50 protein-coding genes (2 of these 50 running past the window's edge) are annotated in these 57,671 nt (G+C 61.3%); 14 read left to right on the top strand and 36 right to left on the bottom strand.

All coding sequences use genetic code 11. The annotated features are described in order from the left end of the window. Both ACFOZ5_RS04850 and ACFOZ5_RS04845 read left to right on the top strand, forming a co-directional pair. Positions 1-884: the 3' portion of an HDOD domain-containing protein gene (locus ACFOZ5_RS04850; protein WP_379885851.1), read on the top strand. The gene continues 658 nt to the left of window position 1, outside the view; the window shows 884 of its 1,542 coding nt (coding positions 659-1,542); its start codon lies beyond the left edge, outside the window; the stop codon is at positions 882-884. A 92-nt stretch (positions 885-976) separates the two neighbouring features. Further along, a complete protein-coding gene (locus ACFOZ5_RS04845; protein ID WP_379885849.1) occupies positions 977-3,154 on the top strand; it encodes an EAL domain-containing response regulator in 2,178 nt (725 codons plus the stop codon). Positions 3,155-3,200: 46 nt separating this feature from the next. On the opposite strand, the gene murI is transcribed toward ACFOZ5_RS04845, so the two are convergent. Together murI and nudC are read right to left on the bottom strand one after the other, a co-directional pair. Next, positions 3,201-4,016, bottom strand: coding sequence for a glutamate racemase (gene murI, locus ACFOZ5_RS04840; RefSeq protein WP_379885847.1), 816 nt, complete (start codon positions 4,014-4,016; stop codon positions 3,201-3,203). Then, positions 4,013-4,819, bottom strand: coding sequence for an NAD(+) diphosphatase (gene nudC / locus ACFOZ5_RS04835; protein WP_379885845.1), 807 nt, complete (start codon positions 4,817-4,819; stop codon positions 4,013-4,015). The genes murI and nudC overlap by 4 nt, the downstream gene beginning before the upstream one ends. A 126-nt stretch (positions 4,820-4,945) precedes the next feature. On the opposite strand from nudC, the gene plsB reads away from it, so the two are divergent. Beyond that, positions 4,946-7,414, top strand: a complete 2,469-nt coding sequence (gene plsB, locus ACFOZ5_RS04830) for a glycerol-3-phosphate 1-O-acyltransferase PlsB (protein ID WP_379885843.1) — start codon at positions 4,946-4,948, stop codon at positions 7,412-7,414. Positions 7,415-7,427: 13 nt separating this feature from the next. Here plsB and ACFOZ5_RS04825 read toward each other — a convergent pair whose 3' ends face one another. The 6 genes from ACFOZ5_RS04825 to ppc form a co-directional block, all read right to left on the bottom strand. Further along, entirely contained in the window at positions 7,428-8,264 is an 837-nt protein-coding gene (locus ACFOZ5_RS04825) for a class I SAM-dependent methyltransferase (RefSeq protein WP_379885841.1), read from the bottom strand. Between the two features lie 12 nt (positions 8,265-8,276). Then, positions 8,277-8,645 (bottom strand): UDP pyrophosphate phosphatase, encoded by a 369-nt coding sequence (locus tag ACFOZ5_RS04820; RefSeq protein WP_379885839.1) that lies wholly within the window; start codon positions 8,643-8,645, stop codon positions 8,277-8,279. A 43-nt stretch (positions 8,646-8,688) separates the two neighbouring features. Beyond that, the gene (tsaB, locus tag ACFOZ5_RS04815) at positions 8,689-9,384 is read right to left on the bottom strand and encodes a tRNA (adenosine(37)-N6)-threonylcarbamoyltransferase complex dimerization subunit type 1 TsaB (RefSeq protein ID WP_379885837.1); all 696 of its coding nucleotides are present in this window, start codon (positions 9,382-9,384) and stop codon (positions 8,689-8,691) included. 9 nt (positions 9,385-9,393) lie between these two features. After that, on the bottom strand, positions 9,394-10,047 hold the full coding sequence (adk, locus tag ACFOZ5_RS04810; RefSeq protein ID WP_379885835.1) for an adenylate kinase: 654 nt from the start codon (positions 10,045-10,047) through the stop codon (positions 9,394-9,396). Between the two features lie 216 nt (positions 10,048-10,263). Further along, positions 10,264-11,637, bottom strand: coding sequence for an HDOD domain-containing protein (locus tag ACFOZ5_RS04805; RefSeq protein WP_379885833.1), 1,374 nt, complete (start codon positions 11,635-11,637; stop codon positions 10,264-10,266). Between the two features lie 75 nt (positions 11,638-11,712). Next, complete coding sequence (gene ppc / locus ACFOZ5_RS04800; RefSeq protein ID WP_379885831.1) at positions 11,713-14,385, bottom strand: phosphoenolpyruvate carboxylase; 2,673 nt, start codon at positions 14,383-14,385, stop codon at positions 11,713-11,715. A 156-nt stretch (positions 14,386-14,541) separates the two neighbouring features. Here ppc and ACFOZ5_RS04795 point away from each other — a divergent pair, with 156 nt between their 5' ends. Continuing rightward, positions 14,542-14,769 (top strand): hypothetical protein, encoded by a 228-nt coding sequence (locus ACFOZ5_RS04795; RefSeq protein ID WP_379885829.1) that lies wholly within the window; start codon positions 14,542-14,544, stop codon positions 14,767-14,769. Positions 14,770-15,041: 272 nt separating this feature from the next. Here ACFOZ5_RS04795 and ACFOZ5_RS04790 read toward each other — a convergent pair whose 3' ends face one another. The 5 genes from ACFOZ5_RS04790 to cysM form a co-directional block, all read right to left on the bottom strand. After that, positions 15,042-15,386 (bottom strand): pilin assembly protein, encoded by a 345-nt coding sequence (locus ACFOZ5_RS04790; protein ID WP_379885827.1) that lies wholly within the window; start codon positions 15,384-15,386, stop codon positions 15,042-15,044. Positions 15,387-15,567: 181 nt separating this feature from the next. Further along, the gene (gene mazG, locus ACFOZ5_RS04785; RefSeq protein WP_379885825.1) at positions 15,568-16,446 is read right to left on the bottom strand and encodes a nucleoside triphosphate pyrophosphohydrolase; all 879 of its coding nucleotides are present in this window, start codon (positions 16,444-16,446) and stop codon (positions 15,568-15,570) included. Next, positions 16,443-18,680, bottom strand: a complete 2,238-nt coding sequence (relA, locus tag ACFOZ5_RS04780) for a GTP diphosphokinase (RefSeq protein WP_379885823.1) — start codon at positions 18,678-18,680, stop codon at positions 16,443-16,445. Before relA ends, mazG begins: the two co-directional genes overlap by 4 nt. A gap of 43 nt (positions 18,681-18,723) precedes the next feature. Continuing rightward, a complete protein-coding gene (rlmD, locus tag ACFOZ5_RS04775; protein WP_379885821.1) occupies positions 18,724-20,055 on the bottom strand; it encodes a 23S rRNA (uracil(1939)-C(5))-methyltransferase RlmD in 1,332 nt (443 codons plus the stop codon). A 27-nt stretch (positions 20,056-20,082) separates the two neighbouring features. Further along, positions 20,083-20,976, bottom strand: coding sequence for a cysteine synthase CysM (gene cysM, locus ACFOZ5_RS04770; protein WP_379885819.1), 894 nt, complete (start codon positions 20,974-20,976; stop codon positions 20,083-20,085). Between cysM and ACFOZ5_RS04765 the strand changes: the two genes are divergently transcribed. Then, positions 20,975-21,226, top strand: a complete 252-nt coding sequence (locus ACFOZ5_RS04765; RefSeq protein ID WP_379885817.1) for a hypothetical protein — start codon at positions 20,975-20,977, stop codon at positions 21,224-21,226. The genes cysM and ACFOZ5_RS04765 overlap by 2 nt on opposite strands. 154 nt (positions 21,227-21,380) lie before the next feature. After that, a complete protein-coding gene (locus ACFOZ5_RS04760) occupies positions 21,381-24,269 on the top strand; it encodes an ATP-binding protein (protein ID WP_379885815.1) in 2,889 nt (962 codons plus the stop codon). Positions 24,270-24,445: 176 nt separating this feature from the next. On the opposite strand, the gene pdxJ is transcribed toward ACFOZ5_RS04760, so the two are convergent. The 13 genes from pdxJ to rpoE form a co-directional block, all read right to left on the bottom strand. Further along, positions 24,446-25,180 carry a pyridoxine 5'-phosphate synthase gene (pdxJ, locus tag ACFOZ5_RS04755; RefSeq protein ID WP_379885813.1) on the bottom strand — a complete coding sequence of 245 codons (735 nt, stop codon included), beginning with the start codon at positions 25,178-25,180 and terminating at the stop codon, positions 24,446-24,448. A gap of 12 nt (positions 25,181-25,192) precedes the next feature. Continuing rightward, positions 25,193-25,933, bottom strand: coding sequence for a DNA repair protein RecO (recO, locus tag ACFOZ5_RS04750; protein ID WP_379885811.1), 741 nt, complete (start codon positions 25,931-25,933; stop codon positions 25,193-25,195). A gap of 8 nt (positions 25,934-25,941) precedes the next feature. Continuing rightward, positions 25,942-26,862: a GTPase Era gene (gene era / locus ACFOZ5_RS04745; protein WP_379885809.1), complete on the bottom strand. Its 921-nt coding sequence runs from the start codon at positions 26,860-26,862 to the stop codon at positions 25,942-25,944. Next, positions 26,862-27,551 carry a ribonuclease III gene (rnc, locus tag ACFOZ5_RS04740; RefSeq protein ID WP_379885807.1) on the bottom strand — a complete coding sequence of 230 codons (690 nt, stop codon included), beginning with the start codon at positions 27,549-27,551 and terminating at the stop codon, positions 26,862-26,864. The genes era and rnc overlap by 1 nt, the downstream gene beginning before the upstream one ends. Next, entirely contained in the window at positions 27,548-27,922 is a 375-nt protein-coding gene (locus tag ACFOZ5_RS04735) for a DUF4845 domain-containing protein (RefSeq protein WP_379885805.1), read from the bottom strand. Before ACFOZ5_RS04735 ends, rnc begins: the two co-directional genes overlap by 4 nt. 49 nt (positions 27,923-27,971) lie before the next feature. Beyond that, positions 27,972-28,808: a signal peptidase I gene (lepB, locus tag ACFOZ5_RS04730; protein ID WP_379885803.1), complete on the bottom strand. Its 837-nt coding sequence runs from the start codon at positions 28,806-28,808 to the stop codon at positions 27,972-27,974. A 12-nt stretch (positions 28,809-28,820) separates the two neighbouring features. Further along, positions 28,821-30,623, bottom strand: a complete 1,803-nt coding sequence (gene lepA, locus ACFOZ5_RS04725; RefSeq protein WP_379885801.1) for a translation elongation factor 4 — start codon at positions 30,621-30,623, stop codon at positions 28,821-28,823. 204 nt (positions 30,624-30,827) lie between these two features. Further along, positions 30,828-33,554 (bottom strand): bifunctional diguanylate cyclase/phosphodiesterase, encoded by a 2,727-nt coding sequence (locus ACFOZ5_RS04720; protein ID WP_379885799.1) that lies wholly within the window; start codon positions 33,552-33,554, stop codon positions 30,828-30,830. 280 nt (positions 33,555-33,834) lie between these two features. Then, positions 33,835-35,202 (bottom strand): DegQ family serine endoprotease, encoded by a 1,368-nt coding sequence (locus tag ACFOZ5_RS04715; protein WP_379885895.1) that lies wholly within the window; start codon positions 35,200-35,202, stop codon positions 33,835-33,837. Between the two features lie 217 nt (positions 35,203-35,419). Next, complete coding sequence (locus ACFOZ5_RS04710) at positions 35,420-35,869, bottom strand: SoxR reducing system RseC family protein (protein ID WP_379885797.1); 450 nt, start codon at positions 35,867-35,869, stop codon at positions 35,420-35,422. Between the two features lie 12 nt (positions 35,870-35,881). Continuing rightward, positions 35,882-36,898 carry a MucB/RseB C-terminal domain-containing protein gene (locus tag ACFOZ5_RS04705; protein ID WP_379885795.1) on the bottom strand — a complete coding sequence of 339 codons (1,017 nt, stop codon included), beginning with the start codon at positions 36,896-36,898 and terminating at the stop codon, positions 35,882-35,884. A 46-nt stretch (positions 36,899-36,944) separates the two neighbouring features. Beyond that, the gene (locus ACFOZ5_RS04700; protein ID WP_379885793.1) at positions 36,945-37,532 is read right to left on the bottom strand and encodes a sigma-E factor negative regulatory protein; all 588 of its coding nucleotides are present in this window, start codon (positions 37,530-37,532) and stop codon (positions 36,945-36,947) included. Beyond that, positions 37,529-38,140, bottom strand: coding sequence for an RNA polymerase sigma factor RpoE (rpoE, locus tag ACFOZ5_RS04695; protein WP_379885893.1), 612 nt, complete (start codon positions 38,138-38,140; stop codon positions 37,529-37,531). Before rpoE ends, ACFOZ5_RS04700 begins: the two co-directional genes overlap by 4 nt. Before the next feature lie 213 nt (positions 38,141-38,353). Between rpoE and nadB the strand changes: the two genes are divergently transcribed. From nadB to ACFOZ5_RS04670, 5 genes are all read left to right on the top strand, one after another. Beyond that, positions 38,354-39,958: an L-aspartate oxidase gene (gene nadB / locus ACFOZ5_RS04690; RefSeq protein ID WP_379885791.1), complete on the top strand. Its 1,605-nt coding sequence runs from the start codon at positions 38,354-38,356 to the stop codon at positions 39,956-39,958. Between the two features lie 46 nt (positions 39,959-40,004). Continuing rightward, the gene (locus tag ACFOZ5_RS04685) at positions 40,005-40,265 is read left to right on the top strand and encodes an FAD assembly factor SdhE (protein WP_379885789.1); all 261 of its coding nucleotides are present in this window, start codon (positions 40,005-40,007) and stop codon (positions 40,263-40,265) included. After that, positions 40,249-40,767: a hypothetical protein gene (locus ACFOZ5_RS04680; protein ID WP_379885787.1), complete on the top strand. Its 519-nt coding sequence runs from the start codon at positions 40,249-40,251 to the stop codon at positions 40,765-40,767. Before ACFOZ5_RS04685 ends, ACFOZ5_RS04680 begins: the two co-directional genes overlap by 17 nt. Further along, positions 40,757-41,755, top strand: coding sequence for a CAF17-like 4Fe-4S cluster assembly/insertion protein YgfZ (gene ygfZ, locus ACFOZ5_RS04675; protein WP_379885785.1), 999 nt, complete (start codon positions 40,757-40,759; stop codon positions 41,753-41,755). Before ACFOZ5_RS04680 ends, ygfZ begins: the two co-directional genes overlap by 11 nt. Positions 41,756-41,837: 82 nt before the next feature. After that, entirely contained in the window at positions 41,838-42,671 is an 834-nt protein-coding gene (locus ACFOZ5_RS04670) for an HDOD domain-containing protein (RefSeq protein WP_379885783.1), read from the top strand. 132 nt (positions 42,672-42,803) lie between these two features. Here ACFOZ5_RS04670 and ung read toward each other — a convergent pair whose 3' ends face one another. The 6 genes from ung to ACFOZ5_RS04640 all read right to left on the bottom strand — a co-directional run bounded on the left by ung (position 42,804) and on the right by ACFOZ5_RS04640 (position 48,392). Next, the gene (gene ung / locus ACFOZ5_RS04665) at positions 42,804-43,538 is read right to left on the bottom strand and encodes a uracil-DNA glycosylase (protein ID WP_379885781.1); all 735 of its coding nucleotides are present in this window, start codon (positions 43,536-43,538) and stop codon (positions 42,804-42,806) included. 3 nt (positions 43,539-43,541) lie between these two features. Then, positions 43,542-45,074, bottom strand: a complete 1,533-nt coding sequence (gene lysS / locus ACFOZ5_RS04660; protein WP_379885779.1) for a lysine--tRNA ligase — start codon at positions 45,072-45,074, stop codon at positions 43,542-43,544. 54 nt (positions 45,075-45,128) lie between these two features. Further along, positions 45,129-46,224 (bottom strand): peptide chain release factor 2 gene (gene prfB, locus ACFOZ5_RS04655; protein WP_379885891.1). Its coding sequence is split into 2 segments (ribosomal slippage): positions 45,129-46,151 and positions 46,153-46,224, totalling 1,095 coding nucleotides; the frame shifts between segments, so codons are not numbered across the junction. A 116-nt stretch (positions 46,225-46,340) separates the two neighbouring features. After that, positions 46,341-46,847: a pilin gene (locus ACFOZ5_RS04650; RefSeq protein WP_379885777.1), complete on the bottom strand. Its 507-nt coding sequence runs from the start codon at positions 46,845-46,847 to the stop codon at positions 46,341-46,343. Further along, positions 46,844-47,668: a hypothetical protein gene (locus tag ACFOZ5_RS04645; protein WP_379885775.1), complete on the bottom strand. Its 825-nt coding sequence runs from the start codon at positions 47,666-47,668 to the stop codon at positions 46,844-46,846. Before ACFOZ5_RS04645 ends, ACFOZ5_RS04650 begins: the two co-directional genes overlap by 4 nt. Before the next feature lie 166 nt (positions 47,669-47,834). Beyond that, positions 47,835-48,392: a zinc ribbon-containing protein gene (locus ACFOZ5_RS04640; RefSeq protein ID WP_379885773.1), complete on the bottom strand. Its 558-nt coding sequence runs from the start codon at positions 48,390-48,392 to the stop codon at positions 47,835-47,837. 168 nt (positions 48,393-48,560) lie between these two features. Between ACFOZ5_RS04640 and leuS the strand changes: the two genes are divergently transcribed. The 3 genes from leuS to holA are packed head-to-tail and all read left to right on the top strand — an operon-like array spanning position 48,561 to position 52,731. Next, the gene (gene leuS, locus ACFOZ5_RS04635) at positions 48,561-51,146 is read left to right on the top strand and encodes a leucine--tRNA ligase (RefSeq protein WP_379885889.1); all 2,586 of its coding nucleotides are present in this window, start codon (positions 48,561-48,563) and stop codon (positions 51,144-51,146) included. A gap of 32 nt (positions 51,147-51,178) precedes the next feature. Next, a complete protein-coding gene (locus ACFOZ5_RS04630) occupies positions 51,179-51,733 on the top strand; it encodes an LPS-assembly lipoprotein LptE (protein WP_379885771.1) in 555 nt (184 codons plus the stop codon). Then, positions 51,730-52,731 (top strand): DNA polymerase III subunit delta, encoded by a 1,002-nt coding sequence (gene holA / locus ACFOZ5_RS04625; protein WP_379885769.1) that lies wholly within the window; start codon positions 51,730-51,732, stop codon positions 52,729-52,731. The genes ACFOZ5_RS04630 and holA overlap by 4 nt, the downstream gene beginning before the upstream one ends. A 2-nt stretch (positions 52,732-52,733) precedes the next feature. Here the strand turns inward: holA and ACFOZ5_RS04620 are convergent, their stop codons facing one another. The 4 genes from ACFOZ5_RS04620 to ACFOZ5_RS04605 form a co-directional block, all read right to left on the bottom strand. After that, on the bottom strand, positions 52,734-52,991 hold the full coding sequence (locus tag ACFOZ5_RS04620) for a hypothetical protein (RefSeq protein ID WP_379885887.1): 258 nt from the start codon (positions 52,989-52,991) through the stop codon (positions 52,734-52,736). 308 nt (positions 52,992-53,299) lie between these two features. After that, positions 53,300-55,090: an acyl-CoA dehydrogenase C-terminal domain-containing protein gene (locus tag ACFOZ5_RS04615; RefSeq protein WP_379885767.1), complete on the bottom strand. Its 1,791-nt coding sequence runs from the start codon at positions 55,088-55,090 to the stop codon at positions 53,300-53,302. A gap of 245 nt (positions 55,091-55,335) precedes the next feature. Then, positions 55,336-57,135: an acyl-CoA dehydrogenase C-terminal domain-containing protein gene (locus ACFOZ5_RS04610; protein WP_379885765.1), complete on the bottom strand. Its 1,800-nt coding sequence runs from the start codon at positions 57,133-57,135 to the stop codon at positions 55,336-55,338. A gap of 234 nt (positions 57,136-57,369) precedes the next feature. Continuing rightward, positions 57,370-57,671, bottom strand: partial view of a putative metalloprotease CJM1_0395 family protein gene (locus ACFOZ5_RS04605; RefSeq protein WP_379885885.1) — the end only. It continues 391 nt past the right edge of the window; 302 of the gene's 693 nt are visible here — the last part of the coding sequence; the start codon falls outside the window, past its right edge; its stop codon occupies positions 57,370-57,372.

The raw sequence follows: 57,671 nt of genomic DNA, 5'->3' as shown, positions 1-57,671 counted from the left end.
CCCTGTTTGGCCTGGAGGAAGAGCTGACGGCGGAAATCCTGCGCCGCATCTGGCTGGAGACAGAGGACCTGGCCCGGGAGATGGGCGTGGCCGCTCTGGCCCACTACGACGGCAACCGGTCAACACGGCGCCTGACCATCGAGGCCGTACGGGAGCTGTTGGCTCGCGACCTGCTGTCGCAAAAGGCCCCGCCGGTGTCGGAGGATCGAATACGCCAGCAGGTTCATGAGATCAACAACCCGTTAACGGTGGTTCGGCAATACCTGTACCAGTTGCGAAAACGCCTTTCAGAAACCGGTGATGCGCGGGATATTGATATTATCGAGGAAGAGCTGGGCCGGGCCAGCGAATTACTCAGCGAGCTTGTCGCTGGCAATCCTGAGGCAACTTCCGACCAGCGCAACGGGCATCACGCGATACTCAACCACGAGGTTGAGGCCCTGCGGAATTTGCTGGCCGACGGCCTGTTCCGGGAGCGACAGGTCACCTGCCTGCTGGAACTCTGCGACGAGCCCACGGCCATTTCAGCTCCCGCGGCGCAGGTCCGGCAGGTGATGCTCAACCTGCTTCGCAACGCCGCAGAGTGCCGGCCAGCAAGCCCGGTGCAGATCATGCTGCGGTCCACCGCCCCGGTCTGGCAACAGAACCGGCAATGGGTGGAAGTGACCATAGCCGACGACGGTCCCGGACTGCCGGTCACTGTCAGGCAGAACCTTTTCAAACCGGTTGCAACCGGTAAGGGCGAGGCACATAGTGGCCTGGGCCTGAGCATCGTAAAACAGTTAATGGACGACATGGACGCCATCATCAGTTGCCAGAGCGGGCCCTCGGGGACCCTTTTCCGGCTGCTTTTCCCTGCGGGGACCGAAACCGAAGACCGGTAACAGCGCCTTCGGCCCCGGTGGCTTTCTGCCCCGGGGCCGGCTGGTGGGATGGAGCCCGCTGACAACCGGCACAGGTCGACGAGTAGCGTGCAATGATCCAGAAAGCCGATCCAGAACCAGTGCCTTTCCGGGAGCGCCAGCGGATACTGGTGGCCGACGACAATCTGCGCCTGTTGAAGAGCCTGTCTGACCTGCTCGGCGAACAGGGCTACCATGCGGTTTCCGCCACCAATGGCGATGAAGCCTGCCGCCTGCTCAGAAGGCACCAGTTCGCGCTGGCATTTCTGGACCTCAACATGCCCGGACGCGATGGCTTCCAGGTCATGGAAGAGGCCAGCCAGCTCCAGCCCGACTGTGCCCTGGTCGTGGTCAGTGGTGAAACCTCATTCCTGTCTGTCAGCCGGGCCCTTCGGCGCGGGGCAAGCGACTATATCCGCAAACCCTTCGACCCCGAGGAAGTGCTGGCAACCCTGGAAAATGTGCTCGGCAGGCAGTCGCTGATCCGGGCCCATCAGGATGTCCAGCAAAGGCTGGAAAAATCAGAGACCCTGCATCGCTATATCGTTAACAACTCACCCGATATCGTCTTCATGCTTGATGAGCAGGGGCGCTTCTGCTTCCTCAACCGCAAGGTTTCCAATCTGCTTGGCTACCAGCCCGCCGACCTGATCGGCCAGCATTTCCGGTTGTTACTGGACGAGGAAGAGTCCTCCGGCGGCAAGCTCTCGCTGGATGATCCGGGGATCAGCACGGATCGACCGGCAACCTTCGAGGTGCGTCTTCGCGCCAGCGGGGCCGTGAAAACCAGCCGGCATTTCGAAATCACCGCCTTTCCTATCGACCCGGGCAGCTGGAACAGCGTGGGCGACCCGGAGGAACGCCATCTCAGCGAGCGGGCCCGCTATTATGGACTCGCCCGGGATATCACCGAGCGCAAGGAGGCCGAGGCTTTCATCAGCTTCCAGGCCTATCATGACCTGCTGACACGCCTGCCCAACCGGGCATTGTTCAGGGACCGGCTCAACATGGCCATCAACCAGGCCAACCGCTACCGGCATCCGCTGGCCGTCATGTTCCTCGACCTTGACCGCTTCAAGATCATCAATGACACCCTGGGCCACAGTGTGGGCGACCGTCTGTTGCAGGCGGTGACCCAGCGGCTGGAGAACTGTCTGCGCAAGGGCGACACCCTTTCCCGGTTCGGCGGCGACGAGTTCACGCTGCTGCTTCCCATGGTGCCTGACCGGGACCATGCCGCCATTATCGCGCACAAGCTGATCGACGCATTGAAAGAGCCCTTCAGGCTCAATAACCAGGACATCTTTGTGGGCGTCAGCATTGGGATCGCCATGTACCCGGAAGGGGGGCGGCATATCGAGCAACTCATACGCAATGCGGACCTGGCCATGTACCAGGTAAAGACCCGGGGCAAGGACAATTACTGCTTCTTTGACAGCAGCATGAACGTGGACACCAGCCAGCGGCTGACCCTGGAACGGGATCTTCGTCGGGCCATCAGCCATGGCGAAATGGAGGTGCACTACCAGCCCCAGATCTGCCTGCGAACGGGCGAAGTAGCAGGGCTGGAAGCACTGGTGCGATGGCGTCATCCGCAGCGAGGTCTGCTGCAACCCGCCGAATTCCTGCCCCTGGCTTCGGAGACCAACCTGATTGCCGAACTCAGTCACCAGGTACTGGCCAATGCCTGCGAGGAGGTCGGCCAGTGGATTGCCTCCGGGCACTCCGGCGTGCGCCTTGCAGTCAACCTGTCACCGGTTCAGGTAGAGCATCCGATGTTTACCCGGCGACTCATGGCGCAGCTGCGTCAGGCAGGCTTCCCACCTGGCAATCTGGAGATCGAGATTACCGAGAATGTGATCATGAACGACCTCGAGAAGGTAAGCCAGACGCTTCGTGAACTGGCGGAACAGGGAATCCGCATCGCCGTCGACGATTTCGGGACCGGGTATTCGTCGCTCAACTACCTTCATCAGCTACCCATTCACACCCTGAAGGTGGACCGCAGTTTTATCCAGGGCATTCAGGCCGGCAACGACGGTGCATGCATCGTGGATGCCGTCATCGCCATGGCCAAAGGGCTGAAACTGGAAATCGTCGCCGAGGGAGTGGAAAACCAGGACCAGCTGGATTACCTCAGGGCCAGAGACTGCGATCATGTGCAGGGCTTTCTGTTCGGCCGTGCCCAGCCCGGCGCCGTGGCCAGAAAGCTGCTGGATACCGGGGTGTATCCCGACGCCGTTCAGGCCTGAGTCGACAAACCTGTATCAAGGCACACCAGTGTCCCGTCCGGGCCATTCACCGGGGGGCGGCGTGACGGAAACCTCGTCCGGCCAGGAAGGGCTCTAAATCCGCCATCACCGGGCCGGAAAACAGACAGCGATGGCCCGACGACGTGTGCCGAACCAGATCCCCGGGCTGAAATCCGGATTGCTCCAGCAAGGCGCCGGTTCTGCGGGCGATGGCATCACCAGAGTCGACCCAGTGGGTAACCTCAGGCAACAGGCGCTGGAGCACCTCGCGGATCAGCGGGTAGTGGGTGCACCCCAGCACCATCGTGTCCACGCCGGCGTCACGGAACGGTTGCAACGCCACCGATAGCGCCGGTTCCGGCAGTGGGCGCCCCCGGGCCCAGTCTTCTATCCAGCTCACCAGTTGCGGATGCCCTACGCGCTCGATGGCGCAGTCCGCCGCAAAATCGCGGATAAGCTGTTCCAGGTAGGGGCGCCGGACCGTGGCCGGCGTGGCCAGCAGGCCGATACAGCGGTTGTCTGACATTGCCGCGGCCGGCTTGATGGCCGGAACCACCCCGACCACCGGCACATCCACCGCGGCCCTGAGAGCTGGCAAGGCCACCGTACTGGCGGTATTGCAAGCCACCACGACCACGTCGAAAGGATGCCGGGCGAGTTGCTCCGCCACCAGGCTGACCGTGCGATCCACCACCGTCGCTTCCGGCTGGTCGCCGTAGGGAAAACCGGCGTTGTCGGCCAGATGGGTCAGGCGTGCCGCCGGAATCTGCTGGTGGATACAGGCAGCAATACTCAGTCCGCCCAGGCCGGAATCAAACACCAGGATTTCCGGCACCCGCTCCGGAGAAGGTGCTGTAGTCAAGCGCCCATCTCCTCCTTCAACTGCCGTATCAGGCGGCCGGCGATGGTGGTTTCCGGCGGAATGGGCGGGTGGTCGTCCGGGGCAAACCAGTCCGCCTCAGCCAGCTCGTCTTCCTGCAGCACCAGATCGCCGGCTTCGTAGTCGGCAAAGAAGCCCAGCATCAGTTGGTGGGGAAATGGCCAGGGCTGGGAGGTCCAGTACCGCACGTTGGTGACGGTCAGACCGGTTTCTTCCAGGGTCTCCCGGGCAACCGCTTCCTCGGCGCTTTCCCCCGGCTCCACAAAACCGGCTATCAGGCTGAAGAAGTAACTGCGTGCGCGGCTGGACCGCGCCAGCAGGAACCGATCCCCCCGGCGAATGACCACAATTACACAGGGGGCCAGGCGGGGGTAGAAAGGGATGGCGCAATGGCCGCACCAGCGGGCGCGCTCATGGGAGTGGAACCCGGTCTCGTTGCCGCAGCGGCCGCAGAAGCGGTGATCCAGGAACCACTGCTGCACCTGGGATGCCGTACCCAGCACCGTTGCCGGTGCATCCGGCATGGTCAACAGGGCCTCGCGAAGATGAACCGGTCGGGTGGCATACAACAACATGCCGGGATCAACACTGGCCACGTAAACCGGACGGCCATCCAGCTCCCCCACATAAACCGGCTCGGTGCCATGATCCAGCGCGTCTTCGACACTGGACCAGTCATGGTACCAGCCATCTTCGGGGCACCAGATCTCCGGGCCATTCATGGCCACTACCAGGTCATTCCGGTCAGGTGCCTTGTCGGACCAGCCTGCGCTCCAGTTTTCCATCCACCACTCCATTCATTTCAAAGGCTGCAATGTATCATATCTGGTAAAGTCAACGGCATGCATCACTTTGTCGGCCACCACGGACACAGTACACTCGTGGCCCCTATCTGTGCGGAGTCTGACTGAATGCGAATACTGCCTGCCGTTGCCGGTGCCCTGATTACCCTGCTGCGCAAGATCCTGTTCCTGTGGGTGCGCACGGATGTGCTTGGCGCTGGCAAGCAGGAGCTGAACCTGGATCCGGATCGTCCGGTCTGTTACGTCATGCAGTACAGCTCCCTGTCTGCCCGGCTGGTGCTGGAGCAGGAGGTGGAACGGGCTGATCTGCCGCCTGCCCGGCCGCCCATGGACATCCATGGCGGGCCGCGCCACTCATTCTGCTTCCTGTATCGCCGGGCCCGCAGCCGGTTCAGCCCCCGTGCGACCCCGGTCATGACACAGCAACTGGAGCAGCTGGTGGCAATGTCGGTGGAAGACCCGACCCTGGATATCCAGCTGGTGCCTGTGTCCCTGTTCTGGGGCCGGTCACCGGACAAGGAAAAATCCTTCCTCAAATTGTTGCTGTCGGATACCTGGTCCGTGGCGGGGCGCTTCCAGAAGCTGCTGATCATCCTGCTGCATGGTCGCAACACGCTGGTTCGCTTCGGCGAGCCCCTGTCACTGGCCGATACGGTCCGTGAACACCATCGCAGCAAGGCAAGGGCCAACCGCAAAACCGCACGCCTGCTGAGAACCCATTTCCGCCGGGTGCGTCAGGCGGTGCTGGGGCCGGACCTGTCCCACCGCAGGACGCTGGTAGCGGACCTGATCCGGACACCCGCCGTGCGTGATGCCATCCGTGAAGCCGCCCGCAATGAGGAGGTCCACCCGGACAAGGTGCGGGCACGGGCCTGGGGCTATGCCAATGAGATCGCCTCGAGCATGTCCATTGCCACCATACGCATCCTCGAGATCCTGCTCAGCTGGTTGTGGAACCGTATCTACAATGGCGTCCGCATCAACAATATCCGTGAGGTACAGGAAGTCGCGGAAAAGAACGCCGTGGTTTACGTGCCCTGCCACCGCTCCCATATCGACTACCTGTTGCTATCTTACGTTCTGTACCGCAACGGCCTGATGCCGCCCCACATCGCCGCCGGCATCAACCTGAACATGCCTCTGGTGGGCCCCATACTCCGTCGCGGTGGTGCCTTTTTCCTGCGTCGCAGCTTCCGGGATAACCCCCTGTATGCCACCGTGTTCAACGAGTACATGCACGTCATGTTCACCCGGGGCTACTCGGTGGAATACTTCGTGGAAGGGGGGCGCAGCCGTACCGGCCGCACCCTGCAGCCACGGCCCGGCATGCTGGCCATGACTGTGCGCAGCTTCCTCCGCGACCACCAGAAACCCATCGTGCTGGTGCCCGTGTACATTGGTTATGAAAAGGTAATGGAAGGTCGTTCCTACCTGGGGGAACTCCGGGGCAAGAAAAAGAAGCAGGAAAGCGTCGTGGGCCTGGCGAAGAGCGCCCGGAAGCTGCGCAGCTCCTTTGGCAAGGTGTCGGTCAACTTCGGCCAGGGCATCGACCTGGATACCGCCCTGGAACAGGCCCGCCCGGGCTGGAAAAACGAGGCGGTCGGCCAGGAAGCCAGGCCACCATGGCTGAACACGGCGGTGAGCCACCTGGCCAACGAAGTGGCCACCGGCATCAATGCGGCCGCAGCGGTCAACCCGGTCACCATGGTGGCCACGGTGCTGCTGGCCACTGAGCGCATGGCCATGGACGAACGCCAGCTGGCGAGACTGATGGACCGCTACATGGGCCTGCTCAAGGCCCACCCCTACGCCGATACCGTCACTTTCCCCGAGGGCGACGGCCGGGAATGGATCCGCTATTGCGAAAGCATGGGGCTGGTGGGGCGTCACCCGCAGAAACTGGGCGACATCATTGGCCTGGATGGCGTCAACGCCACCCTGATGACCTACTACCGCAACAACATCCAGCACCTGTTTGCGCTGCCGGCACTGATTGCCTGCCTGTTCGAGAACTGCTCGTCCCTGGCCCGGGACCGGGTCATCTTCCTGGCCAGCGCCATCTACCCCTACCTGCAGTCTGAACTGTTCCTCCGCCATGATGCCGACAACGTCGGTGTGGAAGTGGACCGCTGGATCGATACCCTGGTGGAACATGGCTTCCTGCGTACCGACGGCGACCGCGTGATGGGCCCGGATGAAGGCACTGACCAGCGGCTGCAGCTGCATACCCTGTCCCGCTTCATCATCCAGACCCTGGAGCGCTACTACCTGGTGATTGCCACCCTGCGCAAGCATGGGCCCGGTGTGCTGACAGCAAAGGAACTGGAAGAGGAAAGTACGCTAATGGCCGAGCGCATGTCGATCCTGTTCGGGCTCAACGCCCCGGAGTTTTTCGACAAGACCCTGTTCCGCAACTTTATCGAGAACCTGCGGCAGAATGGAGTGATCACCGCCAGCGACGATGAACGGCTGAGTTACACCCGTGAGCTGGACGACGTCTCCGAGGATGCCCGGCTGGTACTGAACGTGGAAAAACGCCAGGCCATTGCACAGGTCACCCAGTTGGGCACGGCATGATTATGTTGCCGTCTCAGGAAGAAGGCAGGGCTCTCAGCGGGTAGACATCATATCGGCTGCTCTTGCCCTCCAGCGTCAACCCGGGGGCCACTCCTTCAATGGCGGGCGCCCGGCGTGAGCGCTTGACCACCACACGGTAGCGGGCACAGGCCAGGGCAGCCTCCAGCAGCGCGCTGGCATCCGGGTCGTCACCTACCACTGGGCGGAACAGCTGCATCTCCTTCTTTACCAGGGCGGACTTGTCCCGATGCGGGAACATGGGGTCCAGGTAGAGCACGTCCGCTACCGGGTCCTGCCCTGCCCTCTCACTCAGCCAACGGATGCTGTCGCCGTGGATCAGGGGCATGCGAGCGACGACCCCGGCCGTGACATCATCAGCCGCCGCCCGGGCCAGCCCGTCCTCAAGCAGCGCATGAATGACCGGCGAACGCTCCAGCAGTGTCACCTGATGACCGAGGCCGGCCAGCACGAAGGCGTCCTGACCCAGGCCGGCGGTGGCATCGAGGATGTGCAGCGTCTGATTGGTGCGTTTCAGGCCGATCGCCTTCGCAATAAGCTGACCGGTGCCGCCACCATGGGCAAGACGATAACCGGCCTTGCCGGACACGAACTCGGCCCTCACAGGTCCCGGGGCCTTGCGCCCGGTGGCCCGAAGCGACAGACCGTCATCATCCAGGAACAGCACCAGTGGACACTGGTCAATGTGTCTGAAGGGCACAACGCCCAGGAACGCGCCACCCAACCGTGCCGCCAGGGCCTCGGCAGCAGGCCGGTGGAACCCGGAGGAACAGGCTACCGGTGGAATGCCATCCCGGTCATGATCCTGGGGCGTAGAAGAGAGGTTTCGCATAGGGGGAGAGCGTCAGACGCGGATATCGATGCCTGCCAGTTCGGCATCATAGCCTTCCAGGCCTTCCTGCTGGCTGGCTACGGTCGCAAAGGTCTCCAGTGCCCGGATGGTGGCCATGGGGATGTCTTCGGCCCGGAAAGGCTGCAGGCGGGTATCTTCAGCGGCAGAACGGGCCTGGACACGACGAAGGTAACCCTGGGTGTCTTCGGAAAGCCCGCCCCCCGAATCCGGCCTGTCACCACCTGCCGGCGACGGTCGGGCATCACGGCGCTGATCCTCGATGACCTCGGGGCGGGCTGCGGGCGCACGGGCAGCGTCCGGTCGGTCCCGGGCAACGCCGGCGTTGCCGACATAGGGATTGTTGTTAACACCATTGATCATGGCTGCGTATCCGCACGTAAAGTCTCAGACAACCTGAGACGCTTTATCTGCCAGGAAGTTTCTTCCAGGTCACTTCATCCCGTAGGTAAACCGGTTGCGCCTTGGCCGCCGGCACCCCACCACCTGTCCGCAACGATCGCGCCGCGAGACGGGCAACGAAACGGGCATCAGGCCCGCATTCCGGATCGGGGGACTCCACGGCGCCGATAACGGTTTCAGGGATGCGTTCAGCATAGCGCCAACCGCTGCCCCCTGCCAACCAGCGCGCTGGCCCGCCAGGAAGGCTCACCTGTTCCGGCGGGCAGACCCGCTCTGGCGCCAGGAGTTCGGGCAGACCATCCACCAACCGGAAACAGCCCCAGTAGACTTCGTCCATACGGGCGTCAAACGCCACGGCGATGCCATCACCCTCTTCCGCGCCCCGGGCCTCAGCCAGCTCCAGCGCCACCGCAGCCAGAGACGACACCGGCATCACCGGCACATCCAGCCCCCAGGCCAGCCCCTGGATCACGCCGGTGGCAATCCGCAGGCCGGTAAACGAACCGGGGCCGGCGGCAAAAGCCAGGGCGTCCAGGTCGGAGATGGCCAGGTCATGGTCAGCCAGCACTTGCCGGACCATGGGCATGATAAGCCGGGTATGACCACGGGGCTCAACGCGATAATGCCCGCTCAGCTCCCCGCTGGAAAGCAGGGCCACGGAGCAGGCATCGGTCGAGGTATCAATGGCAAGAAGGTTCAAGACGTCTGATCAACCCAGCTTGGAGAGGATCTGTTCCCGGATATCATCAAGGGAGCCCACACCATCAACACGAACGTACTTCGGCGCCTGCTGCGGCTCGCGGGCCGCCCAGTCCTGATAATAGCCAACCAGCGGCTCGGTCTGGCTATGGTAGACATCAAGACGCTTACGGATGGTTTCTTCCTGGTCGTCCTCGCGCTGAACCAGCGGCTCTCCGGTTGCATCGTCCTTACCATCCACCTTGGGTGGATCATACTTGACGTGGTAGATGCGACCGCTGGCGGGATGCACGCGGCGACCGGCCAGACGCTGAACGATTTCCTCGTCATCGACGGCGATTTCGACCACATAGTCGATGCTGATACCCTGCTCCTTCAGCGCTTCCGCCTGGGGGATGGTGCGCGGGAAGCCGTCAAGCAGGAAGCCGTTACGGCAATCGTCCTGCTGGACCCGTTCTTCGATCAGGGCAATGATGATGTCGTCGGAGACCAGGGAGCCGGAATCCATGACCGCCTGAACCTTCTGGCCCAGCTCGGAACCGGACTTGACGGCCGCGCGGAGCATGTCGCCTGTGGAGATCTGGGGGATATCGAATCGTTCCGTGATGAACTGCGCCTGGGTCCCCTTGCCGGCTCCCGGCGCCCCCAACATGATAATACGCATACGTTGTGCTCCCATTTCCTGGCTAATTGTTTAAGTTTAAAGCAGTCAATACCTGAAAAGCGGTTGCCAAACCCAGGTTCACGACTCCCCCCAAGGCTTGGCAACAGCCTCTCTCCACAGGCGCGCCACTCTCGAAAAGCCGGCATTATACGAAGTCGGGGCAGTGAGAGAAAGTCGACGTCAGTCGCAGCCCACGCGTGGACAAAAAACAGTCGGTCAGGATGACAGAGAGTGGGCCAGACTGTCCAGATCGTCGGCGACCTCGTCCACATCGTCGCGAAGGCGCTCCAGACTGGCGTCATCGAGACCCAGCTGGGCAGCAAGGTTCTCGATATCATCGGGGTTGAATTCATCGCCCACCCCCTTCTCCTTGAGCAAGGCATTGGCCAGCTGGACCATGACCACATAAGTCTTGTGGTCGCCTTCGTAACCGGCCTGCTGGTGCACACCGGCCGCCTTGATCACCGGCTCCGGCAGCTGCCACAGCTTGTGCAGAATACCGCCGATCACACCATGGCCAACCGTCAGCATCTGCTGATCATCGTCCACCCCGAACACTTCCTGTTCCAGTGTCCTCAGGCTTACCTCCGGATTGGCGGCCCGCAGGCGGTTCAGCTCCTCGAACTCGGCGGGAAACAGGTGCCCCACCAGCAACAGGCCAAAGTTGTGAAGCAGTCCACAGAGGTAAGCCAGCGACCGGTCTGCATCGCACTGGGGCGCAAGACGCTGGCAGACGAAGGCACAGTAGAGGGAGTGACGCCAGAACTGGTCCATACCCAGCGGCCCCTGGCGGGGAATATCGAAGGCCCGGACGGAGGCAATGCCCAGGGCAATATGCGCCACCCGCTCAAATCCCAGTACCCGGGTGACCGCTTCCTGCACCGAGTCAATCTGCCCGGGGTAGTTGAACAGCGCAGAACGGGCGTAACGGATAATCTGGGCAGTGACACTGGGATCGTATTCGATCAGCTCCGCTAGTTCGCGGGCGGAGGCTTCCGGGTTACTGGTGAGGTTGAGAATCCTGAGCGCCAATGCCGGCATGGGTGGCAGTCGGTACAACGCCTGCAGCTTTTCGGCCACTTCCTCCAGGGTAATGGTATTGGCTGACTGCCCGCTGTGGCGGATGGTGACATGGCCCTTGTCGGCTCCCGCCATGGCCAGACGGAAATCCCTGCCCGCCATGGCCAGCAACCGGGATGAAGACCCGCAAGCCATGATGGCGCGCTCCGACTGGTACAGCGACTCTTCCACCAGCACCGGAATGCCGTAGGCAGCGCCGAACGGCGGCACAAAACCCGGTGCACAGTCACTGAACAGGCGCCCGGCCTGGGACACGGTTAACGGCTGCAGGCGTCGCCCGGTGCGGGCTGCAATGGCATCCAGATCAGGGGAACTGTCCAGGGGGTGCACCACCAGGAGCACGCCCTTGACGTCGATCAGAGCAGTGCTGCGGATTACCAGGCGGCGGTCGATGCCATCACCGAGCACAGCTGCCTCAAGTCCGCCGCGGGGGTCCTCCGAAACCGGCAACAGTTCAAAGGAAAGGCCTTTGCGATTGAGGAACTGCTCGACTCTGGCGGCCGCTGCCACAGGTGTCTCCTTCGTTTGTTATTCAAGCCCATAAACGGCGACAGAGCTTATCATACCCCGCGCCCATGCCCAGCGTCAGCCGGTATTACGCATGCCGGCGGCTATGCCGGCCATGGTCACCTTGAGTGCCTGCTCCACCAGTTCCGGCATGGGTACCACTTCCGCATCGGAGCCCTCGGCGGCGACATTCTGCTCGGCTTCCCGGTTACGCTTCAGCAGCTCCGCCTGCAGATAGTGGAGCGGGTCGGTATAGGGACTGCGTACTTTCATGGAGTGGGCAAATACCGGCTCCTCCTCCAGCAGCACCCGCTGGTTTTTCAGTGATTTGACCTGCTCGATGCAACCGGCCAGACGCTGACGCAGCTCCTGGCCCAGGGGCCGCAGGGCCGGGTCCACCAGGGTGTCATCATAGTAGCTGGCAATGCGCAGATCCGACTTGGCCAGCACCATTTCCAGCATATCCACATAGGTGCGGAAGAAAGGCCAGTCCCGGCGCATGGCCTGCAGCAGGGGCATCTTGTCTGCCTTCTCCGCCTCGGCCAGGGCCACATCGCTGCCCAGCCAGCTGGGTAGCATCAGGCGCATCTGGGTCCAGGCGAAAATCCAGGGGATAGCCCGCAGGCTTTCCACGCCACCACTGGCCTTGCGCTTGGCGGGTCGGCTGCCAAGGGCCAGCTTGCCCAGGGCCTGCTCCGGGGTGGCCTGGCGGAAATAGGGCACGAAATCGGGGTTCTCACGGACCACGTCCCGGTAGGCTTTCAGGGATCGTTCGGTAAGCCAGTCCATGGCGTCGCGCCATTCTGGCTCCGGCGCCCGGGGCGGCGCCAGGGTGGCTTCCACTACTGCGGTGGTGTACAGGGTCAGACTCTGTTCGGCCAGTCGCGGCAGGCCGAACTTGAAGCGGATCATTTCCCCCTGTTCGGTAATGCGGAAACTGCCGTTCACCGACCCGGGAGGCTGGGACAGGATGGCCCGGTTGGCTGGCCCACCTCCCCGGCCAACGGTACCACCACGGCCATGGAACAGGGTCAGATGCATGTCGAAGCGGCTGGCCACTTCGGTCAGCTTCTCCTGAGCCTGGTACTGGGCCCAGGCGGCCATCATCTGGCCAGCGTCCTTGGAGGAGTCTGAGTAGCCGATCATCACCTCCTGGGCACCGTTGCAGTAGTCCCGGTACCAGTCCACGGAGTACAGGGCCTCCATGGCGGCGGGGGCGCCCTGCAGATCGTCCAGGGTCTCGAACAGGGGCACGATACGCATGGGGAACTTCATCCCCGCCTCCCGCAGCAGCAGGATCACGCTGAGCACATCGGAGGGTTTGCTGGCCATGGATATCACGTAGGAGCCCAGGGCTTCCGGGGTCTGGGCCGCCACTACCTCGCAGGTGGCCAACACCTCCCGCACCGGCTCCGATGGTTCCCAGTTGCGAGGCACCAGTGGACGGCGACCCTGCAGCTCCCGTACCAGGAACGCCTGGCGTTGCTCCTCGCTCCACTCCAGGTAGTTACCCAGCCCAAGGTAATCCACCATTTCCGCTACGGCCTCGGCATGGCGGGTGGCTTCCTGGCGGATGTCCAGACGGATCAGGGGCAAGCCAAAGGTATGGGCACGGCGCAGGGTGTCCAGCAGCGGGCCGTTGGCGATGGTGTCCAGCCCGCATTCCTTCAGTGAGCGGTAACAAAGCTCCAGGGGGGCGATCAGGTCCTCGTTCTCGAACAATATGCCCTGTTCGTCCGCCGGCTCACCGTTAACCCTGGCCTCCGCCCAGTCCCGGGTTCTGATCAGACGTTCCCGCAAGCGACCAAGTATTTCACGGTAGGGTTCCCGGCCGTCGCCAGCCTGCTCCCGAAGTTCATCACTGGCCTGCCACATGGACAGTTCGGCCCGCAGGGACTGGATATCCCGCAGGTACAGGTCGGCCGCCATCCAGCGGCCCAACAGGAATACGGTGCGGGTCACCTCGTGAGTAACATTGGGGTTACCGTCCCGGTCTCCCCCCATCCAGGAAGCGATGCGGATCGGGGTGGCATCCAGGGGCAGCCCTTTGCCCGTGGAATCCAGCAATGCCTGATCCAGGCTGCGGTGGAACCTCGGCAGCGCCTCCCACAGGCTGTTCTCGATCACCGCAAAGCCCCATTTGGCTTCGTCCACCGCCGTGGGCCGCTCGTGGCGAATCTCGTCGGTATGCCAGGCTTCCGCCACCAGCAGGCGCAGGCGATCCAGAACCTCGTCCCGTTCCGCCGGCAGCAGGTCGTCGTGGTCCAGGGCTGCCAGGCAGGCGGACATCTCGTCGTATTTCATGATCAGGGTACGGCGGGCCACCTCCGTGGGGTGGGCGGTGAGTACGAATTCCAGGCGCAGATCGGACACCTTGCGGTGCAGCTCATCGGCATCGACCCCACCCTGCTTGAGGCGGCTGAACACATCCTCCAGCGACTCCACCATCAGGTCGGACTGGTGGCCACGCTTGCGACGGATCCCGTGGTACTGCTCGGCCAGGTTGGCCAGGTTGAGAAACTGGTTGAAAGCCCGGGTGACCGGCAGCAACTGATCGTCCCTCAGGTTGCTCAGCAGGCTGACCAGGCGCTGGCCGGACCCGCTTTCCTGGCGCCGGTCGGCCTTGGCGGCTGCCCGGATCTCCTCGATCAGATCGTAGATGTCTTCACCGGGGTAGTTGCGGATATTCTCACCCAGCAATTCGCCCAGCAGGCGGACGTTCTCTCTCAGCTCGGGATGCAGTTCAGCCACAGCAGCTTCCTTTTTGTCATAATCGGAAAGGTCAATTGACGAAACATCGTCACTATACTGATACTAATAATGATGACACAGACGAACCGCAAGGGCCTGTTGCTCTGAGAAAGTCATTCGCTGACCTTCCGCACGGCCCCGTTGAAAGGAGATTTCATGAAAGTTACCGACCTTCCCAAACACTGGCAGGACAAGAAGAAACCCACGGACCGCACCCACGACTACAACCTGCGCCTGCCACTGGAAGACGCCGCAAGGATCGCCGCACTGGCGGAAATGTACCCGGACCGCAGCGAGACGGATATTCTCAATGACATGATTGCTGCGGCGCTGGATGATCTGGCGGAGAGTACGCCGCTGAAGGAGAAGCTGAAGCGGTCGTGAGGGTGAGCCTCTAGTGTGCCTTAACACAAGTATCAATGGGCATGACATGTTTTAGCCCCTCGCCCTTGGCGGGAGAGGGGTTGGGGAGAAGGGGAGAAGGCTAACTCCACAATCTGGAATCTAGATTCTGGCGCCCTGTGGGCGCTCACCCTCTCCCTGGCCCTCTCCCCTCGAGGGAGAGGGAATGTTCGACGGTAACTTTGGTATAGCCCCTCAAGGAAAAGGAAGCGTTTGGTCTCAACTTAGTAGCCGCACTCTGGCCCTGTCAGGGTTCAGGCCACCGATACCAGCTGTCGACGCTTGAGATCTTCCATGTGCTTCTGGCTAAGAGCGACAAACCTGGGGGTCAGCCCCACATCCTCGTAGATCTCGAAACCGTCTTCGTCGTAGGCGACGATTTTATCACCTTCCACATAGGGGAACGAGGTTTCCAGCTCGTCCAGGGCGGCGGACAACAGGTCCCGCATCAGGTCCTGGGATGACTTCATGGGGTAAAGGGCGGCAAGCCTCGACAGCTCTTCATGGTGGCTGTCGGCCAGCTTGACGTAGTGTGGGTCACGGGTCAGACGACCCTTGGCGTTTTTATCCCAGTGGGTAACCAGATCGCGGATCTTCATATGCTTCGACTCCTGCCTTCGACTGCTGCCCGATCATAATGATGGCTGAGGGCTCCAAGAGGCGCTGCCGATCATTGTCGTCCGGCTATCCTCTTACCCCGCAGTGTAGTTGAATCGTGCGGAATACCAGCGCGAAAATCGGTAACGAATTGTACTTATTTGTGGTTTTCTGACCAATTCGTCACTCAGAACGTGAACGCTCGACCCCTTTGACCGAATTCCAGATCTCATCAAGGGCGTCCAGGGTTTCGTCTTCCATGGTCCTGTCCTGCGCCTGCAGAATCGCCTCTATGGCCTGGAAGCGTGCCTCGAATTTCCGGTTGGAACGACGCAATGCCTGGTCCGGATTCACTTTCAAGAAACGCGCCAGGTTGACGCAAACGAACATCAGGTCGCCCAGCTCGTCTTCCACCTCGTCCTGCGCTGCCGGGTCCTGTTGTGCGTTCTGCCACGCGTCCTTGAGCTCTCCGATCTCTTCCTCCAGCTTGTCGAACACCGGGCCTATGTCCGGCCAGTCAAAACCGTAACGGGCGGCCCGTCGCTGCAGCTTGTCCGCCCTGGTCAGGGCTGGCAGGGAAGCGGGGATATCGTCCAGCCGGCTGGCAGACTGGCCTGAGCTCACCTCTCCCTTTTCGGCCCGCTCTTCGGCCTTGATGCGCTCCCAGCTGGCGGCGATCCATTCGTCGCTGGGCCGGTTATCCGGATCCACGCGGCTTTCCAGGGTCCCTTCCGGGAATACGTGGGGATGTCGACGCAGCAGTTTCTGCACCAGGGTATGCACCACTGCATCAAAATCGAACAGTTGCTGCTCATGCCCCATCTGGCTGTAGAAGATCACCTGGAACAGCAGATCGCCGAGCTCCTCCTTCAGATGGCCATAGTCCTGCCGCTCGATGGTGTCAGCCACTTCGTGGGCTTCCTCCAGGGTGTGGGGCACAATGGTGCGGAAGGTCTGCTTCGTGTCCCACGGACAGCCGGTGTCAGGATCCCTGAGGCGGGCCATCAAGGTTTTCAGGTCGTCGATGGTGTAGCTTTTCATGTCGTCACTGGAATCACTCATGACCGCTTGCGCCTTACCTCGATGATGTTTGGCAGGTTGCGGATCTGGGCCAGTAGCCGGGCCAGCTGCTCCAGGCTCTGGATTTCCACCGTAACCAGCATGGTGGCCGTATTCTCATCGGTATCCGACAGGGTATTCAGGGACAGCACATTGCTGCGGGAAGCGGTAAGCACCTCGGTAATGTCCCGCAGCAACCCATAGCGGTCGTAGGCCTCGATCTCGATATCCACCGGGTAGGTGGCCTCGGGCTGGCCGCCCCAGCTCACTTCGATAATACGGTTGGGCTCGTATTCCTTGTGGTGCAGGAAGGTCAGGCAATCCTGGCGGTGAACAGTGACACCGCGCCCCACGGTGATGTAGCCACCAATGGCGTCGCCGGGCAGCGGCTTGCAGCACTTGGCCACCTGGGTCTTGAGTTTGCCCACGCCGCGGATCTGGATATCCGAGTCGGTTTCATACTTGCGGTTACGGCTGCCCAGTAGTTTGAGGTCCAGCTGTTTGTCCCGGGGCTCCAGCATTTCCTGGGCGACGTGCGCCACGTGGGTGGGCCGCAGGTCGCCGCCGCCGATAGCGGCAAACATGTCGTCCGCTGCCGGATAGTTGACCTTGCGGGCCAGTTCGTTGAGATCCACGTCATAGATCGAAAGCCGCTTGAACTCGTCCTCGAGAATGGCCCGCCCGTCGGCGATATTCTGGTCACGGTTCTGTTGCTTGAACCAGTGGGTCACCTTGGCCCGGGCCCGCGAGGTCTGGATATAACCCAGGCTGGGGTTGAGCCAGTCGCGACTGGGCGCCTGGTTGTTGGAGGTGAGAATGTAGACCTGATCACCGGTCTTCAGCGGATAGGTCAGCGGCACGATGCGGCTGTTAACCCGCGCGCCACGGCAGGCATGCCCCACTTCGGTGTGCACCCGGTAGGCAAAGTCCACCGGTGTAGCACCCTGGCGCAGGTCCACCACGTGGCCTTCCGGCGTAAACACATACACCCGGTCGGATCCGATATCCCCGCTCAGGTGATCCGCCAACCCGGACAGGTCGCCCAGTTCTTCCTGCCACTCCAGCACCTGGCGCAACCAGTTGATCTTGGCCTCGTAGCCGGAAGACCGGTTGCCCGTATCCGTGCCCTTGTAGAGCCAGTGGGCACACACCCCCAGCTCCGCCTCCTCGTGCATGTTGTGGGTACGGATCTGTACCTCCATGACCTTGCCTGCCGGCCCGATGACGGCGGTGTGGAGTGACTGGTAGCCGTTCTCCTTGGGGTTGGCGATGTAGTCATCGAACTCGTTGGGAATGTGCCGCCAGAGACTGTGCACAATACCCAGGGCGGCATAGCAGTCGCGCATTTCCGGCACCAGGATGCGTACGGCGCGTACGTCGTAGACCTGGGAGAAATCGATACCCTTGCGGCGCATCTTTCGCCAGATGCTGTAGATATGCTTGGCGCGACCGGACAGTTCGGCATTGATGCCCGAGCGGCGCAATTCGTCCCCCAGGTCACGCAGCACTTTCTGGATGTAGCCTTCACGATCCAGCCGCTTCTCATCCAGCTGTTTGGCAATCTTCTTGTAGGCGGTTTCATGCAGGTAGCGGAAGGACAGGTCCTCCAGTTCCCACTTGATATGGCCGATGCCCAGCCGGTGGGCCAGGGGGGCGTAGATATCGAACACCTCCCGGGCTACCCGCATACGCTTGTCGTAGGTGGTGTCCTTTACGGCCCGCAGGGCGCAGGTACGCTCAGCCAGCTTGATCAGCGCCACCCGCACGTCGTCAATCATGGTCACCAGCATCTTGCGGACGTTGTCCAGCTGGCCTTCGGTCTGGCCCAGTACATTACCCTTGAGGGGATGGTGGATGGACGATATGGCGGCCATCTGCACCACCCCATCAATCAGCCCGGCCACCTCGTCGCCGAATTCGTTGCGGATCTCCTCAAGACCAATACGACCTTCCCGCACCGCCCGGTACAGTATCGCCGCGACCAGGCTGGCCTGGTCCAGGTGCAGTTCCACCAGGACCTGGGCCATTTCGATGCCGGTACGGAAACTGCTGGCGCCTGGCGCCCAGAGACGGTCCTCCTCCACGGCGCGGCGATCGATCTCGGCGCTGAGCTCACAGGCACGCCGGAACTGGTCCGGGTTCTCCAGGCGGGTCTGGGCAGCGATCTGGCGCACCCAGCCTTCGATATCCACCTGTCCGTCCGCGGTAACCGCGTAGTCTTCCCGTACTTTTACCATGCCGTTGCTGCCGCCTCTTTACGATCAAGAGCCCCGCCCGGGTTCAGTTTTTCTCGAACAGGGCAATGGACTCCACATGGGTGGTGTGCGGGAACATGTCCATCACACCCGCCTGCTTCAGGCGGTAACCCTTGCTGACAATCACACCCGCATCCCGCGCCAGAGTGGCGGGGTTGCAGGACACGTACACAATCCGTTGCGCGCCGAAGGTGGCAAGGTGCTCACAGATTTCCTGGGCACCGGAGCGGGGCGGGTCAATCAGGATACGATCGAACCCTTCCGAGGCCCAGCTCTCCCGGGTAAAGTCCCCCTGCAGGTTGGCACCGTGGAAGCTGACATTGCCCAGCGCGTTGCGTTCGGCGTTTTCGCGGCCACGTACCACCATGGCATCGTCACCCTCCACCCCGACAACCTGGCCAGCCTTGCGGGCGAGCGGCAATGTGAAGTTACCCAGGCCACAGAACAGGTCCAGCACCCGGTCACCCGGCTGCACATCCAGCCACTCGATGGCACGGTGTACCATGCGCTGGTTGATGTCCGCATTGACCTGGGTAAAGTCCATGGGATGAAAGGTCATGGTGAGGTCAAATTCCGGTAACCGGTAGCTCAGCCTTTCCTCCCCTTCTGCCGGCCAGATCCGGTGTACGGTATCCGGTCCTTTTGGCTGCAGGTAGATATGCAAGTCGTGGGCCTGGCCGAAAGCCACCAGAGCCGCGCGGTCAGACTCACTGAGAGGGATCATGTTGCGGAAGATCATGGCCGCTGCGTCATCGCCGCAGGCCACCTCCACCTGGGCAATATGCTGGTAGGCCTCCATGCCGTAGAGCAACCGTCGCAGGTCATCAATGCGCTCGCCGATGCGCGGATCCAGCACCACACAGCGGTCAATGTCCGTCAGGAAACTGTTGCGCTTCTCCCGGAAACCCACCAGCACCGAATCCCGTTTGGGTACGAAACGCACCCCGAGACGGGCCTTGCGACGATAACCCAGGGCGGGCGACCGCATGGGCTCTGTCCACTGCTCCGGCTCGATGCCCCCGAAATGGGCAAAGTGTTCCCGCAGGGTATTCTCCTTGAAGCGGATCTGGGCATCGGGTGCCATATGCTGCAGGCTGCATCCGCCACAAAGGTCGGCAAAATCACAGGGCGGGGTAACACGCTCCGGTGCGGCTTCCAGCACTTCTTCAGTGCGCAGTTCGTCGAATTTGCTGCGGGTGGAAATCATCTTCGCCATCACCCGCTCACCGGGCAATGCGCCATCCACGAAACGGGTCTTGCCCTCTTCACGGGCGATGCCCCGGCCATCATGGCTGAATGCCTCAATAGTACAAGGCAAGGGCTCCCTGGGCAGGGGTTTCCTGCGTCTACGGCTCATACAAATGTCTCTGGTCAATAAAAACGGTCAGGCGCCCGGGAACACCCCGGTGGAGAGATAGCGGTCGCCGCGGTCACAGATAATGGCCACGATCACGGCGTTTTCAACCTGCTCAGACAGCGTGAGCGCCGCTGCGATGGAACCGCCGGAGGAGACGCCACAGAAGATACCCTCCTCCCGGGCCAGTGCCCGCATGGTGTTCTCGGCTTCTTCCTGCCCCACATCAAGCACCTCATCGACCCGTGAGGCTTCGTAGATTTTCGGGAGGTATTCCTCGGGCCAGCGGCGGATACCGGGTATGGAGGAACCTTCCTTCGGCTGCAGACCGATAATACGGATGTCAGGGTTACGCTCCTTGAAGTAGCGTGATGCACCCATAATGGTGCCAGTGGTACCCATGGAGCTGACAAAATGAGTGATCCGCCCCTGGGTCTGTTCCCAGATCTCGGGACCAGTGGTGCGATAGTGAGAAAGCGGGTTATCCGGGTTGGCGAACTGATCCAGCACCATCCCTTCCCCCTGCGTCTGCATTCGGGCAGCCAGGTCGCGGGCGCCTTCCATTCCCTCTTCCTTTGATACGGTGATGATCTCGGCACCATAGGCCCGCATGGAGGCCCGCCGCTCCTCGCTCATGTTGGCCGGCATGATCAGCTTCATGGTATAGCCCTTGATGGCAGCCGCCATGGCCAGGGCAATACCGGTATTGCCGCTGGTGGCCTCGATGAGGGTGTCTCCGGGCTTGATGTCGCCCCGCTTTTCCGCTTCCTGGATCATGCTGATGGCGGGCCGGTCCTTGACTGAACCGGCGGGGTTGTTGCCCTCCAGTTTGGCCAGGATGACGTTGCTGGTCTGGCCGGGCAGTCGCTGTAATCGCGCCAGGGGGGTGTGACCAACATAGTCCTCAATGGTAGGGAAATGCATGACGTTCCTGCTCCTCGTCGAGATGGGCTGCACAGCTTTTCAAAACGCTTATGTTACACTTGAGGCGCTTCTGGTGTCCCGTTTGGTTCATTCGCTGACCTACGGCGTTCAGCGAATGAACCAAACGGGACACCAGGACAGTTTTCCGTGGTTTCGTTCAGAAAGCAAAACAGGACGCTTTCATTACGCTCCTGAGGTGCGCATCATACGCATAACCGGGCAACTCGCCCAATACAGGTTCCCGCTATAACCATCGCCTCTGGCTATAAGCAGACCACGGAGACAGCAACGCAGAACACGGGCACCGTTTCGCATCAAGTTTCCAGAGGCTGGAAACCGGCGGCAGGTCAGGGACAGACGGGCTACCAGGAACCAGGGATCGGACAAGAGGTAGACACAGACGTATGCGTCGTTGGGGTATTCGCAAAAAAGTCCTGGTGGTAACCCTGGTTCCCACCCTCATTACCACCGTCCTGTTGGGGCTGTTCTTCACCTGGAGCTGGGTGCAGAACATCAACCAGCTACTGGACGACCGTGGTGATTCCCTCTCCCGCCAGTTATCGGCCGCTGCCGAATACGGCATGTTCACCTCCAACCGCAGCCTGCTCAGCAGCCTGTCCAACGCCCTGCTGGAAGAGCAGGACGTGCGTTCCATTACCTTTTACGACGCCCGCCGGGAGCGGCTGCTGCATACCGGCCCCGGCAGTACGTTCAGCGCACCGGACCAGTTCCCCCAGGGATCGTCGGTTGCGCACTGGACCGGCTCCGGCACTACCCTCTTCATGTCACCGGTGTACCTGCAGGACCTGATGCTGGACAACCTGCTGGACCTGGAGTCAGGCACCACCGCCGCGCCGGACAATATGGAGCCTATTGGCTGGGCGGCGGTGGAAATGTCCCACGTGCGCACCGAAAAGGAAACCTGGAAGGCGCTGTTCATCTCGCTGCTGGTGATCGTGGCGGGGGTGCTGCTGAGCCTGGCCATCGCCGTGCGGCTGAGCCGGTCTTTCACCCACCCGGTGTTCGAACTGAACAACGCGGTCGCCCGCCTCAAGGAAGGCCACCTGGACACCCGCGTATACACGGGGGCGGGGCCGGAGTTCGAGCAACTGGAGTCTGGCCTCAACGCCATGGCCGAGGAGCTTAGCAAGGCCCAGGCCGAGATGCAGCAGAATATCGACCAGGCCACCGAGGACCTGCGGGAAACCCTGGAAACCATCGAGATCCAGAACATCGAACTGGACTTCGCCCGCAAGGACGCCCTGGAAGCCAGCCGGATCAAGTCGGAGTTCCTGGCCAACATGTCCCACGAGATCCGCACCCCACTGAACGGCATCATCGGGTTTACCGAGCTGCTGCTCAAGAGCCCCCTGCAAAAGCAGCAGGCGGAACACCTGAACACCATCCGCAAGTCCTCGGAAATCCTGCTCACGATCATTAACGACATCCTGGATTTCTCCAAGATCGAGGCCGGCAAACTGATCCTCGACCGGGTGCCCTTTCACCTGCGGGAGATCGTCGAGGAAGTCATGGTGATGCTGGCGCCCGCGGCCCATGGCAAGAACCTGGACCTGGTGCACCTGGTGTACGCCGATGTGCCCGACAACATCATGGGGGATCCCCTGCGGGTGAAGCAGGTGATTACCAACCTGGTCAACAACGCCATCAAGTTCACCCAGACCGGCGAGGTGGTATTGCGGGCCAGCCTGGAAGAGGAAGATACCGAAAACAACGAGGTCACACTTCGCATCAGCATTTCCGACTCCGGCGTCGGCCTGTCCCGGGCCCAGCAGCAGTCGCTGTTCAATGCCTTCAGCCAGGCGGATGCCTCCACCGCCCGCCAGTATGGCGGCACCGGCCTCGGCCTGGTCATTTCCAAGCGGCTGGTGGAAGAAATGGGGGGTGACATTGGCCTGGAGAGTGAGCTTGGCAAGGGTTCAACCTTCTGGTTCACCCTGACCGCAGAGCTGTCCGCCGGTACCGAGGCGCCCCTGCCCCACGATGCCCTGCGGGGCGAGCGGGTTATTTATCTGGAGCAACAGAAAACCACGGGCCTGGCAGTGGAACACATCCTGCGGGACTGGGGCATGGAAGTCACCCGGGCGGGTTCGCCGGGCGAGCTGCTCGAGCAGGTGGAAGACGCCCAGCAACACCAGTCCGGCTATGCCCTGGCCATCGTGGGTATCACCCGGCACCTGCTCAATTCCAGCCAGTACCGGGAGCTGATCCGCAGCCTGGAAATTGACCGGGACTGCCGCAGCCTGCTGCTGACACCGACACTGGAGTCCCACGATACGGCCCTTACCGGACTGGCCAGTGGTCACATGATCAAGCCCATTTGTCGCGGGCCGCTGTACGATGAGCTGCTGATGCTGGTTCATGGCATTGACACCCGTAACCGCCGCCACGTGCCAGAGCGGAAGATTGGCGCCCTGCCCTCACCCCGCAGCACTACGCCGAACCTGCCCAGGGTTATGGCGGTGGATGACAACGAGGCCAACCTGAAACTGGTACTGACCCTGCTGAAGGATTGCGGTATTCCCGCCGAGGGGGCCGCCAGCGGTTTCGAGGCGCTGAGTAAGGCCCGTAGCCAGAACTTTGATGCCATCTTCATGGACCTGCAGATGCCGGGGATGGATGGCGTGGAAACCACGGCCCGCCTGCGGGGGCTGGACAACAGCCACCACCGCACAGCCATCATTGCACTGACAGCCCATGCCCTGGCAGACGAGCAGGAGCGGCTGATGCAGCAGGGTTTCGATGGTTATCTGGCCAAGCCGGTGAACAGCAGCCAACTACTGGAAACCCTGACGGACTTCACCGGTTACGAGCCCCCGGAGCGGCAGGAAAACGGGTCCCGGAGTATTGCCGAATTCCGGGACACCCGCCGGCCACTGCGCCCGTCAACCCGTCGCCGTCAGAAACCGGTGGTAGACGTTGAGGAAAGTGTTCGCCTCGCCGCCGGCAAGGCGGATCTGGCGGAAGAGCTGTTCAGTATGCTGCTGGAGCAACTCAAGCCCGACCAGGAAACCATCCGGGCCCGCTGGGAAGCGGAAGACTATGACACGGTTCTGGAATGCGTCCACAAGCTGCACGGTGCCACTCGCTACTGCGGTGTACCGGAACTGCGGGATGCCTCGGAACAGTTCGAAACAGCCCTCAAGCGGCGTTCGGACGACATGGACACCCTTCGGAAAAATCTGCTTTCGGCGATGGAACGGCTGGATGTCTGGGGAGATCAGACGGACTGGCAGGCTATGTTTCGCAACAGTGATCAGTTGAATCCCGTTTGATGGCTATTTGCTGTCGGGCTTCGGAGGAAGGTCTCCGTTGCTCAAGCGACTAGCTATAAGGTTCGCAGGACAGGGGGTTGGTAGAGAATTATCCGCCAGAAAAAGGTGTCTGAGCGCAGCGAGTTCTTTTTCCAAGGAGAATTCTCTACCAACCCCCTGGCCCTGTACCCAAACAATCAAGCTCGGGCCTGGTCCAGAATAGACCGCATATCCCGAACCGCCTCCTTAAGACCAGTAAACACCGACCGGGCAATAATCGCATGCCCGATATTCAATTCGTTGATGCCCGGAATCGCGGCGACCGCCAGGGTGTTGTGATAATTCAGGCCATGGCCGGCGTTAACAATTAAACCCTTGCGGCGAGCGTATTCCACCGCTTCCTTCAGGTTATTCAGGGTGTGGGTCTGTTCCGCAGCAGTATCCGCCTCGGCATATTCACCCGTGTGCAGTTCAATCACCGGGGCGCCGCAGCGCACCGCCGCGTCGATCTGGGAGGGATCCGGGTCGATAAACAGCGAAACCTCCGCACCGATCCTGGCCAGCCGCTCACAGGCCCGGGCCACGCGATCCTCGTTGCCCTCCACATCCAGACCGCCTTCCGTGGTCAGCTCCTCGCGCTTTTCCGGCACCAGGCAGACACACTCGGGCCGCACCGTTTCCGCGAAGGCCAGCATGGCGTCCGTCACCGCCATTTCCAGGTTCATGCGGGTATTCAGGGTCTGCCGAATCAGCAGCACATCCCGATCCTGGATATGGCGACGGTCTTCCCGGGGATGGATGGTGATGCTGTCGGCGCCGGCCTCCTCGGCCACCATCGCCGCCTGCACCGGGTCCGGAAAACGGGTGCCCCGGGCCTGGCGCAGCGTGGCCACGTGGTCGACATTCACTCCCAGCAATACACGGTCTTTCATGGATAGGGTCCCTTATCGGTCTGTGGAACGTCCGCCGGCAAACAGCGCGCGGCTATTCAGGGGCTTGCCCTGCAACAGGAAATCGGTCAGTGCCCGCATCACCTGCTTGGCCGTACGCCGGGCGTCGCTACTGTGCAGATCGCCATCGGCAAGGGCCAGTAAGGCACTGCCGGACAACCCGGTCAGGCGTGCAGCATCACCGGGCCCGGCAAGGATGCCATGCTGGGGATCATAGCAGTAGCGACGGTCCGGCTGCACCGGCTCACCACTGTCCATGGCCCGGGCCCAGTCAAATCCGTAGCCCAGGTTGTCTGCCAGATGCATCTCGAAACGGCGCAGCACCGGCTCTACATCGCCGGCGGCTGATGACAACTGCTCCAAAGCATTAATGTAAGCGGCAAAGAGCTCAGGAGCGGGATCGAAGGGGGACAGCAGTTTTTGCAGCAGCTCGTTTAGGTAAAAACCGCTGTACAGAGCCTTTCCTTGGCCCAGTTGAACGCCAGGCCGGTTCTCCACATGGGTCAGGGTCTTGAGGTCAGAGCGGCCTGTCCAGTCCACGAGCACCGGCTGGAAGGGCTGGAGCTGGGCCTTGGTGGCACTGCGGGCACTGCTGGCACCACGGGCAACCAGGCCGACCTTGCCGTGGTTGAGGGAAAACAGGTCAACCAGAAGGCTGGTTTCCCGGAACGGACGCCGATGAAGAACGTAGGCAGGTTCCTGTTGTACCGAACCGTGTTGTACCGACCCGGCCATGGCAGCCCTCAGCCGTCGTTCATGCCCAGGCTTTTCAGGGCCCGGTCGCTGTCAGCCCAGCCCCGCTTCACCTTGACCCAGAGCCGCAGCATGACCTTGCTCTCAAACATACGTTCCATGTCGGCCCGGGCCTCCTGGCCAATCCGGCGCAGGCGTTCACCCTTGTCACCAATGACAATCTTCTTCTGCCCTTCCCGCTCTACCAGAATCAGCGCCGCAATGTGCAGGGTCTTGCCGTCGTGCTTGAATTCCTCGATTTCCACAGCCACCGAATACGGCAGTTCCGCCCCCAGCTGACGGGTAATTTTCTCACGCACCATTTCAGCGGCAACAAAACGCTCGCTGCGGTCGGTAATCTGGTCATCCGGGTAGAAATGCACACTTTGCGGCAGGTAACGAGCCACCGCTTCTTCCAGTGGCGCCAGGTTCTGCTCCTTCAGGGCCGACATGGGAATAATGTCGGCGAACTCCCTTTTTGTGGCCAGACTTTCAAGTACCGGCAACAGGGTCTCCCGCTTCTCGATCTGATCCACCTTATTGACCGCCAGGATCACCGGGCAGGTCAGGTGCGTCAGCTTGTTCAGCACCATCTCGTCCGCGGGGGTCCAGTGGTGCCGATCCACCACGAACACCACCACATCCACATGCTTGAGCGCTGCGGACGCGGTCCGGTTCATATAGCGATTGAGGGCGCGGGGCTCCTCCTCATGCATGCCCGGAGTGTCCACGTAGATAGCCTGCACCGGCCCCTCGGTCTTGATGCCCAGGATCTGGTGCCGGGTGGTCTGTGGCTTGCGTGAGGTAATACTCAGTTTCTGGCCGAGGACATGATTCAGTAGCGTGGACTTGCCCACATTGGGGCGGCCAACAATGGCCACAAAACCACAGCGGCTTTCGGGATCCTCGGGCCGGATCAGTTCGTCGTTCATTATTCAGTCTCCACGCCCAGTTGCTTGAGGGCTGCCCGGGCAGCCTGCTGCTCGGCTATACGCCGGCTGCTGCCGACACCGCTGGTCTTGCGCTCCAGTGACGGCAACGCGCAGGATACATGAAAAGTCTGGGCGTGGGCTTCGCCATCCACCGAGATAACATCGTAACGGGGCAAGGGAAATTGCCGCGACTGCAGGTATTCCTGCAGGCGGGTCTTGGGATCCTTCTGGGTATCCTGGATATCCAACCGCTCCAGACGCTTGTCGAACCATGCCAGCACCCGCTCACGGCAGGTGTCGAAATCGCTGTCCAGGTAGATGGCACCGATGATGGATTCCACCGCATCGGCCAGTATGGAGTCACGCCGGAAACCACCGCTTTTCTTTTCACCCGACCCGAGCCGGAGGTACTGGCCCAGCTCGAACTCCCGGCCGATTTCCGCCAGCGTCACCCCTTTCACCATTCGCGCCCGCAGGCGGCTGAGCTGACCCTCCCGGGCCCGCTCAAAGTGATTGTAGAGGTACTCGGCGATGATCATGTTGACCAGGGAGTCACCCAGGAACTCCAGCCGCTCGTTATTCTGATTGCCAAAGCTGCGATGGGTCATCGCCAGCAACAGCCGTTCCGGGTCTTGGAACGTATAGCCGATTCGGCGCTGCAGTCGATCCAGGTCGGGTTGATTTGTCACTGTCCTGTCAGCTCATAAAAATGACTGAAACTGATAACCGCATCCACATTGGACACGACATGGGTGCGGACCTCGTAATCGAGACTGATAATCACCAGATCACCATCCTTCTCGATGTTGATGTCCTTGGCATTGAAACTGTCAACGTTGTTTACGCTCAGCCGTTTGGTGACCAGGCGGCGCACATCGGACGGTGTCATCTGGGACAGACCTTCCTCACCATCAAGGCCTTCCAGGGCACCCTTTATAGTGTAGTCATCAAGATACGCCGGCCCCAACTTGATCAACAGGGTCAATAAGCTGGCGAAAAACAGCACCGCGATCAGGATACCGACGGTGGAAGCGCCTTGCTGGCGGAATGGAGTTTTCATACGCACGTACCTCATGCTGGTGGCCACAGGCCGACAAACGTTCGTAAATTCAGTCTATGGGCCCAACCCGGTCAAACGACGGCAGGCTGGTGAGTGATGGCCACTGCATCCAGATCAGGAACGCCTTACCCACCACCATCTCATCGGGAACCATACCCCAGAAACGGCTATCTTTACTGTTATCCCGGTTGTCTCCCATCATGAAGTAGTGCCCATCCGGCACAACCCATTCGTTCTCTCCCGCTCCACTCCTGTTACGGGTATCGCGATAGATCATATGCTCCACGTCCCCGAGCTGCTCTTCCAGCATCACAAGAGGCGGCAGCCTGGCCACAAAACGGGTGGGTACCTCTTCGCCATTGACGTACAGGGTTTTGTTGCGATACCGAATACGGTCACCAGGCAGACCAACAACCCGCTTGATGTAGTTGGTCTCGCCATCTACAGGGTAGCGGAACACCATGATGTCACCACGCTCGGGATCACCGATATCCACGATCTTGGTACCAGCCACCGGCAGGCGCAGGCCATAGGCGTACTTGTTGACCAGGATGAAATCGCCCACTTCCAGCGTCGGCAGCATGGAGCCGGAGGGAATCTGGAAAGGCTCCACCAGGAATGAGCGCAATACCAGCACGATCGCCAGCACCGGAAAGAATGAGCGGCTGAGTTCCACCAGGTATGGCTCTGGGGGTCCGGCCTGCTCTTCCTCGTCCGCGGGGACTGCGCTGCTGCCAGAGCCATCGCTGCCACTGGCTGCCACCGCTCCTCCGGACTCCTGCCAGGCGGCTTCCCGACGGGGCCTGAGGAACAACCGGTCACCCAGCCAGATGATGCCCGTGGCAAAGGTCAGTACGACCAGGATCAGCGGAAAATTGATGTCCATTCAGTTAAAGCCCTAGTTATCCACTTTCAGTACCGCCAGGAAAGCCTCCTGGGGCACCTCGACGTTACCCAGCTGCTTCATCCGCTTCTTGCCTTCCTTTTGCTTCTGCAGCAGCTTTTTCTTGCGACTGACGTCGCCACCATAGCACTTGGCCGTGACGTTCTTGCGCAGGGCCTTGACGGTCACCCGCGCCACCACCTGATTGCCGATGGAGGCCTGAATGGCAATATCGAACATCTGCCGGGGGATCAGTTCCTTCATCTTGTCGATCAGTGCACGGCCCCGGTAATGGGACTGCTCCCGGTGCACAATCAGCGCCAGGGCATCCACCCGCTCGCCATTGATGAGCACGTCCAGGCGCACCAGGTTGGCGGTCTGGAAGCGTTTGAAATGGTAATCCAGGGACGCAAACCCGCGGCTGGCCGATTTGATGCGGTCGAAGAAATCCAGCACCACCTCCGCCATGGGAAGCTCGTAGGTCAGCTGCACCTGGTTGGCCAGGAACAGCATATTGGTCTGAACCCCACGCTTCTCCTCGCACAAGGCAATCACATTGCCCAGATACTCCTGGGGCACCAGGATACTCGCCTCGACAATGGGCTCGCGCATTTCCTCGATGGAGCCCACATCCGGCAGGCTGGAGGGGTTGGAAACCGTAATCGTCTCGCCATTGCGGGTAACCACTTCATAGACCACGGTCGGCGCGGTGGTGATCAGGTCGATGTTGTATTCACGCTCCAGCCGCTCCTGGATAATTTCCATGTGCAGCATGCCGAGGAAGCCGCAGCGGAAACCAAAGCCGAGGGCATCGGAATTTTCCGGCTCGAAGAACAGCGAGGCATCGTTGAGGGTCAGCTTGGACAGGGCATCACGGAACTCCTCGTAATCGTCGGAGCTCACCGGGAACAGGCCGGCGTAGACCTGGGGCTTTACCTTCTTGAACCCGGGTATCTGGGGGGTTTCGTCAGCAAACTTGTTGGATACGATGGTGTCCCCTACCGGAGCGCCATGGATATCCTTGATGCCGGCAACCACGAACCCCACTTCACCGGTACCCAGCTCACCGGTTTCGGTGGGCTTCGGCGTGAAGATGCCCACCTTGTCGGCATTCCAGGCTTTGCCGGTGGATTTGATCTGAATCTTGTCTCCCTTGCGCAGCACACCCTGGCGCACACGCACCAGCGACACCACACCCAGGTAGTTATCAAACCAGGAGTCAATGATCAGCGCCTGCAGCGGGGCGTTCTCGTCTCCCTCGGGCGGCGGGATCCGCTTGATCAGGTCCTCAAGCACGTCTTCCACGCCCATGCCACTCTTGGCACTGCAGCGCACGGCATCGGTGGCCTCGATACCGATAATGTCCTCGATTTCCTGGGACACCCGGTCAGGTTCCGCCTGGGGCAGGTCCATCTTGTTCAGTACCGGTACCACTTCCAGGCCCTGCTCGATAGCGGTGTAGCAGTTAGCCACGGACTGGGCCTCGACCCCCTGCCCGGCATCCACCACCAGCAACGCACCCTCGCAGGCAAACAATGACCGGGAGACCTCATAGGAGAAATCCACGTGCCCGGGCGTGTCGATGAAATTGAGCTTGTACTCCACCCCGTCCCGGGCCTTGTAATTCAGGGTAACGCTCTGGGCCTTGATGGTGATGCCCCGTTCCCGCTCAAGGTCCATGGAATCCAGCACCTGCTCAGCCATTTCACGGTTGGTGAGGCCGCCGCAGACCTGGATAAAGCGGTCCGCCAGCGTGGACTTGCCATGGTCAATATGGGCGATGATCGAGAAGTTACGAATGCGGCTCAGTTCAGTCACAGACAAATGGTTACCCGTAGCAGACTTGGTCACCCGACAGCCGGGCCCCGGATGTGTCCGGTGGCTGGTGTTCCGGTGGAGAATTTCAGGGCCGCCACAAATGGCGGGCGGGCTCCTGCAAGGGCGGGATTTTACCGGTTGTAGGGCTTTATTACCATCAACGAGCCCAAGAACAACGTCTCAATATCATCAGGGCTTCCGTTCCTAGCGTATCAGCGCACGCTCATACTGGTTTACCAGGAAACTGATCAGCGAATCCTCATCCAGCGGGTAGCTGAACAGGTTGCCCTGGCACTGGGCACAACCGGCCCGCTCGAGGAACTGCAACTGGTGCGGGGTCTCCACACCCTCGGCTACCACGGTCAGGCGCAGCTTGTGCGCCAGGGCGATCACGGCAGCGGCCACATCCGTGGCATTGGCGTTGTAGGGAATATCGCGGATAAACCGGTCATCAATCTTGACCGCATCCAGCGGCAACTGCTGCAGTGCGGCGAGCGAACAGGCACCGCTGCCAAAGTCATCAAGTATCAGTCGGGCACCGGTGTCGTGGAGAGCGCCGAGTATTGCCCGCAACATTCTCGGGTCTTCATTCAGCAGGGCGGCGGGCAGCTCCAGTTCAAGCCGCTCCGGCATTACACCTGTCTCGGTGATCACCCGACGGAACAGGTCGAGAAAGCCCGGGTCGGTGACCTGTCGCACGGAGAGATTGACCGCTACCTGCAGTCGCTCGAACCCTGCCCGCTCCAGTGCCTGTATCTGGATGCAGGCCTGGCGCAGCGCCATTTCACCCAGGCGAATGATCAGGCCGGACTCCTCCGCCAGGGCGATAAACTGGTGGGCGGACACCAGGCCACGCTCCGGGTGCTGCCAGCGCAGGAAGGCCTCGACACCCACCACCCGTTGCTCCTGCAGGTCGACCTTGGGCTGATAGTGTAGTACGAAGCGATCTTCGTCCAGGGCATTGGTCAGCTCCTCCTGCTGCAGCAGGCGACGTGCCGCCTGAAGGTTCATGGCCGGCGTGAAGAACTGGAAGTTGTTGCGACCCCGCTCCTTGGCCCGGTACATGGCGAGATCCGCGTATTTCATGAGCACGCCGGGATCTTCGCTGTCATAGGGAATCATGGTCACCCCGATGCTGACCGTAATCCCCACTTCATGCTCATTCAGGCGAACCCGCTGGCACAGGCGTCGCAGAATGGTCTCCGCCACCTTGGCGGTGGCTTCCGGGCCACTGATCCGGGACAGCAGTACCACGAATTCATCGCCACCGAGCCGGGCCACCGAGTCTTCTTCCCGCACACACCCGGTCAGCCAGCGGGCAACGTGTTCCAGCAACTGGTCTCCGGCGTCATGGCCGAGGGTATCGTTAATGCGCTTGAAACCGTCCAAATCCAGGAACATCAGGGCCGCCGGCTCCTGGCTGCGCCGGCTGCGGCGGACCACGTGGGCCAGGCGATCACGGAACAACTGACGGTTGGCCAGCCCGGTCAACGGATCGTAGAAGGCCAGACGGTGCAATTCCGACTGGGCGGCCCTTAACTGGGTCAGATCCCGCAGGCTGAGCACCACCCCTTCCACGCCGGGCACCTCCAGCATGGAGGTGAACGACCCTTCCATTTCCCGCCACTCTCCGGAGGCATCCCGGATCCGCGCCCGCAGGACTTGCATCTGTTCCCCGGGGTTTGCCACGGCCCCCCGGAATCCGGCCTGAAGCCTGGGCCAGTCATCGCTGTGCACCCGAGATTCAGCACGAACCATTTTCGCCTCATCCGGATCATAGCCGAGGATGGAATCGCAGGATGGGCTGACATAGGTTGGCCGCCCCCCGCGATCCATGACCACGGTAATGTTACTGGCCCCCTCGGTAATGGCCCGATAGCGGCCGGCACTCATCTGGGCCAGCACACGGGAGCGGATCAGCGCCAGCGAGAAGGCAAACAACAGCAGGCTGACCAGGACACCGGAGCCCAGCACAATGTCCGGTCGCGGGTCGGACGCCAGAAAGTCGAAGGCGGGTGTCGACCGGGTCTGTATCACCCAGGTGCGACCGCCATATTCGATCTGCTGGGTTTTCTCAAAACTGAATTCTTCGTCGAGGGACCCCAGGTTGGAACCATACATCTGGGTTTCCCGCGTCAGGGTGTCGCCATCATAGATTCGCACATCCAGGAAAGGCGCAATCAAACCAACAATGCCGTCCAGCAGGTTATTGGTGCGGAATGCACTGAACACGAAGCCTTTGAGCAAAATACGGCGTTCACTGAGTGACGCCGGCACCACGCCACCATGATAGACCGGGTAATACATCAGGAAACCGGCCTGGTCTTCCGCCAGCTCCTCCTGTACCAGCACCACTTTACCGGTCACCACCGGGCGCGCAGTGTCGCGGGCCCGCTCCATGGCACGACGATGAATGTCATCCTGGTAGGCGTCGTAACCGAAGGCCCGACGGTTGCGTTCTGTGGCCGGCTCCAGGTACACAATGGGGTGAAACTCTTGCCTCAGGCCCCGCGGCCTGACCACATAGTCGTCGAACCCCTCTGCATGGAGTTCGTCCAGGTGGCCCCGCAACTCATTGATGCCGAGCCGGCGGGTTACACCAATACCCTGGATACCCGGGTAGTACCGGTCGATATTGACCTTGTCGACGTAGGTGTGCCATTCCTCACGGCTGATCTCCCCGGCCACGGACATCAGGCCGGCGCCACCCGCGAGTACCTGTTCGTAGTTGAGCAGGCGCTCCTCGATGGCAGTCTTGAGCTGGAGAGACTGGGCAGTGAAGCGGCCTTCGGTGCGGTCTTCCACCAGGCGCATGGACAGGAACCACAAGGCAGCGGTTACACCCAGGGCAATGATCAGCACCAGCCATGCCATGCGGGAATGACGCAGGCGCAGCAGATCTTTGAGCGCTATGTCCTTCTTGTTGATCATGTCCGGATCCGTTCCCTGGCCAGTTCCCTGGATAAGCCCGCGAAGCTGCCGGGAAGCCTAGCACGGACACTGGGCGCCTCGCTGACGCCATCAGTATGGCGAAATGGTAACAAAAACACCAATAATCACGCCTGAACTGGCATGTCGTGTCGTTTTTGTCAACAGATAAAACTACCAGAAAACCCGCCGGCACAACAGTTCACCAGCGACAAAAAAACCGCCAACTGTTTCACAGCTGGCGGCTTTGGTGCATAGCTCAGTCCGGCAGGCCGGAATGCGCTCAGGGCCTCATGACCAGGTAGGTCGCACGGCCTTCGCGGATAATCCGTACCGACACAGCCCGATCATCCGGCAGGTCATCCACAGCATCATTGAAATCGTCAATATTGGTGACCGTCTGGCGATTGATCTCGGTGATGATGTCGTTGCGACGGATACCCGCCTGGAACGCCGGGCCACGCCCGACCTCGGCAACCAGCACACCCCCGCCAATACCCAGGCGGCTGGCCAGCTGATCCGGCAGCGGTTCAACCCGCAGGCCCAATGGGCCACCGGAAGACTGGGACGGCTCGTTCCGGGCGCCTGATGCATCTTCGTCTTCAGGAAGGCGGCCGATTTCGACCTCAATGGTGCGTTTCTTGCCCTGACGGAGAATCGTCATCTCCGCCTCTTCTCCGATGGGCGTGCGGCCAACCTTCGGCGGCAGGTCGGCAGAGCGCTCAATGGCCTCACCTTCATAGGAAAGCACAATGTCGCCGGCTTCAAGGCCGGCCCGCTGCGCTGGCGAATCCGGCATCACTTCGGCCACCAGAGCCCCCCGGGGACGACTCAGCCCGAAGGACTCGGCCAGATCCCGATTCACTTCCTGGATCAGTACCCCGAGCCAACCGCGAGCAACACTGCCATCGTCCCGGAGTTGCCGGAACACATTCATGGCATCGTCGATCGGGATCGCGAACGAGACACCCATGAAACCGCCGGAGCGAGTGTAGATCTGGGAGTTGATGCCAATGACTTCACCCTTCATGTTGAACAGCGGCCCGCCGGAGTTCCCCGGGTTGATCGCCACATCCGTCTGGATGAACGGGACATAGTTTTCGCTGGGCAGAGAGCGGCCAATGGCACTGACGATGCCAGACGTGACGGTATAGTCGAACCCGAACGGCGAACCGATGGCAAACACCCACTCACCAGGTTTCAGGGTGGAGGAATCGCCAATACTGACCACTGGCAGCGGCTCGTCATCCTCGATCTTGAGCACCGCCATATCGGACCTGGGATCAGTTCCGATCACTTCGGCGGCCAGCTCACGCCGGTCGTTCAGGCGGACGATCACTTCGTCAGCCCCTTCAACCACATGGTTGTTGGTCAGAACGTAGCCATCTTCAGACACGATAAAACCCGACCCCATGGAACGACGGGGCTGGGACGGCCCCCCATAGGGCGATTGCGGGTCGCCAAAGAAACGACGGAAAAACTCCGGCATCTGTTCCAGTTCCCGGTCACTGAACGGTGACTGCTGGCGTTGCGAACTCCGCTCGGTAACGGTGCTGATATTCACGACGGCGGCAGAGTTCTCCTCAACCAGGCCGGTAAAATCGGGCAATGACTGTGCTACCGCGGACTGGGCCGCCAGCAGCGAGGCCATCAGAAGGAACAGGACGGATGGCAGCCAGGCACGCTGGCCTGGTGAATACCTTGGCTGGAACTGTCTGGTCATGGATGCTCCCTGTAACTCACTGGTTTTACACTATCCCGCGAAAAGCACCGTCATCGGAGCCGGACAGCAAATCGGATGCTTCCCGGAATAGTCTGGAAATGGTGATAAAGGCGATTATTTTCAACTGACTTCATCGGACAGGCTGTTAGTCCGAAAGTTCGGCCCCGACGGGAATCAGCCGCCCCATTACTGGCTGCCAGCGGCCGGCGTCCCGGATGGAATACCACCGGGCCAACCACAGGCCCACGCCCAGGCCCATTACGGCAGAAATAATAGCCATTCCGTCCCGGCCCGGCAGGATGGCACCGACCAGAGCGGTGGCTACCACCATCAGCAGCAGTGGCAACGCGTAGACAAGCAGAGAGGCCCTGAGCAGGGCCGATTCCTCGATAGCAACGGTTACCTGGTCTCCGGGACGGGCACCCAGAGTGTTGACCACACGGATTTGCCGTGACTGGCCGGACGTCATCCCCGCCAGGGCTTTCTGGCCACAGCCATGACGGGCCTTGCAGGTCTGGCAGGCGCTCTCGCGGATGGTCTGGACCCAGGCCTCGTTACCACTGATGGAGATCACCGTTCCGGTTTCATGAATCATGGGCCGCTCCTGTCAGTCTGCCAGCGTGCGCGCCAGGGCATTACGATCATCGACAGTCACCGACTGTGCCACGCGCATGGCAGTGCGGGGCGGGATTTCGCCGACTACCGTCACCAGGAAACGTTCCCGCGACTCGGGGTCCGGGCTGGCGTAATGCATGTAAACGGTCGTGGCGCCAATGCGGGAAGCGCCCTGGGGCATTTCCGTGCCGCCAGCCACCTCGACAAATACAGAAAAGGTTGCCAGCCCGTCGGAGAAGGCCACGGCCTGACCACGGCTGGCACGGGGTGCTGCCACCGGCATGAATCCATCCGGTCGCCAGCCCAGGTTCCAGCCGTCCATTACTCCGGGCTCACCGGACACCGGCAGGTATGGGACCATTTCCTTCATCTCGACCCCGGACTGGATCTCGAAGTCCGAGTCGGGCAGCTCATCGGTGATTTCCAGCATGGTGAACTGAAAATGTTCGAGCACCTCACCACCCTGTCGCACGTGGCTTTTCAGCAACAGCCCGGTGCGCTTTTCCATCCAGAGACGATAGCCGTAGCGGTGATCATCCCGGGGCTGCAGGCCGATGACCATGGCCGGGTAACCGGCAATGCGGTCCTCCCCCAGCAATTCCGGCTGGTACCAGGCACCTACCGGCACCTGCTGACTGGCAAAGGCTTCCCCGAAAGGACCGGACGGAATAACCTGATCAAGGTGAATACGCCCCTGCTCCGGCAGCACACACAGTACCTGGTTGCCCCGCCGAAGGATTTCCCCGTTGGCACCATCCTGCTGAACCAGGCGCTCCTCGACACGACCATCCCGATAACGGTGGGCGATCATCATGGAACTCACCTGGTCGCCCCGGGAATACACGAAAATGCCGCGATAGGTGGTCATGTTCAGGGCCGGCCCCAGTTTCAGCAACCAGGACTCCGCGGTCTCCCGCTCGTAACCCCGGGCCGCACCAGCGACCAGCATGGCAACCACAACCATCACCATCATGGCGGCATGGCTTATTTCCAGGGTGCGTACTCTCAAGACTTATACCCTCTGATGAAATGGCGAGTCAGACAGAGCGGGTCACTCAATACCCCTGACCAGACATGCTGGTCAGGCGGGCGTAACCCACAGCGCCCTGCCCGGCCACCATACTGTTATTCTGGGCGTGCTCAAGCAGATACCGGCTGAACTGCTCCCGCTGACTCGGATCAAGCCCCTGCAAGGTAACTTCCGGCACTCCCGGAGCCGCCGCCGGTACTTGTGCCTGCACCGGTACCAGAGTATCGGTGCTGCTGCCCGACATGACATCCCAGCCGCTGCCCGCGCCGAAACCAATAGCAACCCCCAACGCGATCATCGCCACTGCCGACCACCGCCACGGAGCGTAACGCCGACGTGCGGCCTTTTGCCTGCTGCGGTCCTCGGCCGCTGACCGATCCAGGCTCGCACTGACCGCTTCCCGCACATCCAGGCCGCCGTGGCCACCGGATGTTTCATGAATCACGTCGCGGATTCGCTGCCAGCGTTGCCACTGGTCCCGCACGGCTTGCTGGTCATGGTGTGACAGCACCCGGCGCACGGCGAGCTCATCCGCCTGGTCATCCATCATGGCAGACAAGGTTTCTCTGAGCCGATCGTCCATTGCCTGTACCTCGTTGATCTCGTTACTCATGTGTTGTCCAGCATCGGTCCGAGCTGGCGGTCAATGGCATCCCTTGCCCGGAAAATCCGGGAGCGAACCGTTCCTATCGGACACTCCAGAATTTTCGCGATGTCCTCGTAGGAGAGGCCTTCGTACTCCCGCAGCAAAAAGGCGGAGCGCAGCTCTTCCGGCAAGCTGCCGATCGCCGTATCCAGCGCCTCACGCAGCTGATCCCGCTGCAGGAACCCCTCCGGCGAGCCGATCTCCCGCAACCGGAAGCCATCGTCGAACGTTTCGGCGTCGCTGACATCCGCCACACCCTGGGGACGACGACCACGGGCCTCGAGGAAATTCTTGGCGGTATTCACCGCAATCCGGTACAACCAAGTATAGAAGGCGCTGTCACCACGAAAACGTTCGATGGCACGGTAGGCCTTGACGAATGTTTCCTGGGTCAGATCCAGCACTTCCTGGGAGTCGTAGATGTAACGGCTTATAATGGATGCCACACGCGACTGGTATTTGAGCACCAGCAGGTCAAAGGCTGACCGGTCACCCTGCCGGGCCTTGCGAACCAGTTGCAAGTCGGTCTGGCCATCAGGCCCCGGTGACGGTGTCTGTTCGGCGTCCGGTTTCATGGTAGGGCCGGTGGGCGCCTCCTTTAACTGTGCCACTGGACCTGCCTGCCGTCTCTCGCTCATGATCATAGGCGTTTTTTCCACAAGTTGGCGACGGAAACTCCGGAGCAGGAAATTGCCCCGCTGACGCATCAGTTCCGCTGTGGGCAAATAGACAGCAGGCAGAAAGTTTAGTTCAATACTCACCACATTATGGCCCGCGACAACGACCACATGCCACAGTCCTTCGAATACGATGTTCTCATTATCGGCAGCGGCGCTGCCGGTCTCACCGTTGCCCTGAACCTGCCCGCCCATCTGCGTGTGGGTGTGATCAGCAAGGCGGATATCACCAGCGGCGCCACGCTGTGGGCCCAGGGCGGCATTGCCGCCGTGCTCGACAGCGACGACTCGTTGGAAGCCCACGCAGCGGACACCCTCGCCGCCGGCGGCGGCCTCTGCCATGACGATGCCGTAAGGTACACGGTAGAGAATGCTGCTGACAGCATCCGCTGGCTGATCGACAGCGGGGTGCAGTTCACCCGTGATGAAAATGAACAGCTGCATCTGACCCGGGAAGGCGGCCACAGCCACCGGCGCATCATTCACGCCGCGGACGCTACCGGCAATGCGGTCTCCACCACCCTGAGCGAACAGGCGGCCAGCCGCGCCAACATTGATTTGTTGTCCCGGCGGGTAGCGGTAGACCTGATCACTAACCGCAAGCTGGAGCTGCCGGGCAATCGCTGCGTGGGCGCCTACATCCTGAACCTGGACACCGGCCATGTGGAACTGTTCCGGGCCCGGTTCACCGTGGTGGCGACCGGCGGTGCCAGCAAAGCCTATCGCTACACGACCAACCCGGACGGTGCCTCCGGCGATGGCATCGCCATGGCCTGGCGGGCCGGCTGCCGGGTGAGCAACATGGAGTTCAACCAGTTCCACCCCACCTGCCTGTACCACCCCCATGCCAAGTCTTTCCTGATCAGTGAAGCGGTGAGGGGCGAGGGTGGCCTGCTGAAACTGCCGGACGGCAGCCGCTTCATGGACCGGTTCGACAAGCGGGGCGAGCTGGCGCCGCGGGACATTGTCGCCCGCGCCATCGACCATGAAATGAAGCGCCTGGGCGCCGACCACCTTTACCTGGATATCAGCCACAAGCCAGCGGACTTCATCCGCGAACACTTCCCCACCATCTACGAGAAGTGCCTGGGCTTTGGCATCGACATCACCCGCGAACCCATTCCGGTGGTGCCTGCGGCTCATTATACCTGCGGCGGGGTGATCACCGACGAGCGGGCCCGCACCGACATCAACCAGCTGTACGCCGTAGGCGAAGCCGCCTTTACCGGTCTGCACGGTGCCAACCGCATGGCCAGCAATTCCCTGCTGGAATGCCTGGTATATGGCCGTGCCGCAGCGGCCGATATCACGCGGCGCGAATCCGATATTCCATCGCCCCCGCCCGCGCCGGACTGGGACGAGTCACAAGTGCGCGATTCCGACGAAGACGTGGTCATTTCCCACAACTGGGATGAACTTCGCCATTTCATGTGGGACTATGTGGGCATCGTACGCACCACCAAGCGACTGCAGCGGGCCAAGCACCGTGTAGACCTGCTGGCCCGGGAAATCGGCGAGTTCTACAGCAACTACCGGGTCAGCAATGATCTGCTGGAACTGCGTAACCTGGTCACGGTATCAGACCTGATCATCTGCTCCGCCCTGCAACGCAAGGAAAGCCGCGGCCTGCATTTCACCCTGGACTACCCCGGGCTGCAGAACGAGCCGGAAGACACCGTGCTGGTGCCGACAACGTACCGGATTGCATCACCCTGAGCGCGGCTTCCATACCGCAACCTTATGTCAAGCGAGCACTGAGCCAATGTCCGAAAAGAGCAACCCCGAGTTCAATCGACTGTGGTGGCACAGCCGCCGCGGCATGCTGGAACTGGATGTCCTGCTACTGCCTTTCCTGGAAGAGGCCTATCGGTCCCTGCCGGAAGAGGACCAGCAGCGCTACCATAAGCTGCTCCAGTGCGAAGACACGGATATGTTCGAATGGTTCATGCAACGCAACGAACCGGATGACCCGGACCTGCGCCGCATCGTGCGAATGATTCTGGACCGTGTACAACCGGATTGACCTGCCACTCACGCCGTCCCGGATTGCCGGCCTGTTCGCGGCCACGCCCTGGCTGCTGCTTGCGCTGGCCGCCCTGGTCGCCGCCGGCTACGGTATGGCGTGGGTAGCCCTGGCAACGCCTGTGGCACTGGCTGGGGCCCTGGACCGCTGGCGCCGATGCGGCACCCTGGCCCACCCCCGGGCGGTAATCCGGCTGGTGGCCAAGGGGCCTCAACTGTTCATCACCCTGGCGAACCAGACCACAGCCGAAGTGCGCCCGCTGCCCCAAAGCCGGCTCTCTGGTCAGTGCCTGTACCTTGCGCTGCAGGATGTACACTACGGCCACCGAACACAGGTGATACTGGTTCGAAAGCCCGATGGCAATGCGCCGCCCGAGGCATTGCGGCGCCTGCGAACCTGGCTGAGGTTGATGCCGCAGGCATCAGCCCCCATAGACAGTGCTGCCTGGCAGACATTTCCATTGCAACGCCCAAGGCCCGGAGGCACACCCCATGACCACTGACGCCAAGCCCATCGCCCGCGCCCAGACACCGCTTTCCGCTGTAGTCCGGCTTAGCGACCGGGTCCTGTACCGTATCAGCGGCCCCGGTACCGACGATTTCCTGCAGGGCCAGATGAGCCAGAACCTGCCCGACGTATCCCCTGGCTTTTCTCCCCGGGCCGCAGCCAGCAGCCCCAAGGGCCGCGCCTACCTGCTAACCCGCCTGGTGCGGGATGGTGAGGACATACTCCTGTCCATGCCCACCACCATCGCCGACGATGTAGCCAGCCACCTGAACAAGTACCTGATGCTGTTCCGGGGAACGTCCATGGAACGACTGGATAGCGGCCAGGTGCTCGGCCTGCTCGGCGAGGAAGCCGCGACCAGCCTGGCCGGCAGGGCAACCGACCTGCCCGGGGCCGCCAGCGCCACGATGATGGTCGAGGGAGGTTACCTGGTGCGCACCAACAGTACGGCCGAAGGTATTGCCCGATTCGAACTGTGGTTGCCCTCAGGACCCTCCGATGCCCTGCAGGCAAGACTTGACGACCTTGCGGAGGCAACCCTGGCGGACTGGACGGCCAGCGAGATCGCTGCCGGCATAGCCGAGCTGGAACCGGATACCCGCGAGTCCTGGGTACCGCAAATGCTTAACTGGCAACACCTGGAGGGGATACATTTCAAAAAGGGATGCTATACCGGCCAGGAAATCATTGCCCGCATGCACTTCCTCGGGCAGCTCAAGAAGAGCCTGTTTCGTCTGAGTGCGTCAGGCGGTGACGCCCCGTCCGCCGGGTCGGCGGTGGTTGCTGAGGGTCGGCCGGTAGGCGAAGTGGTGCGCTCCGTAACTCTGGACGATGGCAGCGTGCAACTGCTGGCGGTGCTGAAACATTCGGCAGCCGGTAGCGAGCTGCAGCTGGAGAACAGCGGGCAGCCGCTGGCCATTCTGCCATTGCCCTACACCGTGCCGGAACGGGAGGAAGTGGAGGAAAATCCCACAGATACATAAGGTGACAGGAAAAACCGTCGCCTTCTGATATAACAGTGTTCATTACAGAGGTTATCAATAAGATCGAGGACCCGAATCCATTATGTCCAACTTTGTTGACACCATTCGTAACGATATCCTGACGGCTATCGAGAGCGACAAACTGATTCTGCCGACGCTACCGGAAGTGGCCCTTCAGGTACGCGACATCGCCGAAGCCGAAGACTCCTCGATCATGGACCTTGTCAGGGTCATCAGTAATGATACCGCGTTGTCGGCCCGCCTGATCCGGGTCTGCAACAGCCCCTTGTTCCGGGGTTCACGGGCTATCGAGAACCTGAATATGGCAGTCAGCCGTCTGGGCATGGCCTATACCAGCAACCTGGCCATGGGCCTGGCCATGGAGCAGATGTTCCAGGCCACGACAGACATGATCGACAAGCGCCTGCGTGCCACCTGGCAGACCAGCACCGAGGTGGCTGGCCTGTGCCATGTGCTCGCGCAACAGTACACCAGGCTGAAGCCGGACCAGGCCACCCTGGCCGGACTGGTGCACCTGATCGGCGTGTTGCCCATTCTGCGCTACGTGGAAGATCGCGATGTGCAGGTCAGCAGTGTCATGCTGGACAACGTGATTGACGAGATCCACCCCCGCATCGGTGCCACTATCCTGCGGCGCTGGGAGTTCCCGGAAGAATTGCAGGTGGTTCCACTGGAATACCAGAACTACAAGCGTCAGGTGGCCTCGGCGGACTATGCCGACCTGGTGATGGTCGCCAACCTGCAATTGAGGGCGGGTACCCAGCATCCGGCCAGCGAAGTGGACTGGTCCACGGTAAGCGCCTTCGACCGGCTGGGACTGGACCCGAATCTCGATATCAGCCAGGAAGAGGATCTGAACGCGCAGATGGATGCGGCTATGGCCCTGTTGAAGTAGCATTCTTTCGCCTGGCCTCCGGAATGTCTGAGTTTTCGGGGGCTGGGCGTGGAGGCGGGGGCACCTCCACACCCGACGAACCCTGTGCCTATTGGGCTTTACTGAGCTACTATCTCGCCTGTTCTGGGCTCATCACTTCTTCTTGTACTTCTCCAGCAGCTCCGCCTTGTTTGGCAGAGACCAGTCTATGGGTGTCTGGCCCTGCTCCTGTAGCCACTGATTAGCGCGGGAGAAATGTTTGCAGCCGAAAAAGCCGCGGTACGCACTGAGCGGGGACGGATGGGGGCCTTCCAGGACCAGGTGTCGATTGCGGTCAATGATGCGCCCCTTCTTGCGGGCATAGCTGCCCCACAGCAGGAACACCACGCCCTGCCGCTGCTGGTTGATGGTTTCGATGACCTTGTCGGTGAAGGCTTCCCAGCCCTTGCCCTGGTGCGCGCCAGCATTGCCCTGCTCTACCGTCAGCACGGCGTTGAGCAGCAACACGCCCTGCTCGGCCCAGGGCTGCAGGCAGCCATGATCCGGCGGGGCGATGCCCAGGTCATCCTGTATTTCCTTGAAGATATTCACCAGTGACGGTGGTACCTGCACATCGGGCCTGACCGAGAAGCACAGGCCGTGGGCCTGGCCCGGGCCGTGGTACGGATCCTGGCCGATGATCACTACCTTGACCTTATCCAGTGGCGTGCTGTTCAGGGCATTGAAGCAGTGGCGGCTTTCCGGGAACAGAGCCTTGCCGGCACGCTCTTCACCTGCCAGAAATTCCGCCAGCTGTACCATGTAGGGCTGGCGGAATTCCCCGGCAAGGCACTGGTCCCAGCCACGGCCGGGTCGCAGTTGCTGCGCCAGTCCTTCGGCCGGGGTCATGGGCTATTCCTCGTGTCCGTGGCTGGCCTTGTGCTCCGGGCGCAGGGCCGGGAACAGGACAACATCGCGGATGGAAGCGGAGTCCGTCAGCAACATGGCCAGGCGGTCGATGCCAATACCCTCGCCGGCGGTCGGCGGCAGACCATACTCCAGCGCCATGACGTAGTCTTCATCGTAGAACATGGCCTCGTCGTCCCCGGCGTCCTTTTCCGCCACCTGGGCCAGGAAGCGCTCGGCCTGGTCCTCGGCGTCGTTCAGCTCGGAGAAGCCATTGGCGATCTCACGGCCACCGACAAAGAACTCGAAGCGCTCGGTGACGAATGGGTCACTGTCCTTGCAACGGGCCAGGGGCGAGACTTCCTTAGGGTAGTCGGTGATGAAGGTGGGCTGCATCAGGCGATGCTCGGCGGTGGCCTCGAAGATCTCGATCTGCACCTTGCCCAGACCCCAACCGGCCTTGAGCTGGATACCCAGGTCCTTCGCCACCTGGCGCGCCTGAGTATCGTCCGCCAGCTGTTCCCGGGTAATATCCGGGTTGTGGCGCAGGATGGCATCCACTACCGTCAGCCGCTCGAACGGTTTTCCGAAATCGTACTCATAGGTCTCTTGCGTGCCATCGGCCAGGGCGCGGGTGTTGGTCACCGTGGTGGTTCCCAGAACCTTTTGCGCGATGGTCCGCAGCATATCCTCGGTCAGGTCCATGAGGTCGTTGTAGTCGGCGTAGGCCTGGTAGAACTCGACCATGGTGAACTCGGGGTTATGACGCGTGGACAGCCCTTCGTTACGGAAATTCCGGTTGATCTCGAAGACCCGTTCGAAGCCACCCACCACCAGGCGCTTGAGGAACAGCTCCGGAGCAATACGCAGGTACATGTCGATACCCAGGGCGTTGTGATGGGTCACAAACGGCCTGGCGGTGGCGCCGCCAGGGATAACCTGCAGCATGGGGGTTTCCACCTCCATGAAATCCCGCTCGGTGAAGTATTGGCGCATCACGTTGATGATCTTCGAGCGCGCGTAGAACACCCGCCGGCTGTCCTCGTTCATCATCAGGTCCACGTACCGGTGACGGTAGCGGGCCTCGGTGTCAGTCAGCCCCTTGTGCTTCTCGGGCAGGGGGCGCAGGGACTTGGTGAGCAGCACATACTCGTCCATGGTCACATAGAGGTCCCCCTTACCGGACTTGGAGAGGGTGCCCCGTACGCCCACGATATCCCCCAGGTCCCAGTGCTTTGTGTCTTTCTGCACATCCTTGGAGGCGTAGATCTGGATGCGGCCGGTCATGTCCTGAACCACCTTGAACGCCTTGCGGTCCAGCATCATGCGGCCCGCAATGGCCACCCTGACGCCCATGGACTCCAGCTCTTCCTTGGTTTTGTCACCGTATTTCGCCTGCAACTCCGACGCCGTGGCATCACGGCGAAAATCGTTGGGGAAGGGGTTGCCGCCCTCGCGCAGTTCGGCCAGTTTGGCCCGGCGCTCGGCGATCAGCTTGTTGTCCTCGGAATGCGTGGCGTTCGGGTTGTGATCAGTCATGTTGGCTCACAATAGGTCGGGGTTTCCGGGTTAATACGGTCACAATGGCGCTGCTTACAGCGCCATCTTCAGGCTGGCTTCGATGAACTTGTCGATATCGCCGTCCAGTACATTCTGGGTACTGCTGGTTTCCACCTTGGTGCGCAGGTCCTTGATGCGGCCGTCATCCAGCACGTAGGAGCGGATCTGGCTGCCCCAGCCAATATCGGACTTGGCGTCTTCCTGCTTCTGCTTCTCGGCGTTGCGCTCCTGCATCTCGCGCTCGAACAGCCTGGCCTTGAGCTGCTTCATCGCCTGGGCCTTGTTCTGGTGCTGACTGCGACCAGCCTGGCAGGCCACCACAATACCCGTGGGGTTGTGGGTCAGACGTACCGCCGATTCGGTCCGGTTAACGTGCTGGCCACCAGCGCCGGATGCCCGATACACGTCAACACGCAGATCTGAGGGATCGATCTCTATCTCGAAGCTGTCGTCCACTTCCGGTGAAACAAACACGGACGAGAACGACGTATGACGGCGGTTCCCGGAATCGAATGGAGACTTGCGCACAAGACGGTGCACGCCGGTTTCGGTACGTAGCCAGCCGTAGGCATGATCACCCTGGACGTGGATGGTGGCGCTCTTGACGCCAGCCACATCCCCTTCCTGAAGCTCGACGATCTCCGCCTTGAAGCCGCGGCGTTCGGCCCAGCGCAGGTACATGCGCAGCAGCATGTTGGCCCAGTCCTGGGCCTCGGTGCCGCCGGAACCGGCCTGGATGTCCAGGTACGCGTTATTGGCGTCCATCTCGCCAGAGAACATACGACGGAACTCGAGCCTTTCCAGCTCCTTGTCCATAGAAGCCAGGTCCGACTCGATGTCGCTCACGGCACCTTCGTCCTCTTCTTCAGCCGCCATTTCCAGCAGGCTGTCGGCATCGTCAAGGCCGGTGGTGAGGTTGTCGATGGTGCGGACAATCAGCTCCAGGTCCGAACGCTCCTTGCCCAGCGCCTGGGCGCGGTCCGGGTCATCCCACACCGTGGGCTGTTCCAGTTCACGCTCGACTTCGGTCAGTCGTTCACTACGCTGATCGTAGTCAAAGATACCCCCTGAGCGCTTCAGTGCGCTCACGAAGTTCCTTGATCTTCGTAACAATGGGATTGATTTCCATGGAACCCTTACTCATGTTGGTCGATGGCATTGCGGAACTCCCGGCGACAGCACGGGGTGCCACGCCGGAGGATCCTGAAAACAGAGGCGGGATTCTACCGGAAAACGACGGCCAGTTCAGCCCTCAACCCGACGCTCACGGCAGGAATGGGGCAAGAGTTCGGGGGCAATATCGGTACGGTTCTCCCCAACCGCTGCCATTCCCGGCACCGGCGTGTCGTAACCACAGAGCCAGGAAATGGGACTGACCGGGCTGCCCTCCACCCTGGCCGGGCGAAGGGTCAGGGTCTTGCCCTGCAGCGGTGCACCAATCTTGTTGCCCAGGCGGACATGAATGGCACCTTCCGAGACTTCAATGCCGGTCACATAGTTGGAAGGCAGCAGCTCGGGTTCCGGCACACCGGCCACCGTGTTGTCTGCCGGAAACTCCAGGTATTCCCGGTAGTAACTGTTGACCGCCTCCATTACAGGAGCAGCCAGGCTCAGGGCCTCGGCCATCTGCCCCCGCTGGATGTAGTCCTGGTAGCGGGGCAGCGCGATACTGGCGAGAATGCCGATGATCGATACCACCACCATCAATTCGATCAGGGTAAAGCCCTGTGAGAAGCGAACGTTCCTGTTCATAGAATGGCTCCGGTAGAGAAGATAGGGGAGTAGGCGCCAGCCAGGAACAGAGCGGTTCCCAGGGCAATCAGAACGCCGACCAGTGCCATCGCCAGCCGCAGCCAGATCGCCACCCGGCGGGCCAGCTCATCGGCCTTGCGTGCGATCAGGCGGGGGAGCTCTGCCCCCGGGGGCTGACCACCGCTGTAGGCCTGGTAATCCCGCCCCACCCTGGTATCGGCCCAAGTTTGCCCGGCATTATGAATCGGCATACGAATGAGATCGGTCAGCTCCCTGTATACACGGCCAATACCACCGGGCAATAAACGGAGGACAAAACGGTCCGATTCACCCGCTGCAAACCGGTAAAGCCGCCAGACCCGCCATGCGAACAGCCACACCAGCACCAGCAGAAGGCCTACGATACCGAACATCAGACTGCCCTGATCAATCAGGGTGAAAGCAGCGGCGGAACCGGGCACTTCCAGACGGGTATAAAACTCACTCATCCCCGGCATGACCACCAGATGGTAGATGCCCATCATGAATCCCAGCATCAGCGTTAACGCGCTCAGGTAGAGCAGCACACCACGAACCCGGGGCGAAGGCGCCAGCATCCGGTTGAAATCCTGCCGCCCATACCAGGCCAGCAGAGGCCGACGGTTTTCGTCCGGCATGGACCTGAGCTGCCTGACAAGCTCCGCAGCCAGGGAATGGGGCCTCAAGGGCGCTCCGAAGGCGCTCAGCTCTCCGTCCTGGAGGCGATCCCTGTCGCCAGGCAGCAGTCGGTCGGGGGTCGCCTGGTAATGGCGACACAGGAAATGAAAGCGATCCCAGTCCATGGGTGGAATTCCTTACTTCAGATAAAGAGAATGGCATCCTAGCGAACGCCGACAAAAAATTCAGCTACTGTCGTCAATGGCCCCAAAACCCCCTCCGGGAACTATGGAGCCAGTCACAAACGTACCAGCGTCACGCAGCAGGTCAGCAAATTCATCAAACGGGACATTAGTCCCGCTCAGGCCACTGCCCGGTGACCCGTTCGAAGTAGTGGCTCTCGCAGGCCTCGCAGGGTTCCAGCTGACTGGTGGCAGTGAGACACTTCATATGGCCGCAGCTGAGGCAGCGAAACATCCCCGCGGTGGCCACCTCGCCGGTCATGTAGTGGGTGACATCCTCGTTGTTGAGCTTCTGGTCCAGCTCCAGGGTGTCGAGCCGGGTCTTGTCGGCGATAGAGAACAGCATGTCCGCCAGCTTGTGCTCCAGCAGCGACAGGTCCAGTTGCAGCCATTCCTTCAGGCCCTCGCCGGTGCCTTCCACATAGGTCACCAGGTGCTCCAGGTCCCGGCGCAGATAGGCGGCCAGCAGGCTGGCCTCGTCCCGGGTCAGGCGCTTGAGCTCCGCCTCGAACTCCACAGCGTCGTCGATTTCCTGGCGCAGGGTTTCCAGGGTTCGCTCCTCGGTAGCCGCCAGGCGCGACTCGACCCGTTCCAACATCCGGTCGTAGGCCTGGAGGGCCTGGTTTGAAAGCTGTTTTGGCTGATCTTTTTTGCCCTGGTCGGTCATAACTACTCCTTTGAGGATGTTTTACCCAAGTGTGGCACAAAGCCGGCCCAATGGCAGGCTACCTGTTGTGCCGCCAGTACGTTAGAATGTCCGGCCCTTTTAATCACTCTTTTCTGACAGGGGCTTTCGGCCTCTATCAACACAAGGTAACGCACGGCAATGGCAGGAATGGACGAGCAATACAATCCCCGCGATGTTGAACAGAATGCCCGCAAATTCTGGGAAGACAACGACACCTTCACGGTGAAGGAGGAGCCCGGCAAACCCAAGTACTACTGCCTGTCCATGTTCCCCTACCCCAGTGGCAAGCTGCACATGGGACACGTACGCAACTATACCATCGGCGACGTAATCTCCCGCTACCAGCGCATGCAGGGCAAGAACGTGATGCAGCCCATGGGCTGGGACGCCTTCGGCCTGCCCGCCGAGAACGCCGCCATTGCCAACAAGTCGGCGCCCGCCAAGTGGACCCGCAGCAACATAGACTATATGAAGAAACAGCTCAGGCAGCTGGGTTTCGGTTACGACTGGGATCGCGAACTGGCCACCTGTGACCCGGATTATTACCGCTGGGAACAGTGGTTCTTCGCCCGCCTGTACGAGAAGGGCCTGGTGTACAAGAAGATGTCCACGGTCAACTGGGACCCGGTGGACCAGACCGTGCTGGCCAACGAGCAGGTGGTGGACGGCCGCGGCTGGCGCTCCGGCGCGCTGGTGGAGCAGAAGAAGATTCCCCAGTGGTTCATCCGCATTACCGACTATGCCGAGGAACTGCTTGGCGACCTGGAGCAGCTGGAAGACTGGCCGGAACAGGTCAAGACCATGCAGCGGAACTGGATCGGCAAGTCCGTGGGCACCGAGCTGACCTTTCCCCTGAAAGGCCGTGACGATGGCCTGACCGTGTACACCACCCGCCCGGACACCCTGATGGGCGTCACCTACATGGCGGTAGCGGCCGACCATCCGCTGGCGAGGAAGTCGGCGGAAGAGCATACCGATGTTGCACGGTTCGTGGACGAATGCCGAAACAGCAAGGCGGCCGAGGCAGAGTTGGCCACCATGGAAAAGAAAGGCATCGACACCGGCTACAAGGCCATCCACCCCCTGACACAGGAAGAAATTCCGGTATGGGTCGCCAACTTTGTGCTCATGGATTACGGCACCGGCGCCCTGATGGCGGTACCAGGCCACGACGAACGTGACCACGAGTTCGCCCGCAAGTACCGGCTGCCCATCAAGCAGGTCATCGCCGCCCTCGATGGCCGCGAACTGGACGTGCAGGAAGAGGCCTTCACCGAGAAAGGCACCCTGGTATCCTCCGGCAGCTACAGCGGTCTGACCAGCGAAGAGGCCTTTGAGGCGATTGCCGATCACCTGGAAAAACACGACATCGGCAAGCGCACCACCAATTACCGCCTGCGGGACTGGGGCGTGTCCCGCCAGCGATACTGGGGCGCACCCATCCCGATGATGACCCTGGAAGACGGTACTGAAATGCCGGTACCGGACGACCAGCTGCCGGTACGCCTGCCGGAAGACGTGCAGATGGACGGCGTGCAGTCGCCTCTCAAGGCGAATCCGGAATGGGCGAAAACCGAATACAATGGCCAGCCGGCGACCCTGGAAACAGACACCTTTGACACCTTCATGGAGTCGTCCTGGTACTACGCCCGCTTCTGCAGCCCCAACTACGACAAGGGCATGCTGGACCCGGCCGCGGCCAACTACTGGCTGCCGGTGGACCAGTACATCGGCGGTATCGAGCACGCCATCCTGCATCTGCTGTACGCCCGCTTCTTCCACAAGCTGCTGCGTGATGTGGGCCTGGTGGACAGTTCCGAGCCCTTCAACCGCCTGCTGTGTCAGGGCATGGTGCTGGCCGAGACCTACTACCGCACCGACGAGTCCGGCAAGACCACCTGGATCGCCCCTTCCGAAGTCACCGTGGAGCGGGACACCAAGGGCCAGGTAGTGAAGGCGGTGTCCAAAGAGGACGGCCAGCCGGTGGAGATCGGTGGCGTCACCAAGATGTCCAAGTCCAAGAACAACGGCATCGACCCCCAGGCCATTATCGACCAGTACGGCGCCGATACCGTGCGCCTTTTCATGATGTTCGCGGCCCCCCCAGAGCAATCCCTGGAATGGTCCGACAGCGGTGTGGAAGGCGCCAACCGCTTCCTCCGCCGCCTGTGGCGACTGGTTCGCGAGCACACCGCCGGTGGTCCGGTTGAGGCCATTGACTCGGACCAGCTCAATGATGCCCGCAAGAACCTGCGGCGCAAGACTCACGAAACCATTGCCAAGGTCAGCGATGACATCAGCCGTCGCCTGACGTTTAACACCTCCATAGCCGCCGTCATGGAACTGCTCAACGACGTCGGCCGTCTGGAAGCCGGTGACGAACAGGACCGGGCCGTCATCCAGGAAGCCCTGGATGCCGCCGTACTGATGCTGTCTCCCATCGCGCCGCATATTTGCCACACTCTGTGGCAGTCCATGGGCCACGATGAGCCGGTGGTGGACGCCCGCTGGCCCATCGCCGACGAGAGCGCCATGGTGCGCAGCCAGATTCAGGTGGTACTGCAGGTCAATGGCAAGGTGCGCGCCAAGGCTGACGTACCGGCCGACATCGGCAAGAGCGACCTGGAGAAGCTTGCCCTGGAGCACGACAACGTTACCCGCTTCACAGAGGGCAAGACCGTTCGCAAGGTCATCGTGGTACCAGGCAAGCTGGTCAACGTGGTTGCCAACTAACAGACACCATCGGGTCAGACCGGGAGACGGCAATGAAACACCTCAATAGCGCCATGACCCTCGCCCTGCTGGCGGTTCTGGTCAGCGCCTGCGGGTTCCAGCTGCGGGGTGCGTCACCGGTGCCCTCGGCGCTGGAACCCTTGTGGGTCGGCTGCGACGACGATATCCCCACGGAGCTTTGCCGGTCGGTGAAATCCCAGTTCACGATCGGCGACGTGGAACTCGCCGACACCCGGGAAGAAGCCGCCCACCTGCTCCTGCTGGGCAATTTCCGCCAGAACCAGCGCACCAGCGCCATCACCGCCCAGGCCGAAGCGGCCGAGTATGAACTGCGCCAGACGGTAAGCCTGGTTCTGCAGACCCGGGACGGTGTTCCCCTGCTGCCGGAAACCGATGTCAGCGCCGCCCAGAGCTACCGCTATGATTCCACCAGCGTTCTGGCCAAGCGGCGGGAACAGCAGGAGGTGGAACGGCAGCTCTATGACAGCCTGGTGCGCCAGATTGGCTACCGGTTGGTGGCCTTCGATCAGGAGCGCATCGACGAGATCCTGGAAGCCACCGAAGAGCAGCAGAAGCCGGCACAATGAAGATCAACCCCGGTCAGCTGGCACAGGCGCTGGAGAAGTCCCTGGCGCCGGTCTACCTGGTCTCCGGGGATGAGCCCCTGCTGGTACAGGAAGCCTGCGACCAGATCCGGGCACGGGCACGGGGCGCCGGCTTCAATGACCGCCAGGTCTATCATGCCGACCAGCACCTCAACTGGGGCGCCGTAAGGGACGAGCTCAGTGCCATGTCCCTGTTTGCCGAGCAGCGCCGGATCGAGATTCACCTGCCCACGGGCAAGCTGGGTGACGGTCGCGACGTTATCGAACAGGCCCTGGTCGAGCCCGCCGAGGACATTCTCCTGTTGCTGATCAGCGCCCGGCTGGATGCCGCCGAAACCAAACGCAAGTGGTACAAACAACTACAGAAGGCTGGGGTACACGTGACGGTGTGGCCCATTGACCCTGACAGGTTTGGTGGTTGGCTACAGCAACGGGCCCGCTCGCGGGGGCTGACCCTGACCCAGGGCGCCCTCAACCTGCTGGCGGAACGACTGGAGGGCAACCTGCTGGCGGCCAGCCAGGAACTGGACCGGCTGGAATTGCTGACGCCAGACAAGACCATCAACGAGGATGTCGTGGAAGATGCGGTGCAGTACAGCGCCCGCTTCAATATCTTCGAGGTGATTACCGACCTGCTGGCAGGCCGCGCCGCCCATGCCCAGAAAGTCATCTCGTCACTGAGGCAGGAAGGTGAGAACCCCCTCGGCCTGCTGGCCATGCTGGTCAGGGACATCAATATGACCCTGGCACTGCAGCAAGCCATGAAGAACCGGGAAGTACCCGGCACCTTCCTCAAGAAAAACGGCGTATTCCAGCCCCAGCGCGCCAGGGCCATTGAACAGGCGGCACGCCGCCTGAACACCACACAACTGCATCAGGCCCTGAACCTGTGCAGCGACGCAGACCGGGCTGCCAAGGGCTTCGGCGACCTGTCACCCTGGCATCACCTGTCGGATCTGGCCTCGCTGCTGAGGCAATAACCCTACTTCAGGCGCTGCCGGATCCGTTCGTAACCGGATTTCAGCTCTTCGCCCAGCTTGTGGGCTGTCTGCCGGGTTTCGTCGCTGACCCCTTCCGCATCGTGGCGTATATCGTCCAGCTTCTGGCGGAACTTGTCCCAGTACTCGTCCAGATCATCCCACTCGTCGCGGACATCCTGACGGGCCAGGTGTAGCTGCACACGCAGTTCATCCCGGTACTGTTTGACGGTTTCATTGAGCTTGTTGAGATCGTCTTTCATGCTCACGGGTTACCTCCTTGGTAACGGTTGCATCAAGCGATTCTAAAGTGCGCCTTCTACTGCATTGGTGTCAATCGCTTAAAACACAAGAGGCCGGCAATTGCCGGCCTCTCGAGGGTTTTCCGAGACAGGTTTGACCTCGGAGTCTGCGCGGCAGAAAGTCCCGCAGCTGCGACCGCCCCACTTTGGCCCCTTTTGATCGCTCATTTTCGTTACATAGAACCACTATGCGCCTCAAATGCCCGTCAAAATGGACTCAAAGTGGGACGCCCTCGCCAGGCGCGATTTCTGCCGCGCAGACTCCTGGATCAGAACTCGTTGTCGGCATGCTCCATCATCGAACCGCTGCCGCTACGGATGCTCTCCGCCAGGGATACCGTCTGGGGCAGCATACGCTGGAAGTAGAAGCGGGCGGTCTTGAGCTTACCGGTGTAGAAGCCGGAACTGTCGCCTTCCGTCCTGGGTGCCGCCGCCACCACAATCTTCGCCCACATGAAAGCCAGCGCGGTCATGCCAAAGAGGTTGGTATAGTCCGCTGAGGCGGCTCCAGGGGCATTGGGGTCATCCTTGGCCTGCTCCAGTACGTGCTCGGTGACGTCCGAAAGACGCTCAAGGGCAGCAGCCAGCGGGCTCAGGAAAGGCTCCAGGGCGGGATTGGCCTGCTCCTTCTCGATGAACGAGGCCATGTCCTCGGCGAACAGCTCGTAGAGCTTGCCCTGGCTACCCACTACCTTGCGGGCCATAAGATCCAGCGCCTGGATACCGTTGGCACCCTCGTAGATCTGGGTAATACGGGCGTCCCGCACCAGCTGTTCCTGCCCCCACTCACGGATGTAGCCATGACCACCGAAGACCTGCTGGCCCACCACGCACATATCGAAACCACGGTCGGTAAGGAATGCCTTGGCCACCGGAGTCAGCAGCGCCACAAGACCCTCTGCCCGCTTGCGGTCCTCGTCGTTGTCGGAAAACTTGGCCACATCGAGCCACTGGCCGACGTAGGTGGAGAAGGCGCGGCCGCCCTCCACATAGCCTTTCATGGTCAACAGCATACGCCGTACATCCGGGTGCACCACCAGCGGGTCGGCCGCCTTGTCCGGGTTACGGGCCCCGCTGGGGGCACGGCTCTGGATGCGCTCGAAGGCGTAGTCCCGGGCGCTCTGCAGTGAAGCCTCGGCAGCGGCCAGTCCCTGGATGCCCACACCCAGCCGCTCGTAGTTCATCATGGTGAACATGGCCGCCAGGCCCTTGTTCTCTTCTCCGACCAGCCAGCCTTTGGCACCGTCAAAGTTCATCACACAGGTGGCAGAGCCCTTGATGCCCATCTTCTTCTCGAGGGAGCCACAGCTGAACTCGTTACGCTCGCCCAGGGATCCGTCGTCATTGACCAGGAACTTGGGCACCAGGAACAGGGAAATACCTTTCGGCCCCTTGGGGGCATCCGGCAGCTTCGCCAACACGAAATGGATGATGTTCTCCGCCATGTCGTGCTCACCCCAGGTGATGAAGATCTTGGTGCCGGAAATGCGGTAGCTGCCGTCGTCCTGGGGTTCCGCCTTACTGCGCATGATACCCAGATCCGTGCCGCAATGGGGCTCGGTCAGATCCATGGAACCGGACCAGACGCCAGAGTAGAGGTTGGGCAGGTACTTTTCCTTCAGCGCTTCGCTGCCATGGGCATCCAGGGCCAGGCAGGCACCGGCGGTCAGCATGGGGGCCAGCCCCAGGGCCATATTGGATGCCTGCAGCATTTCCTCGAACTGCACCACCAGGGTCTTGGGCATGCCCATGCCACCAAAGTCCGGATTACCACCAAGGCCGTTCCAGCCGCCTTCCACGATGGTCTGGTAGGCTTCCCTGTAGCCGTCCGGGGTGGTGACATCTCCGTTATTCCACTGGCAGCCCTGCTCATCCCCTTCACGATTCAGGGGGGCAATGACATTGGTGGTGACCTTGCCGGCCTCCTCGACAATGGCGTCAGCGGTGTCCGGGTCAACACGCTCCGCCAGCCGCGGCATGGACGCCCAGAGTGACGGCGCGTCGAACACCTCGTTCATCACAAATCGGATTTCCTGTAACGGGGCCTTGTAGTCAGCCATCAGGTTCTCTCCACTACTGTCGGTATGGGGGTGTTAAATGCACTGTTCCTTTGCGGATACAGATTATTATTGGGAGCCACAGTTTAACGCATCGATTCTGATGCACCAGTTCGGATTGGCTCCGCTGTAACAAAAAAAGCCCGCCTCCTTGCGGAATGCGGGCTGGACTGACCATCGGTCAAAATCCGCAGGAAGCCACGGACAGCCCCGAACACCGCAAGGCATTCAGGACCGGACGGGGTTCCTTAAAACGCGAAGTGTTCTTCCTGCATGTCCAACAGGCTGTCGGCACCGGCAAACATGGTTTCCGCATGGGTACGGGTGCGCGGCAGCAGACGCTTGAAGTAGAAGCGTGCGGTCTGCAACTTGGCGTTGTAGAAGGCTTCTTCCGGGGTGCCTTCACGCATGGCATCCAGGGCCACTTTGGAGGAGCGGGCCCACAGGTAGGCGAACACCGCGTAACCGGAGTACATCAGATAGTCCACCGCAGCGGCACCCACTTCCTCACGGTTCTGCATGGCGGTCATGCCCAGCTTCATGGTGATCTCGCCCCACTCCTTGTTGAGCTGCTGGAGCGGCTCGATGAATTCCTTCATCTGCTCGTCGTCGGCGTTTTCCTTGCAGAACACGTGAACGATCTTGGTGAACTGCTTAAGCGCCTCGCCCTGGGTCATCAGCACCTTGCGGCCCAACAGGTCCAGCGCCTGGATCCCGGTGGTGCCTTCATAGATGGTACCGATACGGGCATCACGCACGTTCTGCTCCATACCCCACTCGGAGATGAAGCCGTGGCCACCGAATACCTGCATGCCCAGGTTGGCGGACTCGTAACCGATTTCGGTCAGGAAGGCCTTGGCGATCGGGGTCAGGAAGCCCAGCATGGCGTCGGCGGCCTTGCGCTCTTCTTCGGTCTTGCCGCGAACCACGATGTCGGACTGCTGTGCTGCCAGGTAGATCAGGGCACGGGCGCCTTCGGCAACCGCCTTCTGGGTCAGCAGCATGCGGCGTACGTCGGGATGCACGATGATCGGGTCGGCGATACCGTCCGGGTTCTTGGGACCAGACAGGGAGCGCATGGCCAGACGGTCCTTGGCGTAAGCCAGTGAACCCTGGAAGCCCAGCTCGGCGGAGCCCAGGCCCTGGATCGCGGTACCGATACGGGCGGTGTTCATGAAGGTGAACATGCAGTTCAGGCCCTTGTTCTCAGGCCCGATCAGCCAACCTTTGGCACCGTCGAAGTTCATCACACAGGTCGCGTTACCGTGGATGCCCATCTTGTGCTCCAGGGAGCCACAGGACAGGGCGTTGCGCTCGCCGGCAGAACCGTCTTCATTGGGCAGGCACTTGGGCACGATGAACAGGGAGATGCCCTTGGTGCCTTCCGGTGCGCCCGGCAGGCGCGCCAGTACGATATGGACGATGTTGTCGGCCATGTCGTGCTCGCCGGCGGAGATGAAGATCTTGGTGCCGGTAATGCTGTAGGTGCCGTCAGCATTGGGCTCGGCCTTGGTGCGCAGGGTGCCCAGGTCGGAGCCACAATGGGGCTCGGTCAGGCACATGGTGCCGGTCCACTCACCGCTGATCAGCTTGGTGAGGTAGGTCTGCTTCTGCTCTTCGGTGCCGTGGGCTTCGAGGGTGTTCATGGCACCATGACTCAGGCCCGGATACATGCCCCAGGACCAGTTGGCGGTGCCCACCATCTCGCTCATCACGATACCCACGGAGCTGGGCAGGCCCTGGCCACCGTATTCGGGGTCGGAGGTCATGGAGGGCCAGCCGCCTTCCACGTACTGCTGGTAGGCTTCACGGAAACCGGTGGGGGTTTTCACGCCGTCTTCGCTCCAGGTGCAACCTTCGCGGTCACCCACCTGGTTCAGGGGGGAGAGCACCTGCTCACAGAACTTGGCGCCTTCCTGGATGATGGCATCCACCATATCCGGGGTGGCGTCTTCCGCACCCTCGATGGAAGCGTAGTGCTGCTCGCTGCCAAGCAGCTCTTTCATTACGAACTGGATATCACGCAGGGGCGCTTTATATTCGGGCATGAAATTCACCTCACGTCGATCAGGTTCGATCACATATCGGCCTGATGATATTACTGGTTAAACCGGCCACTCCCTGTCAGGGCAAACCGGAAGTCCGGGATTCGAAGCTCGGAGACAACCTCTAATGATCGCTTCAAACAGCTGTTTGAAACATACGTTTATAGCCACCATCTTGTCAAGACTTTTCCCGGGCACGAATGGGGCATTCCCACAGAAATACGGCAGGCGGGGATATCAGGCAACGGCCTGGAATGAGGGCCTGTCTTGGGCGGGGTCAACCATACCGGAAACCTCACGGTAGGCATTGGAGGCGCTGATACTCTGGTTGCGACCGGGTTCACGATCCTGGCCATTTTCGCTATCAGAGCTTTGGCCAGTGGATAATTCTGACTGAGCCTGGAGCATCAGCTGCATGGCCTGGGCGGCCACGGCACGGTCCTGCCCGGAGGGTTCGGCGGGGGCCATGGCGGCGGCGCGAACGGTGCGCATTTTCTCGATGGTGGCCTGGGGGTCCCCCTGCACCGGAGACAGGTCGA

The sequence above is a fragment of the Marinobacter lacisalsi genome (assembly GCF_042651045.1).
Classification (GTDB): domain Bacteria; phylum Pseudomonadota; class Gammaproteobacteria; order Pseudomonadales; family Oleiphilaceae; genus Marinobacter; species Marinobacter lacisalsi.
The sequence above is the reverse complement of the archived record's forward strand: the minus strand, read 5'-3'. Positions and strand labels throughout refer to the sequence as shown.

Bases quoted from the DNA above. Each gene is read 5' to 3' on its own strand.
- mazG (WP_379885825.1), bottom strand. From the start codon at position 16,446: ATGAGTGATTCCAGTGACGACATGAAAAGCTACACCATCGACGACCTG.
- pdxJ (WP_379885813.1), bottom strand. From the start codon at position 25,180: ATGAAAGACCGTGTATTGCTGGGAGTGAATGTCGACCACGTGGCCACG.
- ACFOZ5_RS04610 (WP_379885765.1), bottom strand. From the start codon at position 57,135: ATGCCCGAATATAAAGCGCCCCTGCGTGATATCCAGTTCGTAATGAAA.
- ACFOZ5_RS04760 (WP_379885815.1), top strand. From the start codon at position 21,381: ATGCGTCGTTGGGGTATTCGCAAAAAAGTCCTGGTGGTAACCCTGGTT.
- ACFOZ5_RS04615 (WP_379885767.1), bottom strand. From the start codon at position 55,090: ATGGCTGACTACAAGGCCCCGTTACAGGAAATCCGATTTGTGATGAAC.
- ACFOZ5_RS04735 (WP_379885805.1), bottom strand. From the start codon at position 27,922: ATGAAAACTCCATTCCGCCAGCAAGGCGCTTCCACCGTCGGTATCCTG.
- ACFOZ5_RS04765 (WP_379885817.1), top strand. From the start codon at position 20,975: ATGACGTTCCTGCTCCTCGTCGAGATGGGCTGCACAGCTTTTCAAAAC.
- ACFOZ5_RS04700 (WP_379885793.1), bottom strand. From the start codon at position 37,532: ATGAGTAACGAGATCAACGAGGTACAGGCAATGGACGATCGGCTCAGA.
- ACFOZ5_RS04820 (WP_379885839.1), bottom strand. From the start codon at position 8,645: ATGATCAATGGTGTTAACAACAATCCCTATGTCGGCAACGCCGGCGTT.
- ACFOZ5_RS04685 (WP_379885789.1), top strand. From the start codon at position 40,005: ATGTCCGAAAAGAGCAACCCCGAGTTCAATCGACTGTGGTGGCACAGC.
- era (WP_379885809.1), bottom strand. From the start codon at position 26,862: ATGAACGACGAACTGATCCGGCCCGAGGATCCCGAAAGCCGCTGTGGT.
- ACFOZ5_RS04825 (WP_379885841.1), bottom strand. From the start codon at position 8,264: ATGCGAAACCTCTCTTCTACGCCCCAGGATCATGACCGGGATGGCATT.
- ACFOZ5_RS04710 (WP_379885797.1), bottom strand. From the start codon at position 35,869: ATGATTCATGAAACCGGAACGGTGATCTCCATCAGTGGTAACGAGGCC.
- rlmD (WP_379885821.1), bottom strand. From the start codon at position 20,055: ATGAGCCGTAGACGCAGGAAACCCCTGCCCAGGGAGCCCTTGCCTTGT.
- ACFOZ5_RS04845 (WP_379885849.1), top strand. From the start codon at position 977: ATGATCCAGAAAGCCGATCCAGAACCAGTGCCTTTCCGGGAGCGCCAG.
- cysM (WP_379885819.1), bottom strand. From the start codon at position 20,976: ATGCATTTCCCTACCATTGAGGACTATGTTGGTCACACCCCCCTGGCG.
- recO (WP_379885811.1), bottom strand. From the start codon at position 25,933: ATGGCCGGGTCGGTACAACACGGTTCGGTACAACAGGAACCTGCCTAC.
- ACFOZ5_RS04650 (WP_379885777.1), bottom strand. From the start codon at position 46,847: ATGAACAGGAACGTTCGCTTCTCACAGGGCTTTACCCTGATCGAATTG.
- holA (WP_379885769.1), top strand. From the start codon at position 51,730: ATGAAGATCAACCCCGGTCAGCTGGCACAGGCGCTGGAGAAGTCCCTG.
- ACFOZ5_RS04640 (WP_379885773.1), bottom strand. From the start codon at position 48,392: ATGACCGACCAGGGCAAAAAAGATCAGCCAAAACAGCTTTCAAACCAG.
- ACFOZ5_RS04795 (WP_379885829.1), top strand. From the start codon at position 14,542: ATGAAAGTTACCGACCTTCCCAAACACTGGCAGGACAAGAAGAAACCC.
- ACFOZ5_RS04620 (WP_379885887.1), bottom strand. From the start codon at position 52,991: ATGAAAGACGATCTCAACAAGCTCAATGAAACCGTCAAACAGTACCGG.
- adk (WP_379885835.1), bottom strand. From the start codon at position 10,047: ATGCGTATTATCATGTTGGGGGCGCCGGGAGCCGGCAAGGGGACCCAG.
- ACFOZ5_RS04645 (WP_379885775.1), bottom strand. From the start codon at position 47,668: ATGGACTGGGATCGCTTTCATTTCCTGTGTCGCCATTACCAGGCGACC.
- ACFOZ5_RS04715 (WP_379885895.1), bottom strand. From the start codon at position 35,202: ATGGCCTCGCTGCTGGCGGCCCAGTCCGCGGTAGCACAGTCATTGCCC.
- relA (WP_379885823.1), bottom strand. From the start codon at position 18,680: ATGGTAAAAGTACGGGAAGACTACGCGGTTACCGCGGACGGACAGGTG.
- rpoE (WP_379885893.1), bottom strand. From the start codon at position 38,140: ATGAAACCGGACGCCGAACAGACACCGTCACCGGGGCCTGATGGCCAG.
- ACFOZ5_RS04720 (WP_379885799.1), bottom strand. From the start codon at position 33,554: ATGATCAACAAGAAGGACATAGCGCTCAAAGATCTGCTGCGCCTGCGT.
- plsB (WP_379885843.1), top strand. From the start codon at position 4,946: ATGCGAATACTGCCTGCCGTTGCCGGTGCCCTGATTACCCTGCTGCGC.
- nadB (WP_379885791.1), top strand. From the start codon at position 38,354: ATGCCACAGTCCTTCGAATACGATGTTCTCATTATCGGCAGCGGCGCT.
- ACFOZ5_RS04670 (WP_379885783.1), top strand. From the start codon at position 41,838: ATGTCCAACTTTGTTGACACCATTCGTAACGATATCCTGACGGCTATC.
- lysS (WP_379885779.1), bottom strand. From the start codon at position 45,074: ATGACTGATCACAACCCGAACGCCACGCATTCCGAGGACAACAAGCTG.
- ACFOZ5_RS04790 (WP_379885827.1), bottom strand. From the start codon at position 15,386: ATGAAGATCCGCGATCTGGTTACCCACTGGGATAAAAACGCCAAGGGT.
- lepB (WP_379885803.1), bottom strand. From the start codon at position 28,808: ATGGACATCAATTTTCCGCTGATCCTGGTCGTACTGACCTTTGCCACG.
- leuS (WP_379885889.1), top strand. From the start codon at position 48,561: ATGGACGAGCAATACAATCCCCGCGATGTTGAACAGAATGCCCGCAAA.
- ygfZ (WP_379885785.1), top strand. From the start codon at position 40,757: ATGACCACTGACGCCAAGCCCATCGCCCGCGCCCAGACACCGCTTTCC.
- ung (WP_379885781.1), bottom strand. From the start codon at position 43,538: ATGACCCCGGCCGAAGGACTGGCGCAGCAACTGCGACCCGGCCGTGGC.
- nudC (WP_379885845.1), bottom strand. From the start codon at position 4,819: ATGGAAAACTGGAGCGCAGGCTGGTCCGACAAGGCACCTGACCGGAAT.
- ACFOZ5_RS04630 (WP_379885771.1), top strand. From the start codon at position 51,179: ATGAAACACCTCAATAGCGCCATGACCCTCGCCCTGCTGGCGGTTCTG.